The sequence below is a fragment of the Paractinoplanes hotanensis genome (assembly GCF_023717965.1).
Lineage (GTDB): Bacteria > Actinomycetota > Actinomycetes > Mycobacteriales > Micromonosporaceae > Actinoplanes > Actinoplanes polyasparticus.
On the sequence record NZ_JAMQOL010000020.1, the window covers coordinates 1 to 55,404 of the forward strand.

57 protein-coding genes, 1 pseudogene and 1 riboswitch (1 of these 59 only partly in view) are annotated in these 55,404 nt (G+C 71.2%); of the genes and pseudogenes, 40 read left to right on the plus strand and 18 right to left on the minus strand.

Annotated features, from left to right (window positions below; translation table 11 throughout):
* On the minus strand, positions 1 to 673 hold a 673-nt coding region (locus LXN57_RS16315; RefSeq protein ID WP_507185035.1), incomplete at its 3' end, for a primosomal protein N' family DNA-binding protein.
* A gap of 89 nt (positions 674 to 762) precedes the next feature.
* On the opposite strand from LXN57_RS16315, the gene LXN57_RS16320 reads away from it, so the two are divergent.
* Genes LXN57_RS16320 through LXN57_RS16335 form a run of 4 tightly spaced genes read left to right on the plus strand, consistent with a single transcriptional unit; the run spans position 763 to position 5,039 of the window.
* Complete coding sequence (locus LXN57_RS16320; protein WP_251799100.1) at positions 763 to 1,989, plus strand: cytochrome P450; 1,227 nt, start codon at positions 763 to 765, stop codon at positions 1,987 to 1,989.
* 41 nt (positions 1,990 to 2,030) lie between these two features.
* Positions 2,031 to 2,588 (plus strand): peptide deformylase, encoded by a 558-nt coding sequence (gene def / locus LXN57_RS16325; RefSeq protein ID WP_251799013.1) that lies wholly within the window; start codon positions 2,031 to 2,033, stop codon positions 2,586 to 2,588.
* Positions 2,589 to 2,593: 5 nt separating this feature from the next.
* Positions 2,594 to 3,520: a methionyl-tRNA formyltransferase gene (gene fmt, locus LXN57_RS16330; protein ID WP_251799101.1), complete on the plus strand. Its 927-nt coding sequence runs from the start codon at positions 2,594 to 2,596 to the stop codon at positions 3,518 to 3,520.
* 46 nt (positions 3,521 to 3,566) lie between these two features.
* On the plus strand, positions 3,567 to 5,039 hold the full coding sequence (locus tag LXN57_RS16335; protein WP_251799014.1) for an RsmB/NOP family class I SAM-dependent RNA methyltransferase: 1,473 nt from the start codon (positions 3,567 to 3,569) through the stop codon (positions 5,037 to 5,039).
* On the opposite strand, the gene LXN57_RS16340 is transcribed toward LXN57_RS16335, so the two are convergent.
* Positions 5,036 to 5,899, minus strand: coding sequence for a septum formation family protein (locus tag LXN57_RS16340; protein ID WP_251799015.1), 864 nt, complete (start codon positions 5,897 to 5,899; stop codon positions 5,036 to 5,038). The two genes, LXN57_RS16335 and LXN57_RS16340, sit on opposite strands and share 4 nt — an antisense overlap.
* A gap of 135 nt (positions 5,900 to 6,034) precedes the next feature.
* On the opposite strand from LXN57_RS16340, the gene rpe reads away from it, so the two are divergent.
* The 6 genes from rpe (at position 6,035) to ribH (ending at position 11,551) form a co-directional block, all read left to right on the plus strand.
* Positions 6,035 to 6,703: a ribulose-phosphate 3-epimerase gene (gene rpe / locus LXN57_RS16345; RefSeq protein WP_221378054.1), complete on the plus strand. Its 669-nt coding sequence runs from the start codon at positions 6,035 to 6,037 to the stop codon at positions 6,701 to 6,703.
* Positions 6,700 to 7,707 carry a GGDEF domain-containing response regulator gene (locus LXN57_RS16350; RefSeq protein WP_251799016.1) on the plus strand — a complete coding sequence of 336 codons (1,008 nt, stop codon included), beginning with the start codon at positions 6,700 to 6,702 and terminating at the stop codon, positions 7,705 to 7,707. The genes rpe and LXN57_RS16350 overlap by 4 nt, the downstream gene beginning before the upstream one ends.
* A 107-nt stretch (positions 7,708 to 7,814) precedes the next feature.
* Positions 7,815 to 7,998, plus strand: a riboswitch (FMN riboswitch).
* A gap of 126 nt (positions 7,999 to 8,124) precedes the next feature.
* Positions 8,125 to 9,201: a bifunctional diaminohydroxyphosphoribosylaminopyrimidine deaminase/5-amino-6-(5-phosphoribosylamino)uracil reductase RibD gene (ribD, locus tag LXN57_RS16355; RefSeq protein ID WP_251799017.1), complete on the plus strand. Its 1,077-nt coding sequence runs from the start codon at positions 8,125 to 8,127 to the stop codon at positions 9,199 to 9,201.
* Between the two features lie 20 nt (positions 9,202 to 9,221).
* Positions 9,222 to 9,821 carry a riboflavin synthase gene (locus LXN57_RS16360; RefSeq protein WP_251799018.1) on the plus strand — a complete coding sequence of 200 codons (600 nt, stop codon included), beginning with the start codon at positions 9,222 to 9,224 and terminating at the stop codon, positions 9,819 to 9,821.
* A complete protein-coding gene (locus LXN57_RS16365) occupies positions 9,814 to 11,028 on the plus strand; it encodes a bifunctional 3,4-dihydroxy-2-butanone-4-phosphate synthase/GTP cyclohydrolase II (protein WP_251799019.1) in 1,215 nt (404 codons plus the stop codon). Before LXN57_RS16360 ends, LXN57_RS16365 begins: the two co-directional genes overlap by 8 nt.
* A gap of 46 nt (positions 11,029 to 11,074) precedes the next feature.
* Positions 11,075 to 11,551, plus strand: a complete 477-nt coding sequence (gene ribH / locus LXN57_RS16370; RefSeq protein WP_251799020.1) for a 6,7-dimethyl-8-ribityllumazine synthase — start codon at positions 11,075 to 11,077, stop codon at positions 11,549 to 11,551.
* A gap of 112 nt (positions 11,552 to 11,663) precedes the next feature.
* Here the strand turns inward: ribH and LXN57_RS16375 are convergent, their stop codons facing one another.
* The 3 genes from LXN57_RS16375 to LXN57_RS16385 are packed head-to-tail and all read right to left on the minus strand — an operon-like array spanning position 11,664 to position 14,123.
* Positions 11,664 to 12,404, minus strand: coding sequence for an amino acid ABC transporter ATP-binding protein (locus LXN57_RS16375; RefSeq protein WP_251799021.1), 741 nt, complete (start codon positions 12,402 to 12,404; stop codon positions 11,664 to 11,666).
* A gap of 1 nt (position 12,405) precedes the next feature.
* Positions 12,406 to 13,254 carry an amino acid ABC transporter permease gene (locus LXN57_RS16380; protein WP_251799022.1) on the minus strand — a complete coding sequence of 283 codons (849 nt, stop codon included), beginning with the start codon at positions 13,252 to 13,254 and terminating at the stop codon, positions 12,406 to 12,408.
* Positions 13,251 to 14,123: an ABC transporter substrate-binding protein gene (locus LXN57_RS16385; RefSeq protein WP_251799023.1), complete on the minus strand. Its 873-nt coding sequence runs from the start codon at positions 14,121 to 14,123 to the stop codon at positions 13,251 to 13,253. Before LXN57_RS16385 ends, LXN57_RS16380 begins: the two co-directional genes overlap by 4 nt.
* Before the next feature lie 77 nt (positions 14,124 to 14,200).
* On the opposite strand from LXN57_RS16385, the gene LXN57_RS16390 reads away from it, so the two are divergent.
* The 10 genes from LXN57_RS16390 (at position 14,201) to pheT (ending at position 23,287) form a co-directional block, all read left to right on the plus strand.
* The gene (locus LXN57_RS16390) at positions 14,201 to 14,464 is read left to right on the plus strand and encodes a phosphoribosyl-ATP diphosphatase (RefSeq protein ID WP_251799024.1); all 264 of its coding nucleotides are present in this window, start codon (positions 14,201 to 14,203) and stop codon (positions 14,462 to 14,464) included.
* 47 nt (positions 14,465 to 14,511) lie between these two features.
* Entirely contained in the window at positions 14,512 to 15,354 is an 843-nt protein-coding gene (gene hisG / locus LXN57_RS16395) for an ATP phosphoribosyltransferase (protein ID WP_251799025.1), read from the plus strand.
* Positions 15,355 to 15,371: 17 nt separating this feature from the next.
* The gene (locus tag LXN57_RS16400) at positions 15,372 to 15,821 is read left to right on the plus strand and encodes a PH domain-containing protein (RefSeq protein WP_438872883.1); all 450 of its coding nucleotides are present in this window, start codon (positions 15,372 to 15,374) and stop codon (positions 15,819 to 15,821) included.
* Positions 15,822 to 16,152: 331 nt separating this feature from the next.
* The gene (infC, locus tag LXN57_RS16405; protein ID WP_221378161.1) at positions 16,153 to 16,773 is read left to right on the plus strand and encodes a translation initiation factor IF-3; all 621 of its coding nucleotides are present in this window, start codon (positions 16,153 to 16,155) and stop codon (positions 16,771 to 16,773) included.
* 71 nt (positions 16,774 to 16,844) lie between these two features.
* Complete coding sequence (gene rpmI / locus LXN57_RS16410; RefSeq protein ID WP_221378067.1) at positions 16,845 to 17,039, plus strand: 50S ribosomal protein L35; 195 nt, start codon at positions 16,845 to 16,847, stop codon at positions 17,037 to 17,039.
* Positions 17,040 to 17,076: 37 nt separating this feature from the next.
* Positions 17,077 to 17,469 (plus strand): 50S ribosomal protein L20, encoded by a 393-nt coding sequence (gene rplT / locus LXN57_RS16415; protein ID WP_251799027.1) that lies wholly within the window; start codon positions 17,077 to 17,079, stop codon positions 17,467 to 17,469.
* 233 nt (positions 17,470 to 17,702) lie between these two features.
* On the plus strand, positions 17,703 to 18,479 hold the full coding sequence (locus tag LXN57_RS16420) for a TrmH family RNA methyltransferase (RefSeq protein WP_251799028.1): 777 nt from the start codon (positions 17,703 to 17,705) through the stop codon (positions 18,477 to 18,479).
* Positions 18,479 to 19,483, plus strand: a complete 1,005-nt coding sequence (locus LXN57_RS16425) for an alcohol dehydrogenase catalytic domain-containing protein (protein ID WP_251799029.1) — start codon at positions 18,479 to 18,481, stop codon at positions 19,481 to 19,483. Before LXN57_RS16420 ends, LXN57_RS16425 begins: the two co-directional genes overlap by 1 nt.
* A gap of 173 nt (positions 19,484 to 19,656) precedes the next feature.
* The gene (pheS, locus tag LXN57_RS16430) at positions 19,657 to 20,718 is read left to right on the plus strand and encodes a phenylalanine--tRNA ligase subunit alpha (RefSeq protein ID WP_251799030.1); all 1,062 of its coding nucleotides are present in this window, start codon (positions 19,657 to 19,659) and stop codon (positions 20,716 to 20,718) included.
* An 88-nt stretch (positions 20,719 to 20,806) separates the two neighbouring features.
* A complete protein-coding gene (pheT, locus tag LXN57_RS16435) occupies positions 20,807 to 23,287 on the plus strand; it encodes a phenylalanine--tRNA ligase subunit beta (protein ID WP_251799031.1) in 2,481 nt (826 codons plus the stop codon).
* 88 nt (positions 23,288 to 23,375) lie between these two features.
* Here the strand turns inward: pheT and LXN57_RS16440 are convergent, their stop codons facing one another.
* Positions 23,376 to 23,780, minus strand: coding sequence for a hypothetical protein (locus LXN57_RS16440; RefSeq protein WP_251799032.1), 405 nt, complete (start codon positions 23,778 to 23,780; stop codon positions 23,376 to 23,378).
* 17 nt (positions 23,781 to 23,797) lie between these two features.
* On the minus strand, positions 23,798 to 24,544 hold the full coding sequence (locus tag LXN57_RS16445; RefSeq protein WP_251799033.1) for an SDR family oxidoreductase: 747 nt from the start codon (positions 24,542 to 24,544) through the stop codon (positions 23,798 to 23,800).
* A gap of 76 nt (positions 24,545 to 24,620) precedes the next feature.
* Here LXN57_RS16445 and LXN57_RS16450 point away from each other — a divergent pair, with 76 nt between their 5' ends.
* Entirely contained in the window at positions 24,621 to 25,628 is a 1,008-nt protein-coding gene (locus LXN57_RS16450) for an LLM class flavin-dependent oxidoreductase (protein ID WP_251799034.1), read from the plus strand.
* Here the strand turns inward: LXN57_RS16450 and LXN57_RS16455 are convergent.
* Positions 25,625 to 26,074: a hypothetical protein gene (locus tag LXN57_RS16455; RefSeq protein ID WP_251799035.1), complete on the minus strand. Its 450-nt coding sequence runs from the start codon at positions 26,072 to 26,074 to the stop codon at positions 25,625 to 25,627. The two genes, LXN57_RS16450 and LXN57_RS16455, sit on opposite strands and share 4 nt — an antisense overlap.
* Positions 26,075 to 26,219: 145 nt before the next feature.
* On the opposite strand from LXN57_RS16455, the gene LXN57_RS16460 reads away from it, so the two are divergent.
* A complete protein-coding gene (locus LXN57_RS16460; protein ID WP_251799102.1) occupies positions 26,220 to 26,951 on the plus strand; it encodes an ABC transporter ATP-binding protein in 732 nt (243 codons plus the stop codon).
* Positions 26,952 to 26,961: 10 nt separating this feature from the next.
* Positions 26,962 to 27,843 carry an FtsX-like permease family protein gene (locus tag LXN57_RS16465; protein ID WP_251799036.1) on the plus strand — a complete coding sequence of 294 codons (882 nt, stop codon included), beginning with the start codon at positions 26,962 to 26,964 and terminating at the stop codon, positions 27,841 to 27,843.
* A 3-nt stretch (positions 27,844 to 27,846) separates the two neighbouring features.
* On the opposite strand, the pseudogene LXN57_RS16470 reads toward LXN57_RS16465, so the two are convergent.
* Positions 27,847 to 28,179 (minus strand): annotated as a pseudogene (locus tag LXN57_RS16470) (DUF3616 domain-containing protein); the annotation flags it as partial.
* Positions 28,180 to 28,287: 108 nt separating this feature from the next.
* On the opposite strand from LXN57_RS16470, the gene LXN57_RS16475 reads away from it, so the two are divergent.
* Positions 28,288 to 28,572: a type II toxin-antitoxin system Phd/YefM family antitoxin gene (locus LXN57_RS16475; RefSeq protein ID WP_251799038.1), complete on the plus strand. Its 285-nt coding sequence runs from the start codon at positions 28,288 to 28,290 to the stop codon at positions 28,570 to 28,572.
* The gene (locus tag LXN57_RS16480) at positions 28,569 to 28,961 is read left to right on the plus strand and encodes a type II toxin-antitoxin system VapC family toxin (protein WP_251799039.1); all 393 of its coding nucleotides are present in this window, start codon (positions 28,569 to 28,571) and stop codon (positions 28,959 to 28,961) included. Before LXN57_RS16475 ends, LXN57_RS16480 begins: the two co-directional genes overlap by 4 nt.
* Before the next feature lie 89 nt (positions 28,962 to 29,050).
* On the opposite strand, the gene LXN57_RS16485 is transcribed toward LXN57_RS16480, so the two are convergent.
* From LXN57_RS16485 to LXN57_RS16510, 6 genes are all read right to left on the minus strand, one after another.
* Positions 29,051 to 30,175 carry a DUF3616 domain-containing protein gene (locus LXN57_RS16485; RefSeq protein ID WP_251799040.1) on the minus strand — a complete coding sequence of 375 codons (1,125 nt, stop codon included), beginning with the start codon at positions 30,173 to 30,175 and terminating at the stop codon, positions 29,051 to 29,053.
* 57 nt (positions 30,176 to 30,232) lie between these two features.
* Positions 30,233 to 31,594, minus strand: coding sequence for a M28 family metallopeptidase (locus tag LXN57_RS16490; RefSeq protein ID WP_251799041.1), 1,362 nt, complete (start codon positions 31,592 to 31,594; stop codon positions 30,233 to 30,235).
* Between the two features lie 147 nt (positions 31,595 to 31,741).
* The gene (locus LXN57_RS16495) at positions 31,742 to 32,875 is read right to left on the minus strand and encodes an acyltransferase family protein (RefSeq protein ID WP_251799042.1); all 1,134 of its coding nucleotides are present in this window, start codon (positions 32,873 to 32,875) and stop codon (positions 31,742 to 31,744) included.
* 47 nt (positions 32,876 to 32,922) lie between these two features.
* A complete protein-coding gene (locus LXN57_RS16500; protein WP_251799043.1) occupies positions 32,923 to 33,603 on the minus strand; it encodes a SanA/YdcF family protein in 681 nt (226 codons plus the stop codon).
* 66 nt (positions 33,604 to 33,669) lie between these two features.
* Entirely contained in the window at positions 33,670 to 35,922 is a 2,253-nt protein-coding gene (locus LXN57_RS16505) for an exo-beta-d-1,3/1,6-glucosidase (protein ID WP_251799044.1), read from the minus strand.
* Between the two features lie 114 nt (positions 35,923 to 36,036).
* Entirely contained in the window at positions 36,037 to 36,270 is a 234-nt protein-coding gene (locus LXN57_RS16510) for a hypothetical protein (protein WP_251799045.1), read from the minus strand.
* A 255-nt stretch (positions 36,271 to 36,525) separates the two neighbouring features.
* On the opposite strand from LXN57_RS16510, the gene argC reads away from it, so the two are divergent.
* Genes argC through argH form a run of 8 tightly spaced genes read left to right on the plus strand, consistent with a single transcriptional unit; the run spans position 36,526 to position 44,794 of the window.
* Positions 36,526 to 37,533: an N-acetyl-gamma-glutamyl-phosphate reductase gene (argC, locus tag LXN57_RS16515; RefSeq protein WP_251799046.1), complete on the plus strand. Its 1,008-nt coding sequence runs from the start codon at positions 36,526 to 36,528 to the stop codon at positions 37,531 to 37,533.
* Positions 37,530 to 38,702, plus strand: a complete 1,173-nt coding sequence (argJ, locus tag LXN57_RS16520; protein ID WP_251799047.1) for a bifunctional glutamate N-acetyltransferase/amino-acid acetyltransferase ArgJ — start codon at positions 37,530 to 37,532, stop codon at positions 38,700 to 38,702. The genes argC and argJ overlap by 4 nt, the downstream gene beginning before the upstream one ends.
* A complete protein-coding gene (gene argB / locus LXN57_RS16525) occupies positions 38,699 to 39,568 on the plus strand; it encodes an acetylglutamate kinase (protein ID WP_251799048.1) in 870 nt (289 codons plus the stop codon). The genes argJ and argB overlap by 4 nt, the downstream gene beginning before the upstream one ends.
* On the plus strand, positions 39,565 to 40,719 hold the full coding sequence (locus LXN57_RS16530) for an acetylornithine transaminase (protein WP_251799049.1): 1,155 nt from the start codon (positions 39,565 to 39,567) through the stop codon (positions 40,717 to 40,719). The genes argB and LXN57_RS16530 overlap by 4 nt, the downstream gene beginning before the upstream one ends.
* Positions 40,716 to 41,645 (plus strand): ornithine carbamoyltransferase, encoded by a 930-nt coding sequence (argF, locus tag LXN57_RS16535; RefSeq protein ID WP_251799050.1) that lies wholly within the window; start codon positions 40,716 to 40,718, stop codon positions 41,643 to 41,645. The genes LXN57_RS16530 and argF overlap by 4 nt, the downstream gene beginning before the upstream one ends.
* Positions 41,642 to 42,151 carry an arginine repressor gene (locus LXN57_RS16540; protein ID WP_251799051.1) on the plus strand — a complete coding sequence of 170 codons (510 nt, stop codon included), beginning with the start codon at positions 41,642 to 41,644 and terminating at the stop codon, positions 42,149 to 42,151. The genes argF and LXN57_RS16540 overlap by 4 nt, the downstream gene beginning before the upstream one ends.
* A gap of 12 nt (positions 42,152 to 42,163) precedes the next feature.
* A complete protein-coding gene (locus tag LXN57_RS16545; protein ID WP_251799052.1) occupies positions 42,164 to 43,366 on the plus strand; it encodes an argininosuccinate synthase in 1,203 nt (400 codons plus the stop codon).
* A gap of 6 nt (positions 43,367 to 43,372) precedes the next feature.
* Positions 43,373 to 44,794, plus strand: coding sequence for an argininosuccinate lyase (gene argH / locus LXN57_RS16550; protein WP_251799053.1), 1,422 nt, complete (start codon positions 43,373 to 43,375; stop codon positions 44,792 to 44,794).
* Between the two features lie 100 nt (positions 44,795 to 44,894).
* Here the strand turns inward: argH and LXN57_RS16555 are convergent, their stop codons facing one another.
* Together LXN57_RS16555 and LXN57_RS16560 are read right to left on the minus strand one after the other, a co-directional pair.
* Positions 44,895 to 46,286: a hypothetical protein gene (locus LXN57_RS16555; RefSeq protein WP_251799054.1), complete on the minus strand. Its 1,392-nt coding sequence runs from the start codon at positions 46,284 to 46,286 to the stop codon at positions 44,895 to 44,897.
* On the minus strand, positions 46,283 to 46,792 hold the full coding sequence (locus tag LXN57_RS16560; protein ID WP_251799055.1) for a SigE family RNA polymerase sigma factor: 510 nt from the start codon (positions 46,790 to 46,792) through the stop codon (positions 46,283 to 46,285). The genes LXN57_RS16555 and LXN57_RS16560 overlap by 4 nt, the downstream gene beginning before the upstream one ends.
* A 359-nt stretch (positions 46,793 to 47,151) precedes the next feature.
* On the opposite strand from LXN57_RS16560, the gene LXN57_RS16565 reads away from it, so the two are divergent.
* On the plus strand, positions 47,152 to 47,757 hold the full coding sequence (locus tag LXN57_RS16565; RefSeq protein WP_251799056.1) for a response regulator transcription factor: 606 nt from the start codon (positions 47,152 to 47,154) through the stop codon (positions 47,755 to 47,757).
* A gap of 38 nt (positions 47,758 to 47,795) precedes the next feature.
* Positions 47,796 to 48,335, plus strand: coding sequence for a VanZ family protein (locus tag LXN57_RS16570; protein WP_251799057.1), 540 nt, complete (start codon positions 47,796 to 47,798; stop codon positions 48,333 to 48,335).
* A 19-nt stretch (positions 48,336 to 48,354) separates the two neighbouring features.
* Here LXN57_RS16570 and LXN57_RS16575 read toward each other — a convergent pair whose 3' ends face one another.
* Positions 48,355 to 49,425, minus strand: coding sequence for a glycosyltransferase (locus tag LXN57_RS16575; protein WP_251799058.1), 1,071 nt, complete (start codon positions 49,423 to 49,425; stop codon positions 48,355 to 48,357).
* A 341-nt stretch (positions 49,426 to 49,766) separates the two neighbouring features.
* On the opposite strand from LXN57_RS16575, the gene LXN57_RS16580 reads away from it, so the two are divergent.
* The 5 genes from LXN57_RS16580 to LXN57_RS16600 all read left to right on the plus strand — a co-directional run.
* Entirely contained in the window at positions 49,767 to 51,656 is a 1,890-nt protein-coding gene (locus LXN57_RS16580) for a nucleoside-diphosphate sugar epimerase/dehydratase (RefSeq protein ID WP_251799059.1), read from the plus strand.
* A 9-nt stretch (positions 51,657 to 51,665) separates the two neighbouring features.
* Positions 51,666 to 52,919 carry a nucleotide sugar dehydrogenase gene (locus LXN57_RS16585; RefSeq protein WP_251799060.1) on the plus strand — a complete coding sequence of 418 codons (1,254 nt, stop codon included), beginning with the start codon at positions 51,666 to 51,668 and terminating at the stop codon, positions 52,917 to 52,919.
* A complete protein-coding gene (locus LXN57_RS16590) occupies positions 52,916 to 53,614 on the plus strand; it encodes a sugar transferase (protein ID WP_251799061.1) in 699 nt (232 codons plus the stop codon). The genes LXN57_RS16585 and LXN57_RS16590 overlap by 4 nt, the downstream gene beginning before the upstream one ends.
* Positions 53,615 to 53,891: 277 nt before the next feature.
* Entirely contained in the window at positions 53,892 to 54,815 is a 924-nt protein-coding gene (locus LXN57_RS16595) for a PLP-dependent aminotransferase family protein (RefSeq protein WP_251799062.1), read from the plus strand.
* Positions 54,816 to 54,975: 160 nt separating this feature from the next.
* Positions 54,976 to 55,404: the 5' portion of a GNAT family N-acetyltransferase gene (locus LXN57_RS16600; protein WP_251799063.1), read on the plus strand. 138 nt of this gene lie beyond the right edge of the window; 429 of the gene's 567 nt are visible here — the first part of the coding sequence; the start codon lies at positions 54,976 to 54,978; its stop codon lies off the right edge, out of view.

Genomic DNA, 55,404 nt, shown 5'->3' on the forward strand with positions numbered 1-55,404 from the left:
ATGTCGGCGGGGCGGACTCGCCCGACGGCGCCGATTCGGGCGCTCGAGCGGACACCGCGTCGAGGTCGCGGGTGGTCGATGGGGCGAGCTCGCCGGACGACTCCGCGTCGGGCTCGGGGGCAGAAAGCCCGCCTGCGGAGGGTGCGCCTGCGGAGGGTGCGGAGGGCGCGCCTGCGGAGGGTGCGGTAGGCCCGCCCGCGGAAAGTTCGGCAGGCACATCGGAGTGGGGCGAAGTGGTGACGGCGGGTTCGTCGGACGGCGTGGCTGTGCCCGGGGACGCTTGGGGGGGCTGGGCCTCGACCCGGGCGTGGCGTGGGGGGACGGCCAGGCGGAGGACGTCGCTGAGGTTGCCGGCGTAGCGGTCGGCCACGGCCCGGGCGAGCTGAGCCACCTCGGGGTCGAGAACCTGCTCGGGCGAGACGATCTTGTCGAGGTAGGCGAGCTTGCCGCCGTGGGGCGAGGATTCGGCGCGCTCGAGCAGGAAGCCGCTCATAAGTTGGCCCGCGAAACGAACCTTCACCCGTACGCCCGGTTGGGCCGCCTCGTCGTCGGTGGCGGCGACCAGATAGTCGAACGGCCGGTCGAGGTGGGGGAGCGGGACGTCGACGCAGACGCGAGCCACGGGAAGCCGCTCGGCCGGTTCCCGTTCGTTGCGCGCACTCTTCGTTGCCATCGCCGAACATTGTGCCCGGCGCCTCCGACATTTCCCGGATGGACGGCGCGCGGTAGAACGTACGCGTGACGACGATCGATGGCGGGGCGATGGACGCGGGCAAGGCCGTGGCCATGCTGCTCGACCCGCGCGGTAATCATGAGCCCGTTCCCGCCTACGCCGCCCTGCACCGTCACGGCCCTGTGCTGCGGGTTTCCGGCGGTTACTACTTCGTCTCGGGTTATGCCGCTGTCGCCGCCGTCCTGCGCGACCCCGCCATGGAGGCCTACGACGCCAAGCGCCTGGACGCGCAGTGGTCCGACTGGCGGGACAACCGGGCCGTCGCGCTCTTCGCCGATTCGATGCTGCGCACCAACGCGCCTCAGCACACGCGCATGCGCCGCCTGGCCGCGGGCGTCTTCACGGCACGGCGGGTCTCCGCGCTGCGCGAGGTCATCGCCACGCAGGTCGACGAGATCCTCGACGCGCTGCCGCCGGGGGAGACCGACCTGGTGAGCCATCTCACCTATCCGCTCCCGATCGGGGTGATCACCGCCCTGCTCGGTGTGCCCGCGGCCGACCGGGGCCGCTTCCGCCGCCTGGCCGAGGCGCTGACCGCCGTGCTCGAGGTGCGCTGGACAGAGGAGGATCGCCGCCGCGCCCACGAGGCCGCGCTCGAACTCGAGGAGTACTTCACCCACCTGGTGGCCCGGCGCCGCGCCGAGCCGGCCGACGACCTGGTCACCGCCCTGGCCGCGGCGCACGACGCGGGCGGCGAGCAGCTCACCGGCGAGGAGCTGATGGGCAACCTCGTGCTGCTGCTGGTGGCCGGCTTCGAGACCACGACCAACCTGCTGGGCAACGGCATCGTGCTGCTGCTCGACCATCCCGCGTACGCGAAGCAACTCCGGCAGGATCCGGAACTGGCTCCGGCGTACGTGGAGGAAGTGCTTCGCATCGAGTCGCCGGTGCAATTGACCGAGCGGTACACGTCGCGCCCGACTGTGGTCGGTGGCGCCGAGCTTCCGGCCGACGCCGAGCTGGTGCTGTTGCTCGGCGCGGCCAACCGCGACCCGGCGCGGTTTCCCGACCCCGACAAGTTCGACCCCTTCCGTACGGACCTCGCCCCGCTCTCCTTCGGGGCCGGCGCTCACTACTGCCTGGGCGCACCCCTCGCGCGCCTGGAAGCGCAGATCGCTCTGCCCGCCCTGCTGCGCCGCTTCCCCGAGCTCGCCCTCGCGCAGCGACCCACCCGCCGGCCCCGGATGAACCTGCGCGGGTGGTCGTCGCTGCCCGTGACGCTCGGCACTCGGCAGACCGGAAAGAGCACTCCGTAGACTGGTCAGGTGCTGAGCCGAGATGTCAGGAGTCTGCCCGCGTGACCGTCCAGTCCATCCGTCTGTTCGGCGATCCGGTGCTCCGGACGCCGGCCGACCTCGTCGTCGACTTCGACAAGGAACTGCGCACCCTGGTCAAGGACCTGACCGACAGCATGCTCGACGAGGGCGGCGCCGGCCTGGCCGCCCCGCAGATCGGCGTCGGCCTGCGCGTCTTCACCTTCGACGTGGACGACGTGGTCGGCCACATCGTCAACCCGGTGCTGTCGTTCCCCGACGACGAGGAGCAGGACGGGCCCGAGGGCTGCCTGTCGATCCCGGGCATCTACATCGACACCAAGCGCCGCCAGAACGTCGTGGCCGCCGGCTTCAACGAGCACGGCGACCCGATCCAGATCGTCGGCACCGGTCTGATGTCGCGCTGTGTGCAGCACGAGACCGACCACCTCGACGGCGTGCTGTTCCTCGACCGGCTGGACGCCGCCGCCCGTAAGGACGCGATGAAGCAGATCCGCTCGGCCGAGTGGTACGACGCCGGCAAGCCACCCACGATCAAGGCGAGCCCGCACGGCCGGGGCCTGTTCGGTCTGGGGCGGTGAGCGGGTTGCGCCTGATCTTCGCCGGCACGCCGGCCGTCGCGGTGCCCAGCCTCGACGCCATCGCGGCTTCGGGGCACGAACTGCTGGCCGTGGTCACCCGGCCCGACGCCCCGGCCGGCCGCGGCCGTCGCCTCGTGCGCTCGCCCGTCGCCGCCTGGGCCGACGAGCGCGGCATCGAGGTGCTCACCCCGGAACGTCCGCGCGAGCCCGAATTTCAGGAGCGGCTGCGGGCGCTCGCGCCCGACTGTGTGCCGGTGGTGGCGTACGGGGCCCTGGTGCCCCCGAGCGCTCTCGAGATCCCCAAGCACGGCTGGGTCAACCTGCACTTCTCGCTGCTGCCTGCCTGGCGCGGCGCCGCCCCGGTGCAGCACGCCGTGCTGCACGGGGACGAGGTGACCGGCGCGAGCGTGTTCGAACTCGAGGCCGGGCTCGACACCGGCCCGGTCTACGGCACCCTGACCGAGGCCATCCGACCCACCGACACCTCCGGCGACCTGCTCGAACGGCTCGCCACCGAGGGCGCCGGCCTGCTCGTGGCCGTGCTCGACGCGATCGAGGCCGGCACGGCCCGGGCGCACATCCAGCCGGCCGACGGCATCTCGCTCGCGCCCAAGCTGACGGTCGACGACGCGCGCATCCGCTGGAGCGACCCGGCGTTTGCGGTCGACCGGCGCATTCGCGCGTGCACGCCCGCCCCCGGCGCGTGGACGACGCTGCGCGACGACCGGCTCAAGCTCGGCCCGGTGCGGCCGGTGGCCAACGCGCCCGCCCTCGCGCCGGGCGACCTGCTCGTCGAGCGCACCCAGGTGCTGGTCGGCACGGCCACCACGCCGGTCGCGCTCGGTGAGGTGCGGGCCGCGGGCAAGAAGCCCATGGCCGCCACCGACTGGGCGCGCGGCCTGCGCGTCCAGCCGGGAGAAAAACTTCAGTGACCAGGCACAGCGCAGTACGGGGCAGCCAGCCCGGAGAGAAGCTTCAGTGACTGATCACAAGGCAGACCGGCCGCACGGCTCGGGGCGTCCGCGGCGACCCGGCGGGCCGGGTTACGACCGCGACGCGCGTACGGGCCGGGGCCCGCGGGCCGGCCGGCCGCCGTCCGACCCGGCTCGTCAGGCCGCCTACGAGGCCATCGCGGCGGTGCACCGCGACGACGCGTACGCCAATCTGGTGTTGTCCGAGATCCTGCGCGACATGCGGCTCGACGGCCGGGACGCGGCGTTCGCGACCGAGCTGACCTACGGCACGCTGCGCACGCTCGGCACCCTCGATCTGATCGTGGCCGACGCCGCCGGGCGCGAGGTGTCCCGCATCGACCCGCCGGCCCGCGACGCGCTGCGGCTGGGCGCCTATCAGCTGCTGCACACGCGGGTGCCCGCCTTCGCCGCCGTCAGCCAGACCGTCGACCTGGTGCGTTCGGTCGCTCCCGGCGCGGCCGGGTTCGCCAACGCGGTGCTGCGCACGATCGCCGAGACGCCGCTCGACAAGTGGCTCGAGAAGCTGGCGCCGTCGTACGACGAGAACCCGATCGGCAACCTCGCCGTGCACCACAACCACCCGGAGTGGGTGATCCGGTCGTTCGCCGAGTCGCTCGGCGGCGACCTGGCCGACACCACGCGCCTGCTCATCGAGGACAATCAGCCCCCCGTCGTGCACCTGTGCGCCCGGCCCGGCCGGGTCGACGCGGTCGAACTGGCCGATGAGGTCGGCGGCGTGCCCGGGGCCTTCTCGCCGTACGCGGTGTATCTCAACGGCGGCTCCCCGCGCGAGCTGGCCGCGATCCACGACGGTCGCGCCCACGTGCAGGACGAGGGCAGTCAGCTGGTCGCCGCGGCGCTGCTGGCCGCCCCGCTCGAGGGGCAGGACACCCGCTGGCTCGACCTGTGCGCCGGCCCCGGCGGCAAGGCCGGGCTGATGGGCTCGATCGCCGCCGCACGGGGCGCCGAGGTGACTGCCGTCGAGGTCGCCGAGCACCGGGCCCGGCTGGTCGAGCAGGCCACCAAGGGCATGCCGGTGACCGTCCTGCCGATCGACGGCCGTTCGGTGGGCCGCGAAACCGGCCTGCCCGAGGGGGGTTTCGACCGCGTGCTGGTCGACGCGCCCTGCACCGGCCTGGGCTCGCTGCGGCGCCGCCCCGAGTCGCGCTGGCGCCGTCAGCCGGCCGACCTGCCGCCGCTGACCAAGCTCCAGCGGGAACTGCTGGTGGCGGCCCTGCGGGCAGTACGCCCGGGCGGCGTTGTCGCGTATGTGACGTGCTCTCCGCACATGGTCGAGACCCAGGTGACGGTGACCGAGGGCTCGCGGCGCAGCGGCGTCGACGTCGACTTCGTGGACGCCCGCCCGCTGCTGCCGCCGGGCATGCCGGGCCTCGGCAACGGCCCGACGGTGCAACTGTGGCCGCACCGCCACGGCACCGACGCCATGTTCCTGGCGGTGCTGCGCCGCACCAGCTAGCGGTAGACGTAGTGGATCTTCAGCTTGCGGGTGCCGGCATTCTTGTAGGTGCCGGTCATCCGCTCGCCGTTGAGCCAGAGGAAGCAGCGGACCGCGCGGTCGCCGAGCTTCCACGAGGCGTCGTCGGGCGGGAAGCCGAGCCAGCCCACCCGGTTGCGCACGCTGCCGTTGTCGGGGATGCCGGTGAACTTGGCGATCGTGCGGTGGCAGCCCTTCTCCATCTCGCCGGCGGTCAGCGCGGCCGCCGAGGCGCGCTTGCTCTCGAAGATGCCGGCGAACTCGGCGGTGTGCGCCTTGGCGCAGGCGACCGGGCGCATCGCGGCGACCCGCTCGCCGACGACCGACGGGTCGGCGCACGTCATGCGGACCTTGCCCGAGCCGGCCAGCGCGCCCTTCAGGCTGCCCGAGCGGCGCACCAGGTCGCCGTCGACCGGGGACGTCTCGACCAGATCGCAGCGGTACCACCGGGCGCCGCCGGCCCACGCCCGCGGGCTGGGCAGCACGGGCTGCAACACCAGCCAGCCGGTGCGCCAGTCGCCGCCGAGGAACGTGGTGACGCGCTTCGAGCACTCCCGGAACGCGCGGCCCTTCCGCTGCCCGGCCGGCAGATCGGGCAGATCGGCGATCGCGACCGTCTCGGCCACGTGCGGGCCCCGGCACGCGACCGGCGCGTAGTCGTCGATCGTGCCCTGTTCGACCACGTCGGGATGGCACTGCGCGGCGGCCGGACGGAACTGCTGCGCCGCGGGCGGGGCCGGCCAGCCGTTCGTCAGGTCGCCGTCGACCCCGCTGGGCAGGTCGGAACAGCCGGCCAGGGCGAGCGTGAGGACGCCGGCCAGGGCCGCCACCCATCGCCGCATGTCGTTCTCCCGTCCCGGTCGGGTCAAGGGGCGTCACTCTATCGGTTGGTTCCGCCCGGGCTCGGCCTGGCGTGACGGCCGGGGTTATCCACAGGCGGGACGAGCGAGCGCCGCGGAAGTCATAGACTTTCTGCCGTGACACCATCGCCGATCATCGCCCCCAGCATCCTGGCCGCCGATTTCGCCCGCCTCGCCGACGCGGTGCACGCGATCGAGGGCGCCGCCGACTGGGTGCACGTCGATGTCATGGACAACCACTTCGTGCCCAATCTGACGATCGGCCTGCCGGTCGTGCAGAGTCTGCGCAAGGCGACGTCCATCCCGTTCGACGTCCATCTGATGATCACCGATCCCGAGCGCTGGGCTCCCGGCTACGCCGAGGCCGGCGCCCACAACGTCACGTTCCACGCCGAGGCCACCGACGATCCGGTCGCGCTGGCCAAGACTCTGCGGGCCGCCGGGGCCAAGGCCGGCCTGGCCATCGACCGCGACACCGCGGTCGAGCCCTACCTCGACCTCTTGCCTCATGTGGACACTTTGCTCATCATGACCATCAAGGCCGGTTTCGGCGGGCAGAAGTTCCTGCCCGAGATGCTCGACAAGGTGCGCGAGGTGCGCCGCCGCATCGATGCTGACAGTCTCGAGGTGCGCCTCGAGGTCGACGGCGGCATCGCGGCCGACACCATCGAGCGGGCGGCCGAGGCCGGCGCCGACGCGTTCGTGGCGGGCACGGCGGTCTACGGCGCGCACGACCCGGCCGAGGCCATCGGCAAGCTGCGAGCCCTCGTGGAAGGAGCGGGATGAGCACAGGGGTCGCTGATCCCCAGCACGATGATCTCGGTCCCGAGCCTGAGGACCGTCCCGACCTGATCCTGGTCGTCGACGACGATCAGGACATCGCGAGTTTTGTCGAGTTCAACCTCAAGATGCACGGCTACGAGGTGATCCGCGCCCGCGACGGTGAGGACGCGCTCGAGCTGATGGAGACCCAGCGCCCCGACCTGGCCGTGGTCGACTGGATGATGCCGCGCATGGACGGCGTCGAGCTGACCCGCCGGCTGCGCGCCGAGCCGCTCACCTCGGCCCTCCCGGTGATCATGCTGACCGCCAAGAGCATGACCGTCGACAAGGTGGTCGGCCTGACCGCCGGCGTCGACGACTATCTGGTCAAGCCGTTCGACACGGCCGAGCTGATCGCACGCGTGTCCTCGACGCTGCGCCGCAACAAGGAGTTCCGCGAGGTCTCGCCGCTGACCGGCCTGCCCGGCAACGCCCGGGTCCGGCGTGAGATCGCCGACCGCATGAAAGCCGGCGGCGAATACTCGGTGGGCTACATCGACATCGACCGGTTCAAGAGCGTCAACGACGTGTACGGCTTCGACCGCGGCGACGAGTTCATCGGCGCTCTCGCCCGCAGCCTGCACCGCGCGGTGGCCTCGGTCGGCAAGCCCTCGATCTTCCTGGGCCACATCGGCGGCGACGACTTCGTCTTCATCTGCACGCCCGACCAGGTGCTCCCGCTGACCAAGCGCACGGTCACCGACTTCGAGCAGACGGCCGACCAGCTCTACGACGACGTGGACGCCAAGCGCGGCTACATCGAGGTGCCCGACCGCCGCGGCAACAAGAACCGTGCCGCCTTGGTGACTCTCTCGATCGGTGTCGCCCAGGCCACCCTCGAGGGGCGCCGCTTCACCGACCCGCGAGTGGTCATCGGCGTGGCCTCCGAGATGAAAAAGGTTGCCAAGTCGCAGCCCGGCTCCTACGTGGCGATCGACCGCCGGCGGGCAGACGGGGCCGAAGCCTGAGGTCGCGGGTGGGGCCCGTGTTGTGCGTTCAAGTTAAGCACCTGTGACATGGCTCGCCGGGGGGTGGCAAAGTCCCGGAGTCGTGTAAAACTCGGGGGTGACCCACCACGCGCTGGCGGGACTCGGTGAAATTCCGAACCGGCGGTGATCCGATGGTCAGAAGTTTCTGACTTTCGGTAAGCCCGCGACCCGGACGTCGTTCTGCGACGGACGGTGGACCTGGTGAGACTCCAGGGCCGACGGTTGATCAGGCACCGCCTGGTCAGACAGTCCGGATGGGAGACAGCGCGTCGGCATCGGAACGAGGGCTGCCCAGCCCTCGGCCGGGGTACGCGAAGCGTACCCTCGTGCCCGATTTCGGCGTTTTCTGCCTTTTCCTGCCCGCGCGTGATCGCACCGCGCGAGAGGAAGACACCGATGGTGACCGAGGACGAGGCGATGCGGCGCGCGATCGCGCTGGCCGCCCGCGGACTCGGCACGACCAGCCCCAACCCGGTGGTCGGCTGCATCCTGCTCGACTCCGACTGCGAGGTCGTCGGCGAGGGCTTCCACGCCTACGCCGGCGGGCCGCACGCCGAGATCGTCGCCCTGGCCCAGGCCGGCGACCGCGCCCGCGGCGGCACCGCCGTCGTCACCCTCGAACCCTGCAACCACACGGGTCGCACCGGCCCCTGTAGCCAGGCCCTGATCAACGCCGGCGTCGAGCGAGTGGTGATCGCGGTCGACGACCCGACCCCGGTCGCGGCCGGCGGCGCGGTGACCCTGCGCGCCGCGGGGGTGCAGGTCGAGACGGGCGTCCGCCGCCTCGAGGCGGCCGAGGGCAACGTCGCCTGGCTGACCGCCGTGCGCCGCGGCCGCCCGTACGTGACCTGGAAGTTCGCCGCCACGCTGGACGGGCGCTCGGCCGCCGCCGACGGCACGAGCCAGTGGATCACCTCGGCTCCGGCCCGCTCCGACGTGCACGTGCTGCGCAGCACGGTCGACGCGATCGTGGCCGGCGTGGGCACCGTCATCGCCGACGATCCCCAGCTCACCGTGCGCGACCTGCGCGACGGCAGCCTCGCCATCAAGCAGCCGCTCCGCGTGGTCGTCGACTCGGACGGCCGTACGCCGGAGAAGGCGCGCGTCAACGACGCCGCCGCACCCACCTGGATCGCCACCACGCGGGAGCTCGGCGCCGGGCCCGACGGCCGGGTCGACCTGTCCGCGCTGCTCGCCGCCCTCTTCGGCCGCGGCGTGCGCTCGGTGCTGCTCGAGGGCGGGCCCACCCTGGCCGGCGCTTTCCTCGAGGCGGGCCTGGTCGACCAGGTCATCGGCTACGTGGCGCCCAAACTGCTCGGGGCCGGCAAGCCGGCTCTGGTCGAGGCCGGAATCGGCACCATCGCCGACGCGTTGGAACTCGACCTCAAGGACATCACGCAGATCGGTCCCGACCTGCGCTTCACCGCATCGCTCGGCCAGAAGCCAGCCGACCGTCCCACCCACCGGCCCTAACCGGATTCAGGAGCAGCCTCATGTTCACCGGCATCGTCGAAGAACTCGGTCACGTCGAAAGCCTGACCGACGACGGCAGCGACTCCGCGGTCTTGAAGATCCGCGGACCGCTGGTCACGTCGGACGCCCGGCACGGCGACTCGATCTCGGTCAACGGCGTCTGTCTCACCGTGATCGACAACGTCGACGGCGTCTTCACCGCCGACGTGATGGGCGAGACGCTGCGCCGCTCCTCGCTCGGCGCGCTCGAGGTGGGCAGCCAGGTGAACCTGGAGCGTGCGGCCGCCCTGGGGAGCCGCCTCGGCGGTCACCTCGTGCAGGGCCACGTCGACGGTGTCGCGCGCATCGCCGCCCGTGAGCCCGCGGCCGACTGGGAGGTCGTGCGCTTCTCGCTCCCCGCCGAGCTGGCGAAGTACGTGGTCGAGAAGGGTTCGATCACCGTCGACGGGGTCTCGCTGACCGTCATGGCCGTCGACGACGAGACGTTCAGCGTCGGCATGATCCCGACCACCTCGAAGCTGACCGTGCTGGGCGCCAAGGACGTCGGCGACCCGGTGAACCTCGAAGTCGATGTGATCGCCAAGTACGTCGAGAAGATGCTGGGAGATCGTCATGTCTGAGTCCTTCGCCGCCGTCGAGCGGGCGATCGCGGACATCGCCGCCGGCCGCGCCGTGATCGTGGTCGACAACGAGGACCGCGAGAACGAGGGCGACCTGATCTTCGCCGCCGAGAAGGCCACGCCCGAGCTGGTCGCCTTCATGGTGCGCTACACCTCGGGCTACATCTGCGTGCCGATCACCGAGGACGAGGCCGACCGCCTCGACCTCCCGCCCATGTTCCACACCAACCAGGACGCACGGGGCACGGCGTACGCGGTGACGGTCGACGCCCGCGAGGGCGTGGCCACCGGCATCTCGGCCGCCGACCGGGCCCGTACCATCCGCCTGCTGTCCGCACCCGAGACCCAGCCGACCGACCTCTCCCGCCCCGGCCACGTCGTGCCGCTGCGGGCCAAGGCGGGCGGCGTGCTGCGCCGCCCCGGGCACACCGAGGCCGCGATCGACCTGTCCGTGCTGGCCGGCCTCCGGCCCGCGGGCGTGCTGTGCGAGATGGTGAACGACGACGGCACCATGCAGCGCCGCCCCGACCTCGAGAAGTTCGCGGCCGAGCACGATCTGGCGCTGATCACCATCACCGAGCTGATCGCCTACCGCCGGCGCCACGAGACCCAGGTCGAGCGGGTCGTCGAGACGCGGCTGCCCACCGAGCACGGCGTGTTCACCGCGGTCGGCTACCGGGCGCTGACCGACGACGGCGAGCACGTCGCCCTCGTCTACGGCGACCTCGGTGACGGCGAGGACGTGCTGGTCCGGGTCCACTCGGAGTGCCTGACCGGGGACGTCTTCGGCTCGCACCGCTGCGACTGCGGCCCGCAGCTCGACGCTGCCCTCCAGCGGGTGGCCGAGACGGGCCGGGGCGTCGTGCTCTACATGCGCGGGCACGAGGGCCGGGGGATCGGTCTGCTGCACAAGCTGCAGGCCTACCAGCTGCAGGACCGCGGCTTCGACACGGTCGACGCCAACCTCGAGCTGGGCCTGCCGGCCGACGCCCGCGACTACGGCACGGGCGCCCAGATCCTGTACGACCTGGGGGTGCGCTCCATGCGGCTGCTCACCAACAACCCGGCCAAGCGGGCCGGTCTGGAAGGCTACGGGCTGACCATCACGGGTCGCGAGGCGCTGCCGGTGCGGCTGCACCCCGAGAACGTGCACTACCTGCGGACCAAGCGGGACCGCATGGGGCACCTGTTCGAGGCGTTGGGCTGATTTCCCGCCTGTCGCGGGTGACGATGGACTTCTACGAGGGGGCGACATGGCCGGTTTCGGTGATCCGAAGATGGAGACGGTCGACGCGGCCGGGCTGCGGCTCGGCATCGTCGGCGCGCGCTGGCACTCCGACCTGATCGACCACATGATCGAACGGGCCCGGGCGGCGGCCGCGGAGTGCGGCGTCACGGACGTCGTGGTGACCCGGGTGGCGGGCTCGGTCGAGCTGCCGGTGGTGGCGCAGGCGCTCGCCCGTACGTGTGACGCCGTGGTCGCCCTGGGCGTGGTGATCAAGGGCGAGACCGACCACTACGCGTACGTGAACGAGTCCGTGACCTCCGGGCTGACCCGGGTCGCGCTCGACGAGCGGACCCCGGTCGGCCACGGCGTGCTGACCGTTCACAGCATGGGGCAGGCCCGCGACCGGGCCGGCTTGGAGGATTCGATCGAGGACAAGGGCTGGCAGTCCACGGTGGCCGTGCTCGACGCCGCCCTGGTGCTGCGCGACCTGGCCAAGAACTGACAGCGCGGTCCGGGCGCCGAGGCGCCCGGACCGGTCAGTTCGTCAGGCGGGTGTTCCGCCTGATCGGCGCGCTGCCCGTCACCAGCGTGGTGAGCCGGGCCGGGCCATGTTCTCAGAGGCGGCCGGCCTCGATGATGCGGGCCAGGAACTGGCGGGTGCGGGCCTCCACCGGATCGCCGAGCACCTGTTCCGGGGGGCCCTGTTCGAGGACGCGGCCCTTGTCGAGGAACGCCACCCGGTCGGCGACCTGCCGCGCGAAGCCCATCTCGTGCGTGGCCAGCACCATGGTCATGCCCTCGCCCTTGAGGTCGCGGATCATCGTGAGCACCTCGCCGACCAGTTCGGGGTCGAGCGCGGAGGTCACCTCGTCCAGCAGCAGCAGGCGCGGGCTGTTGATCAGGGCCCGTACGATCGCCACGCGTTGCTGCTGGCCGCCCGAGAGCTTGTCCGGGTAGCTAGCCGACTTGTCGGCCAGGCCGACCCGGTTCAGCCACTCCATCGCCTGCTCGCGCGCCGCGGCGGCGGCGCGCTTGTGCACGCGTACCGGGGCCAGCGTGATGTTGTCGAGCACGGTCATGTGCGGGAACAGGTTGTACGACTGGAAGACCAGGCCGATCTTCTGGCGGACCGAGTCGGGGTCCACCCGCGGATCGGTGATGTCCGCACCGTCCAGGCGGATCACGCCGTCGTCGATCTCGGCCAGCAGGTTCACGCAGCGCAGCAGCGTCGACTTGCCCGAACCGGAGGCGCCGATCAGCGCCACCACCTCGTGCTCGCCGACGTCGAGGGTGAGCCCGTCGAGCACCACATTGGCGCCGAACGTCTTCCGGACGTCCGTGCAGGACAGCACCATCTCAGGTCCCCGCGTTCTGCCGTCGGGCCGCCCGCAGCGTCACCCAGTCGGTGATGCCGATCAGCGGCAGGGCCAGCAGCACGAAAAGCACGCCGGCGACCACGTACGGGGTGAAGTTCGCCGTCTGAGCCACGCCGATCTGTGCCGCCCGGATCGCGTCGATCGGCCCGGCCAACGAGATCAGCCCCACGTCCTTCTGCAGGGCGACGGTGTCGTTGAGCAGCGGCGGCGCCACCCGGCGGACCGCCTGAGGCAGCACCACGAAACGCATCGACTGCCGGTAGGTGAGCCCGAGCGAGCGCGCCGCGGCGATCTGGCTCGGGTGCACCGACTCGATGCCGGCCCGGAACACCTCGGCCAGGTAGGCCCCGTACGTGATCACGATGGCCGCCCCGCCGAGCACGGTGACGCTCGGGGTGCCCTGCAGCCGCAGGCCCGGGATGCCGAAGGCCATCAGGTAGATCACGATGATCAAAGGAAGACCGCGGAACGAGTACGTGTAGAGGGTGGCGAGCGCCCGGACCGGGAAGAACACCGGACCCCGCAGCGTGCGCAGCACCGCGATGAGCAGGCCCAGCGCCAGCGCCGCGAGCGCGCAGAACACGAGCATGCGTACGTTGAGCCACAGTCCTTCGAGGATCTCGGGCAGCCACTCGCGGGCGATGCGCGGGTCGAAGAACGACTGGCGCACCCGGTCCCACCCGGGCGCGCCGGTGACCAGCACGCCCAGCAGCGTGCCGACGATCGCGGTGGAGAGCGCCGCGAGCAGCACGGACCGGACCGCCTTCCGGCGGCGGAAGGAGATCCGGTCCTGCTGGACGGTGCTTGTCTGGTAGGGCGTGGGGCTCACTGGAGTTCGGGAGCTCCGTCGCTGCCGGCCAGCCAGGTCTTCTCCAGCACGGCCAGAGTGCCGTCCTGCCGCAGCTGGTCGACCGCCGTGCTCACACAGCCGGTCAGCGCCGAGCCCTTGTCGAGCACCAGGCCGAACTGCTCGGGCACGCCCACCTGGGGCAGCTGGCCGACGATGACGCCGTTGTCGAGCTCGGCCCCGGTCATGTAGAACGCGGTCGGCAGGTCGACCACGATGCCGTCGACGGTGCCGTTGACCAGGGCGGCCTTGGCGTCGTCGTTGTTGTTGAAGACGGACGGCTGGGTGCTCGGCTTGATCAGGTCGGTGACCGCCTGATAGCTCGTCGTGCCGACCTGGGCCCCGAGCTTGGCGCTCCGCAGGTCGGCCAGCGACTTCGCGCCCGCGATCTTCGAGCCCTTGGTGGTGATCACCGTCTGCCGGACCAGGTAGTACGGCGACGAGAAGTCCACGGCGTTGCGCCGTTCGGGGGTGATCGAGAACTGGTTGATGTCGAAGTCGTAGGCCTTCGGACCGGGCGCGATGGCGTTGTTGAACGTCACAGAGGTCCAGATCACGTTGTCCTGCGAGTATCCCAGCCGTTGGGCGACCTGGTACGCGACGGCGGACTCGAAGCCCTTGCCGTTCTTCGGGTCGTTGTCGGAATACCACGGCTCGTAGGCCGGCGTGTCGGTGCCGATCGTCAACTTGCCGGCGGTCTTGGTGGCAAGGGCTCCAGCAGGGCAAACGTCCCCGGAGGCGCTCGCCGAGGCTGCGGGGGAGGCGTTCTCCTCAACGGGCGAGCAGCCCGCGAGGGCGGCGAGCGCGAGAACGGCGCCGCCGGTGGTGAGAAGGGTGAATCGGCTGACCATGCCCGGGAGCCTAGAACACGTCTCACCTGCTGGGGGTGTTCGTCGCCATCCCGTGACGAGTTGGCAAAATGCTCCCCGTGAAGACGTTCGAAGAGTTGTTCGCCGAGCTCCAGGCGAAGGCGGCGGAACGAACCCCCGGTTCGTCCACCGTCGCGGCATTGGAGCGCGGAGTCCACTTCATCGGGAAGAAGGTCGTCGAAGAGGCGGCCGAGTCCTGGATGGCCGCCGAGCACGAGGGCCCCGAGCGGGCCGCCGAGGAGATCTCCCAGCTGCTCTACCAGGCCCAGGTCCTGATGATCGCGACCGGCCTCGAGCTGAAGGACGTCTATCGACATCTGTGACGTGCTGACTCTTTGGTGATCCCCCAGACGAAGGAGCACGTCCTGTCATGCTGCGCATCGCCGTCCCCAACAAGGGGACCCTGTCCCAGCCCGCCTCCCAGATGCTGCGTGACGCGGGTTACCGTCAGCGCACCGACCCCAAAGACCTGATCTGCCGCGACGAGGCCAACAACGTCGAGTTCTTCTACCTGCGGCCGCGCGACATCGCCACGTACGTCGGCTCGGGCGACCTCGACCTCGGCATCACCGGGCGCGACCTGCTGGTCGACTCCGGCGTCCCGGCGTCCGAAGTGCTCGACCTCAACTTCGGCGGCGCCACCTTCCGCTGGGCCGCCCCGTCCGGTTCGATCACGTCGGCCGACGAGATCGGCGGCAAGCGCATCGCCACCGCGTACCCCGGGGTGGTCGAGCGCTACCTGGCCGAGCACGAGCTCAAGGCCGACGTCGTGCGGCTCGACGGCGCGGTCGAGAACGCGGTGCGGCTGGGCGTGGCCGACCTGATCGCCGACGTGGTCGAGACCGGCGCCACACTGCGTCAGGCCGGCCTGGTCACGCTGGGCGAGCCGCTGCTGCGTTCGTCGGCCATCCTGATCGGGCGGGCCGAACGCGACAACGCCGGCGCCGCCCAGCTCGTCCGCCGGCTGCAGGGCGTGCTGGTCGCCCGCAGCTACGTCATGCTGGCCTACGACGTCCGGGCCGACCTGCTCGACCAGGCCACCGCCCTGACCCCCGGCATCGAGTCGCCGACGGTCTCGCCGCTGCACCGGGAGGGCTGGGTGGCCGTGCAGGCGATGGTGCCGCGGTCCGACGTCCACAAGATCATGGACGAGCTCTACGAGCTGGGCGCCCGGGCCATCCTGGTCACCGACATCGCGAATTGTCGGCTGTGATGGGTAGCCTGACCGTCGTGGATGAGCAGACCGTGACGTACCGCCCGAAGAAGATTCGTTGGGTGGCCATTCCGATCGCGGTCGCCGTGGCCGGGCTCTTCACCGTGCTGAGCTTCGGCCTCAAGGGGTCGGCCGGGTTCGACAACTCCGGGTCGTTCCAGCGCGGCGACCAGGCCGCCATGATCGGGCTCGGCATCCTGATCGGGCTCGGCGTGCTGGCCTTCCTGCGCCCCCGGGTGATCGCCGACGCCGAGCACATCCGCGTGCGCAACGTCGTCGGCGGCTACGACCTGCCCTGGTCGGTGGTGCGCAAGGTGCGCTTCGACCGGAACTCGCCGTGGGCCCAGCTCGAGCTGCTCGACGACGAGCAGATCTCGGTGCACGCCCTCCAGGCCGCCGACAAGGACTACGCCGTCGACGGCGTGCGCACCCTGCGCAAGCTGCACGCGGCGGCCGTCGACGCGTGACAATCCGTCCCACCACCCCCGACCCGACTGAAGGCTGCAACCTGGTAGAGTGGACGCCGTCGACCACGCCCGCATCCTCGGATGCGAGCGCGAAAGAGGAGCCCGCTGGTTCCCACCCGCCGCCTTCGACACGAAGGCCGGGTCCGGTCACCTGGGCGTCGGAGTGATCCGGTGTCCGGGGCGCGTCCTCACGGGCGTCGATGACCGGTCGAGCGGGCCCTGGCATGCGCGAAAGCGCGTGCGGGGCCTTCTGCTTTCCCGGCACCTTGTTGTCAAGGGGTGCGGGGCCGACCGACATTGGCAGACAAGGTAACCGTTCTGAGGAGGCCCCATCAGCGTCGAACCACGCGTTAACGAACAGATCCGTGCTCGTGAGGTCCGATTGGTCGGCCCTGAGGGTGAGCAGGTGGGCATCGTCCCGCTCGAGCGCGCCCTGCAGCTGGCCGCGGATGTCGATCTGGATCTGGTCGAGGTTGCTCCCATGGCGCGGCCGCCGGTGTGCAAGCTCATGGACTTCGGCAAGTTCAAGTACGAGAGCGCACTGAAGGCACGCGAAGCGCGGCGCAACCAGCAGCAGACCGTCATCAAGGAAATGAAGCTCCGCCCGAAGATCGACCCGCACGACTACGAGACCAAGAAGGGTCACGTGGTGCGGTTCCTCAAGGCGGGCGACAAGGTCAAGGTGACGATCATGTTCCGCGGTCGCGAGCAGAGCCGCCCCGAGCTGGGATTCCGGCTCTTGCGCAGGCTCAGCGAAGAGATCTCGGAGCTGGGATTCGTGGAAGCCAGCCCGAAGCAGGACGGCCGAAACATGATCATGGTGCTGGCCCCGCATCGGGCGACCAAGGCCGCGGCCGTGGCCGCCGTCGCCGGCGCCGCCAAGCCCGCCCGCGAGCCTCGCGAAGGCGAAGCTCCGGTCGAGGCCGAGACTTCCACCACCACCGCAGAATAGACAGCTTTTCCACACGCATCGGGGGGCCAGTGGGCCCCCTGACGTGCGGAAAGATCAGAAAGAGGCTCCAAGTGCCTAAGTTCAAGCCCCACACCGGCACCGGCAAGCGGGTGAAGGTCACCGGTAAGGGCAAGATCGTCCGCGAGAAGGCCGGCAAGCGCCACCTCCTCGAGGGCAAGTCCTCGCACGTCACCCGGCGCATGACCGGCACCGTCGTCATCGCCGAGGCCGACCTTCCGCGAGTCAAGAAGCTTCTCGGCCGCTGACGCGCGCCACACCCGTTCCCCTGTTAGGAGTACCGAAATGGCACGCGTCAAGCGGGCAGTGAACGCCCAGAAGAAGCGTCGCACGTTGCTGGAGACCGCCAGCGGATACCGCGGTCAGCGCTCCCGCCTTTACCGCAAGGCCAAGGAGCAGATGCTGCACTCGATGCAGTACGCGTACCGCGACCGCCGTGACCGCAAGGGCGACTTCCGCCAGCTGTGGATCACGCGCATCAACGCGGGCGCCCGGGCCAACGGCCTGACCTACAACCGCCTCATCCAGGGTCTTCGTCTGGCTGAGATCGAGGTCGACCGCAAGATCCTTGCTGACCTTGCGGTGAACGATGCCGCGGCTTTCGCGGCCATCGTCGAGGTGGCCAAGGCGGCTGTTGCCGCTGAGGGCACGGGTGGCGCCGCCGCCCAAGCCGCGTAAGGAAGTCTTTCGGCAGGCGTCTCCCGAGTCCCGGGAGGCGCCTGTTGGCATATGCGGGTCGACCGAGCAAGATCAAATTCTGGATGTCCCCGCTGGGTGGTGGGTGCGGACCGTCGCTCCCGCGGGGACCGGCGCGGGCTTCGCTGGCCGCTGGCGCGTCCAGAACGCGAACCCCACACCGGCGGCGTGCGTAAGTGGTTGCGCTCAACCCAAGACCAGGACTGGATCGGCTGATGACGTTCACCTCCCGTACCCCCCGAGTCGCCGCCGCGCGGAAGCTGCAGCGGCGCCGCGATCGCGATCAGAGCGGGCGGTTTCTTGCCGAGGGGCCGCAGGCGGTGCGTGAGGCGCTGGCCGCGGGCGTGGTGGTCGAGCTGTTCGCCACCGACGACGCGGCCGAGCGGTATGCCGACCTGATCGCACACGCAGAGGTGGTGTCGCTCGTGAGCGACGACGGGCTGGCGGCGCTGGCCGAGACGGTGCAGCCGCAGGGTCTCGTAGCCGTGTGCGAGCAGGTGGACGTGCCGCTGAAGGAGGCGCTGGGCAAGAAGCCGCGGCTCGTCGCCGTGGTGGCGGAGGTCCGTGACCCGGGCAACGCGGGCACGATCCTGCGCACGGCGGACGCGGCCGGAGCGGGTGCGGTCGTGTTCGCGGGTGATGCTGTGGACCCGTACAACGGGAAATGCGTCCGCGCGTCGGCCGGGTCGTTGTTTCATGTAGATGTGGTCCGTTCCCCGCTCGACGTCGTGACACCGCTGCGTGAAGCCGGTCTGCAGGTGCTCGCCACCAGCGGCTACGGCGCCGACGACCTCGACACCCTGGCCGACGACGGCGTCCTCGCCGCCCCCACCGCGTGGCTGTTCGGGTCGGAGGCCCACGGCCTGCCCCCGGCGCTGCTCGACGCGGCCGACCGGCAGGTGCGCGTGCCCATCTACGGCGGGGCCGAGAGCCTGAACCTGGCCGCGGCCGCCGCCGTCTGCCTGTACGCGTCGGCCCGGGCGCAACGCTGATGCGGGCCATCGTCTACGACGCCGTCGGGGCGCCGCCGCGGGTCGCCGTGGTGCCCGAGCCCGTCTGCCCGGCCGACGGCGCCGTGATCGAGGTGCGGGCGACCGGGCTGTGCCGCTCCGACTGGCACGCCTGGCGCGGGCACGACCCGGTGCCGCTGCCGCACATCCCCGGGCACGAGTTCGCGGGCGAGGTCGTCGCGATCGGCCCGTCCGTCCGCGGCTTCGCCCTGGGCGACCGGGTGACCGCGCCCTTCGTCAACGGCTGCGGCCGCTGCGAGTTCTGCGTGACGGGCCGGGCCCAGATCTGCCCCGACCAGACCCAGCCCGGCTTCACCCACGCCGGGTCGTTCGCCGAGCGGGTCGTCGTGCGGGCCGCCGACACCAATCTGGTGCGCCTGCCCGACAGCGTCGGCTTCGTCGCCGCGGCCGCGCTGGGCTGCCGCTTCGCCACCGCGTTCCGGGCGCTGACCGGGCACGGGCCGGTGCCCGACGACGCCGTGGTGGCGGTCTACGGCTGCGGCGGCGTCGGCCTGTCGGCCATCATGATCGCGACCGCGCTGGGCCTGGAGGTGCTCGCCGTCGACCCGTCGCCCGCGGCCAACTCGATGGCCGCCGCGCTGGGCGCGGTGATCGTGCACGAGATCGACCAGCGGGCGCACATCGCGATCGACGCCTACGGCTCGGCCGCCACCGCCGATGCCTCGGTGCGCAGCCTGCGCCGCGGCGGCCGGCACGTGCAGGTCGGCCTCATGCTCGGGGCCGACGCCCGCGCGCCGCTGCCCTGGGACCTGGTGGTCGCCCGCGAGCTGCACGTTGTCGGCTCGCACGGCATGGCCGCCGCCGACTACCCGCCGATGATCGACCTGGTCGCCCGGGGCCGCCTCGATCCGGGGCGCCTGGTCGGCTCGGTGATCCCGCTCGAAGCGGCCGGGGTGGCACTGACGACGATGGATTCGCCCATCCCGGGCCACGCCGGTATCACCGTCGCCGAGCGTCCGGCCTGACGGGTATGATTCAACCCGTGCCAGGACTCTCATCGCTGTTTAGCCGGCCCGCTGGTCGCGGGCCGCGGGTCTGACACACCCTCAACTCCCTGACCGGCGGGCTGCGGCCCAGCCGTGCCTCCGTACACTGCCGTCTGGTTGAGCGTTAGAGGGCTCAGCAGGTGAGGGAGACCATGTCCTACCGCAACGATCCGTACGACCCCAAGCAGGCCGCCCTGCTCGACCCGGCCGCGCTCGAGGCCGCCGTCGACGACGCCCGCAAGGCCTTCGACGCCGCGTCCGACCTGGACGAGCTGGCCGCGCTGAAGTCCGTCCACCTCGGCGACCGCGGGCCCGTCTCGCTGGCCCGGCGTGAGATCGGCTCGCTGCCGCCGGCCGCCAAGTCCGACGCCGGCAAGCGCGTCAATCTGGCCCGGCAGTCCGTGCAGGGCGCGTACGACTCACGCCAAGCCGAACTCGAGATCGAGCGCGCCGCCCGCGTGCTCGTCGAGGAGCGGGTCGACGTCACCCTGCCGTGGGACAGGCGCCCGCGCGGCGCCCGCCACCCGCTGACCACGTTGATGGAGCACATGGGCGACCTGTTCGCCGGCATGGGCTACGACATCGTCGAGGGCCCCGAGCTCGAACTGGAGTGGGCCAACTTCGACGCCCTCAACATCGGGCCCGACAACGCCGTCCGCGGGTCGATGGACACGTTCTACGTCGACCTGCCCGGCCTGGTGATGCGCACGCACACCTCGCCCGGCCAGGTGCGCACGATGCTCACCCGGCAACCGCCGATCTATGTGGTCAGCCCCGGCCGCGCCTACCGCTCCGACGAGCTGGACGCGACCCACAGCCCGGTCTTCCACCAGATCGAGGGCCTGGTCGTCGACGAGGGCATCACCATGGCCCACCTGCGCGGCACGCTCGACCACTTCGCCAGGGCGATGTTCGGCCCCGACGCGCGCACCCGCTGGCGGCCGCACTACTTCCCGTTCACCGAGCCGTCGGCCGAGTTCGACGTCTGGTTCGCCCAGCACCGAGACGGCCCGCGCTGGGTCGAGTGGGGCGGCTGCGGCATGGTCAACCCCAAGGTGCTGGTGGCCGCCGGCATCGACCCCGAGCGCTACTCGGGCTTCGCGTTCGGCATGGGCGTCGAGCGCACCCTGATGTTCCGCAACGGCGTCAGCGACATGCGCGACATGGTCGAGGGCGACGTGCGGTTCACCGCGAACTTCGGAATGGAGGTCTGATCGGCGTGAGCGAGCGCACCGAGCGCGAGATGCGCGCTCCCCGTCAGATCGGCACGAGGGCCACGAGTCCACGCCCAGGAGGCTCAGCATGAAGACGTCACTGTCGTGGCTGCGGGAATTCGTCGAGCTGCCGGCCGGCCTCACCGCCCAGGAACTCGACGACGCCCTGACCAACGCTGGCATGGAGGTCGAGTCGATCGTCGACCAGGCCGCCACCGTCACCGGCGACCTCGTGGTGGGCCGGGTGCTCACCATCGAAGAGCTCACCGGGTTCAAGAAGCCGATCCGTTTCACCACCGTCGACGTGGGCCGGGCCGAGCCGCAGGAGATCGTCTGCGGCGCCCGCAACTTCAGCGAGGGCGACCTGGTCCCGGTCATCCTGCCGGGCGGCGAGCTGCCCGGCGGTTTCAAGATCGGCGCCCGGAAGACGTACGGCCGCAATTCGAACGGCATGATCTGCTCGGCGGCCGAGCTGGGGCTGAGCGGTGACCACTCGGGCATCATCGTGCTGCCGCCGGGCGCCGCCGAGCCGGGGACCGACGCGCGTCCCGTGGTGGGGCTGTCCGAGGTGCTGGTCGAGGTCGAGATCACGCCCGACCGCGGCTACGAGATGAGCCTGCGTGGCATGGCCCGAGAGCTCTCGTACGCGTTCTCGGCCGCCTACACCGACCCGGCCTCCCTGGTCACCGCGCCCGGGGCCACGGCCGAGGTCCCGTACGAGGTGACGCTCGAGGACACCGTCGGCTGCGACCGGTTCTCGGCGCGGGTGGTGCGCGGCATCGACCCGGACGCGCAGTCTCCCGACTGGATGCAGAAGCGCCTGATCGCGGCGGGCATCCGGGCCATCTCGCTGCCCGTCGACATCACCAACTACCTGATGCTCGAGCTCGGCCAGCCGATGCACGTCTTCGACCTCAACCGGCTCAGCGGCGGCCTGGTCGTGCGCCGCGCCCGGCCCGGCGAGAAGCTGACCACGCTCGACGGCGTGGCCCGCGTGCTCGACGCCGAAGACATGGTCATCTGCGACGACACCGGCCCGATCTCGCTGGCCGCGGTCATGGGCGGCGAGACCAGCGAGTGGCAGCCCGGCACGGTCGACGTGCTGCTCGAGGCCGCCCACTGGGACCCGGTGATGGTCGGCCGCACGGCCCGCCGCCACAAGCTGTTCAGCGAGGCCGCCAAGCGGTGGGAGCGCGGCGTCGACCCGCAGCTCACCCTGGTCGCGCTCGAGCGGGCGGTGCAGATCCTGACCGGGCACGCCGGCGGCACGGCCGACGAGCGGGTGCTCGACCTCGATCACGTGGTCGCCCCGGCCCCGATCGCGCTCGACCCGGCTCTGCCCGGGCGCCGGATCGGGCTGGCCTACGACACCGAGCAGGTGACCGCCCTGCTCTCCCAGGTCGGCTGCACGGTCACCGGCGTGTCCCCGCTCGAGGTCACTCCGCCGACCTGGCGTCCCGACCTGCAGGCCCCGATCGACCTGGTCGAAGAGGTGGCCCGGCTCGGCGGCTACAACGACATTCCCTCGCTGCTGCCCCCGGCCCGTGGCGGCAGCGGCATCACCCCGCAGCAGCGGCGACGGCGGACGGTGGGCCGGGCGCTGGCCGAGAACGGCTACGTCGAGGTCTTGTCGTACCCGTTCGTGGCGCCGGCGGCGGCCGACCAGCTCGGCTACCCGGCCGACGACCCGCGGCGCAGCGCCGTGCGGCTCACCAACCCGCTCTCCGAGCAGGAGCCGCTGCTGCGCACGTCGCTGCTGCCCACCCTGCTGGGCACGCTCAAGCGCAACCTGGGCCGGGGCCACCGCGACCTGGCGCTGTTCGAGACGGGCACGGTGTTCCTGCCGCGCCTGGCCCAGGTCGCCCCGCCGGCGATGGGTGTCGACCGCCGCCCGACCGGCGACGAGTGGGACGCCGCCAACGCGATCGTGCCCGACCAGCCCTGGCACCTGGCGGTCGCGCTGACCGGCGACGCCGAGCCGGCCGGTTGGTGGGGCGCGGGCCGGCCCGCGTCCTGGGCCGACGCGGTCGAAGCCGTCCGGATCGCGCTGTCCGCGGCCGGCGTCACCCCCGACCGGATCGGTGTGAGCGCGGCCGAACTCGCGCCGTGGCACCCGGGCCGCTGCGCGGCGATCGCCGTCGACGGCGCCGTGGTCGGTCACGCGGGCGAGCTGCACCCGGCCGTCGTCTCCGCGTACGAGCTGCCCAAGCGCACCAGCGTGGCCGAGCTCGACCTGGACGCGCTGCCGCTGCCCCCGGTCACCCAGGCCCGGCGGATCTCGTCGTTCCCGCCGGCCCTGATCGACGTGGCGCTGATCGTCGACCGCGACGTGCCGGCCGCTGCCGTCCAGCAGACGCTCGCCGGCGGGGCGGGCGAGTTGCTCGAGTCGGTGTCGCTGTTCGACCTGTACGAGTCGGACCAGCTGGGGGTGGACAAGAAGTCGCTCGCCTACAAGCTGACATTCCGCGCCCCCGACCGCACGCTCACCACCGAGGAGACGCTCTCGGCCCGCGACGCAGCCGTGGCGGCGGTGTCCGCCCGCTACGGAGCCACCCTCCGCGGCGCGTAAGCATAGGTCGCATCGAGCCGGGCCCGGCGACGGGCCCGGCTCGTGTCGTTCTGGTGTCTCCCGTGCCGCAGCACGACCGGCCGGCTCGTCATCGCCCCTCGACGATTCCGGTGCCGCCGCAGGCGGAGCACATGGTGGCCGGCGCGTGCCTGTCCTCGAAGCCGTCGCCGGTGAAGTTGAGGGTCCGCTCGGGTTCCCGGCCGATCCAGCCGGCGCCGTGGCATCGCAAACACTTCACGGTGCGCGACCGGCCGGCGTCCGATCCCGTTGGCCCGGGCCGCCGCCCCTCGCCGCGCTGCCGAGCGGCGACGACGACCGCCACCACGATCACCAGCAGCACAAACAGCAGGAACCACTTCATGGTCGCCAGCACCCCCTCGAATGGGCGGTTTTCCGACGGCGCCTCGACTGTACCCGGGCAAGCCACCTGGACTGACGGCCGATCTCGACCGGAGTGCCGAAGGCGGAGCGACCCCACCACAGTGATCAGCACTCCCGCAGATCAACCGGCTAATCGGTGGTGAAACCGCCGTTGACCGTGATCCGCTCGCCGGTCACGAAGCGGGACGCGTCGGACGCCACGAAGGCAACCACGTCGGCGATCTCCTGCGGGGTGCCGATCCGGCGCAGCGGCACCTCGGCCACGTACCCCGCAGTGTCGGCCTCGGTGAGCGCCCCGTGCCGCTCCACCGGGATCCAGCCCGGCGCGACCACATTGACCGTCACGTTGTCGGCGCCCAGCTCGCGCGCCCAGGTGCGGGCCAGAACGAGTTGCGCCCCCTTGGCCGCGTTGTAGGCCGAGAACCCCGGCAGCGCCCGTTCCACCATGTCGGAGCCGATGTGGATGAAGCGCCCACCACCCAGCCGTCGCATGTGGGGCAACGTGGCCCGCAGCAGCAGGGTCGGGCTCTTCACGAAGAAGGTCAGCTGGTCGAGGTGGTCCTGCCAGGTGGTCTCCTCGGCCTTGACCTCCGGCTGCGGGCCGGTTGCGTTGGCCACCACCACCTGTACGGGCCCGAGCGCGAGCTCGACTTCGGCCACCAGCCGGGCGACCTCGTCCTCGTCGGTCACGTCGGCCTGGAAAGCAGCGGCCCGCCCGCCCGCGCCCTCGATGTCGGCCACCACCTTGGCCGCGCCGGCACCGTCGGACCGGTAGTTGACCGCCACCGCCCACCCGTCCGCCGCCAACCGCCGGCAGAGGTGTGCGCCGAGCCCACGCGAGGCCCCCGTCACCAGCGCGCTTCCCGAGATCGTCATCCGCCGACCGTACGGCAGAGCACGGTGACAGCAACGTCACGGCCCTGGGGACGATCGTTCGTGGCAGGGTGAGTGGGTGACTGCGCGACCTCTGCGGAAACTCGGGTTCCTGACCATCGGGCTCTTCGAGCGGGACGATCCGCGGTCGGGCCACGAGTCCACGCTCGGGATCATTCAGCTGGGGGAGCAGCTCGGCTTCGACAGCGCCTGGGTGCGGCACCGGCACCTTCAGTACGGCATCTCGTCGCCCGTGGCCGTGCTGGCGGCGGCCTCGCAGCGTACGTCGAAGATCGAGCTCGGCACGGCCGTGATCCCGCTCGGCTGGGAGAATCCGCTGCGCCTGGCCGAGGACCTCGCGACCGTCGACCTGCTTTCCGGCGGGCGGCTCAACCCGGGGATCAGCGTCGGCCCGCCGATGAACTTCGACACCGTGCAGGAAGCGCTCTACCCCGATACCGCCGACGCCGAGGATTTCAGCTACCGCCGGGTCGAGCGGCTGCTCGGTTTCGTCCGCGGCGATCAGGCCAGCGACTTCAGCGGCCGGCAGGGCGTCGTCGAGGAATTCTCGGAGCGGGTCGAGCCGCACTCGCCCGGCCTGATCGACCGGATGTGGTACGGCGGGGCCAGCCTGCGGTCGGCGCAGTGGGCCGGCGAGCACGGCATGAACTTCCTGACCAGCAGCGTGGTCAAGGCCGAGGAGGCCGGCGACTTCGCCGAGATCCAGCTGTCGCACATCCGCGCCTTCCGCGGGCATCACCCGCTGGGCGACCAGGCCCGCGTGTCCCAGGGCCTGGTCGTCATTCCCACCGATTCGGCGACTTCGGAGCAGAGGGCCAAATATCAGGCGTACGCCGAGAAGCGCACCCCCCGCACCCGTGAGCCACAGGGCCCGGCCCGCATGCTGTTCGCACGCGATTTTGTCGGCAGCTCCGCCGAGATCGCCGGGCAGTTGCTTGCCCACGCCGCGTTCCGCGAGGTCGACGAGGTGGCGTTCGCCTTGCCGTTCAGCTTCGAACACGACGACTACGTCCAGATCCTCACCGACATCGCCACCCACCTCGGCCCGGCGCTGGGCCGGCGTTAGCTGAGTGCGGCGGCGCTCGCCGGCTGCCCGTCGGTGAGGCCCGCGACCGGGATCAGGGCGGCCGGGCCGTCGGTCATCAGCACCAGGGTGGTCGTCTGGGTGTCCTCGGCCGCGAGCTGCCGCAGTTTGGGCACGTCGGCCGCGGCGACGGTGACCCGGCCGTTCTTGCGGGATGCCTCCACGGTGCCGAGCGGCCCGTTGAGTACGAGGCACAGCTTCTTGTCGCCGTCCTCGGCGTAATAGGTGTCGGCGTCGCACATGCCCAGGGCCCGGCCCAGGAAGCCGGGCGGGTCCTGGGTCTCGCCCGAGATGGCGTCGTCCAGCGCGTACACCTCGACCTGATGACTGCCCGGCCGGCTCAGCGGGTCCCGTACCAGAAAGAACGTGACCGCCGCGCCCAGCACCAGAATGCCGCCCGCCCAGGCGAGCTTTCGTCTCGTTGACATGGATACGACCCTATGAACCGGCGGGGGCCCGGGACCTGAGTAGCCGCACTCAAGGCGGTAGAGGTGCTAGCACCACCCCGAACTGGGTGGTTGGCCGTAGCGACTCATGGCAGCCGCGAAAATAGCGTTTCACAGCATGACGACTATGACGATGGCCCCGGCCGCAGTGGCGCTGCACGGGGTCAGCCGGGTGTTCGGCCGGGGGCCGGCGGCGGTCCGGGCCGTCGACGACGTGACGCTCGATTTCCCGCCCGGCGGCTGGACGGCGGTGATGGGTCCGTCCGGTTCGGGCAAGTCGACGCTGCTGCACTGCGCGGCCGGGCTCGAGCGGGTCGACAGCGGGCGGGTGCTGCTCGGCGATACCGATCTGACCTCGGCCGGCGACGCCGACCTGACCGCGTTGCGGCGCACCCGGATCGGGTTCGTCTTCCAGAGTTTCAACCTCATCGGCGCGCTGACCGCCGAGCAGAATGTGGCGCTGCCGCTGCGGCTGGCCGGCAAGCGCCCGTCCCGGTCGGTTGTCCGCGCGACGCTCGACGCCGTCGGCCTGGCCGACCGCGCCCGGCACAAGCCCCGCGAGTTGTCCGGCGGGCAGCAGCAGCGGGTGGCGATCGCGCGGGCCATGGTGACCGGCCCCGAGGTGCTCTTCGCCGACGAGCCCACCGGCGCCCTCGATTCCACGGCCGCCCGTACGGTGCTCGACCTGCTGCGCGCGATGGCCGACGCCGGGCAGAGCATCGTGATGGTCACGCACGACCCCGGCGCCGCGGCCCGGGCCGACGCGGTGGTCTTCCTGCGTGACGGCCGGGTGGTCGACCGGCTGGCCGGCGCCGACGCGCGCGGGGTGGCCGACCGGCTCGCGGCCTGGGAACGCTGAGATGCTGGGGATGAGCCGGGCCGGACTGGCCGAACGTTGGACGCTGTTCGTGGGTGCGCTGCTGTCGGTGGCTCTCGGGGTGGCGCTCGTGCAGTCCTCGCTGCTGCTGCTGATCTCAGCCGCGGGGCAGAGCTCGGATGATGCCGCGGTGCCGATGCTGGGCGTCGTGCTGGGCGGATCCGTCTTCCTGGCCGGCTTCGTCATCAGTTCGACGTTCGCCTTCACCGTCGACCAGCGCCGCCGCGACCTGGCCCTGCTGCGGCTGGTCGGCGGCAGCCGCGGTCAGGTACGCCGGCTGTTGCTGGGTGAGGCGTTGCTGCTGGGCCTGACCGGCGCCGGGATCGGCGTGCCGGCGGGGCTGGGGGTGATGGCGGTGCAGACGTGGCTCATGCGCCGGTTCGAGTTCGTGCCGCCGGGGTTCACCGGCGAGTGGCGGATGTGGATCCTCGGCGTCTCGTTCGGCACCGGCATCCTGCTCGCGGTGGCCGGTGTGCTGGTCGCGGCGCGGCGGGCAGCCCGGGTGCGGCCGCTGGAGGCGTTGCGCGAGAGCGGCGCGGCGGCCCGGGTGATGATCCATCACCTCGCCCTGGAAGAGGGGCGTCGCCTGCTCGTCCCGGCCGTGGTCGTGGCTCAGGCGTGGCGTGACGCCCGGCGCCAGGTGCGCCTCGGCAAGTTCCTGCACAGCTGTGAGGTTGTGCCGGTCGGACTCGAGACGGCGAAGGCCGCAGGTGTGCTGTGCGGCAAAGCGGGAACCCGCGACGTCGTAGACGCCACGGTGGTCACCGTTGCCTTGGCACATGGCGCCATCGTCTTCACCAGCGATCCGGGCGACATCACGGCGCTCGGAGCCGCCGCCGATGTCAAGCCCGGGCTGGTCGTACGCCGCGTCTGATCCTCACGGTAGGCGGACGACGTCGGCTATCACGGCGTCGTCGTCGGTCAGGCGGACTGCGGCGGGGCTGTCGTAGACGACCAGCAGGCGGTCTTCGCCGTAGTTGCTGAGGCCTTCCGCGTGGTCGTCGCCCTCGCCGTACGTCAGTTCGAGCACCCGGCTGATCAGGTCGCCCCGCACGATGGTCGGCTGCTCGGACCGGGCGGCGCCGTGCCAGCGGTAGACCCGCACCGGGCCGTCCAGGTCCATCGTCGGGCCGGCCAGGATCAGCAGGTCGTCGCCGTCGGGGCAGAGGTCGCGGACGCCCAGGCCGTCGAGCTTCAGCACGTGCTTGCGGTAGGTGACCCTGCTGGCCGCCCGCGAGTGACCGGACTAACATGTACCTACACTTCGCCGGGTGTAGGTACATTGCTGGGTGCAGGGATATGACCGAGGAGGTCGTCGATGAGTTCGGTTTCCGTCCGGGAGTTCTCCTATAACCCGAGCGCGATGTTCAATCGCGTCGAGCAGGGCGAGACGATCGAGGTGACTCGCCACGGCAAGGTCATCGCTGTGCTGTTGCCTGGGGCGAGTGGTCTGGGCCGCTATTCTCCCCTGGTCGCCAAGGGGCTGATCCGGCTCAAGGCCACCACGACAGCCGACCTCGACCAGATACCGTCCTACGACGTTCCAGCCGACATCTCACCGCTCGACACCCTGCTGGACGCCCGAGCCGAGGACGACCGTTGATCTATCTGGATGCGTCCGCCCTCGTCACCCTTCTTTCGAGGCGGACCTATGCCGGGGAACTGCGCCAGTTCCTGAGCGCGCGGCCGGGAATGCCGATGGCCACAAGTACCCTCGGCTTCGTCGAGACCGTCCGCACCATGGACCGTATCGGCGACTACCCCAGCCTCATGCGTGACCTCGTCGGCCGCTTCACCGAGATTCTGCTGACCGAAGAGGTCCGCGATGCGGCGGCCCAGCTCCCGGGCGCCCTCCGGACGCTCGATGCCATCCACGTGGCCAGCGCGCAGGTTCTCGGCGATTCGCTGGACACGCTGATCACCTACGACAAACGGATGATCGAGGTCGCTCGAGCGGAGGGGCTTCCGGTCGAGGCTCCGGGCTTCTTCTGACAGGCGTCGGCGCGAACAGGCCGGGCCGGCGTGGCGAATGGACGACAGGAGTGACGAAGAGCAGGCGCCTAGCGTGAGGGATCGAATCCTCATTCGTCGGCTTCGGCACGTTGGCCGGCGAGGGAGCCGCGGCCGGTCCTGTTGACTCTGCCGTCCGGTAGGCGGACGACGTCGGCTATCACGGCGTCGTCGTCGGTCAGGCGGACTGCGGCGGGGCTGTCGTAGACGACCAGCAGGCGGTCTTCGCCGTAGTTGCTGAGGCCTTCCGCGTGGTCGTCGCCCTCGCCGTACGTCAGTTCGAGCACCCGGCTGATCAGGTCGCCCCGCACGATGGTCGGCTGCTCGGACCGGGCGGCGCCGTGCCAGCGGTAGACCCGCACCGGGCCGTCCAGGTCCATCGTCGGGCCGGCCAGGATCAGCAGGTCGTCGCCGTCGGGGCAGAGGTCGCGGACGCCCAGGCCGTCGAGCTTCAGCACGTGCTTGCGGTAGGTGAAGCCGTCCGCGAACTCGTGCAGCCGCAGCCGGTCGGGCTCGTCGGGGTCGATGTAGGGCCGCAGCTCGAGCACGAACGCCCAGCCGCGCAGCACCGGCCCGCGCAGGCCCAGGTAGATCCGGTCGCCGCTGACCGCGATGCCCTCGATGTCGAGCCCGTTGTCCTTGCCCGGGATCGGCAGGAACGGCGCCAGGTGCTCGTCGCGGCGAAGCAGGCGGCGCAGGTCGTCCTGGCCACCCAGGGCGGCGGCGTAGTGCTTCTCGCCGTCGATTTCGATTTCTCGTACGGGGGTGGGCAGCCCGTCCACGTCGGCGATCGGGAGCCGCAGGAGAATCTGGCGGTTCTCCTGCCCCTCGATGCGCGCCAGCCGCTTCAGCGCCTTCACCCCCTCGTGCCGCTCCTTGATCTGCTTGCGGCGCAGGCTGTGCGAGCCGATCGCCCACAGGAACGGCCCCGACCGGGCCAGCCCCTCGACGTCGGCCTCCTCCTCGATGTCGGTGCCCGGCAGGCTGATGAAATCGCCCAGACGGTACGTCGTCTCGTCGCCGAACTCCGTGGGCCGGGCCGGGTCGTCGGCGACCAGCCGTTCCACGGTCGCCGTCTCGTCGCCCGCGATCCACAGGACGGGACCGTCGAGGCGTACGGCGGAAAGGTTGGTATGTGTCGCCGCGGCGCGCGACTGGTCCCCGAAGCGCAGCCGGACCGTGTGATCCAAGGTCATGGTCATCATCGTCGCACCGGGGAACCACCCCGTGTGTCCGCTGACGGGATTGCGAAATCAGCTGGACGGGCGAGGTGCGGCGGCCGGACTGCGGTGCCCGTCGGCGTCCACCGCCCGTACGCCGAAGAAGACGTTGTCCTTGGAGAGGTCGATGGTCACCTCGCTGACCTTGCCCACGGCCCGCGAATGCTGCCAGTCGGCGGCGGTCGTCTCGCGCCAGACCACCTCGTAGCCGGCCAGGTCGGGCTCGGCGCCGAGCTGCCAGCGCAGCGTGGTGGCGTTGGTGAGCTGGGTGGTGTCGATGACCACGCCCCGCGGTGTGCCCGGGGCCTGCGCCAGCGACCACAGCGCGGCCGCGTTCACCCGAGCGACCCGGGCGATGTAGTCGAAGTCGCAGTACTCGGCCAGATCGCCGTACTGGATCCCGTTCTCGACGCGGACGTCCTGGTGCTCGTGGGCGAAGTTCTCGCGCGGCTCGGTGAAACGGGCCGCCGGGTAGCCGCGCAACAGGAACGAGATGTGGTCACTCCCGCGCAGATAGCGGTCGCGCCGCCAGATCACGCGGACGTCGGTGCCGCCGGGCTCGACGTCCTTGACGAACCGGCCCAGTTGCCGCGACGGCCCGTCGTTCTCGCCGCCGACGCTCTTGCGGACGGTCGCCTCGGCGGTCGTCTCCGAGGTGGGCACGCCCTCGACGAACAGCCGCACTGTCCGGTTCGCGGGACGGGTGCCGTCGTGGGCGTCGCCGGTGCCCACGATGTCGTTGCTGAACATCGCCTGCACGTCGGCGCCCCGGTCCTTGTAGGCCTGCGCCATGTGGTCGGAACCGTAGAGGCCCTGTTCCTCGCCCGCGACGGCGGCGAAGACGATGGTCGCCTCGGGCCGGCGGGTGGCGAGCACGCGGGCCAGCTCCACGGCCACGGCCACGCCGGACGCGTCGTCGTCGGCGCCGGGTGCGTCCTTCACCGCGTCCATCACGTCGGTCACCCGCGAGTCGTAGTGACCGGTCACCACGTAGATCCGCTCCGGCGTGACGCTGCCGCGCAGCGTCGCGATCACGTTGGTGATCGTCGTCGGGGCCGGGATGCGCGGCGAGACCGGCTGCACGAACGACTGCAGCTCCACCGTCATCCGCCCGCCGGAGGTCGCCGCGTACCGCTGCATCTCGGCGAAGATCCAGTCGCGCGCCGCCCCGATGCCCCGCACCGGATCGTCCTGGCTGCTGAGGGTGTGCCGGGTGCCGAACGAGACGAGCTTCCGGACGATCGCCTCGATCCGGCGCGGCTCGATCGCCCGCAGGATCGCCTTCAGCTCGCCCGAGGGAGCTGTGCCCGCCCGAGCCTCACCCGTCGCAACCAGTGGCGCTGCCGCAGCAGCCGCGGACACCGTCAGAAACGCACGCCGACTCGACTTGGCCATGCCGTCCACTCTGGTCTCCCGAGGCGCAGATGTCCACGTCCATCTATGTCTTGGTGCGCCCGGGTCGGAGTCGGCTCATGATGGTGCGACCGACCTCTGCTTCGACCGCTTCGTCTTGCGCAACTGGCAACGTCAGGCGGCGTAGGGTCAGCGCATGCCGAACAGGAAGCGGGTCGCTGCGGTGCGCCGGACCAGCAGGTCGTAGACGGCGAACAGGACGGCGAACGAGATCGCGACGATGGCCAGATATTTGACCGCCATCGGGGCGTTCCACCGCACCGCGAAGTAGGCGACCGTGACGACGATCGGCTGGTGCAGGACGTAGAGCGGCAGGGCCGCGGCGGCCAGGTAACCGTACTTCCTGTCGCGTGCGGAGCCGGTGCGAGGGCCGCGGTCGAGCAGGCCGAGAATGGCCACCAGCCAGCACCAGCCGGCCGCGGCGAAGACGATCCGGGCCGCGATCGCGTGGGCGGTCATGTCGGTGAACGGCTCGCCGCCGGCCGTGGCCAGCAGGCCGCCGGAGGCGGCGAACAGCACAAGACCGATGATCGCGGCCGGCTTGGCGTCGCGGCGCATCGCCGTACGGAATCGGTCGTCAGCCGCCAGGACGAAGCCGTACAGGAAGAGCAGCAGGTACGCCCACCGGCTCCAGCCCGCGAACGCCTCCTCCATGCCCAGCAGCGCCCCGACAACCATCAGCGGAATCGCCGGAAGCGCGAGCAGCGCGCCCCGGCGCGACACGAAGCCCAGCCGCGAGGCCGGCAGCCACCTGGCCACCGCGGCCAGCATGAGCGAGAACGCCAGCAGCAGCACCACGAACCAGAGGTGTCCGGTCTCGAAGAGCTCGCCCCGCACCAGGAACGGAAAGTTCGACAGGCTCAGATGGACGTCGAAGAAGTCGAGCAGGAACCGGGGGTACGACTCGTTGTAGCCGGGGTCGGCCGCCTTCAACCGCAACCACTGCGGCACCGGAACGATGGTCAGCGTCGCGAAGACCAGCGGCACCCCGAGGCGCAACAACCTTTCCCGTACGAAACCTCCGCCGCCTCGCCGCCGCAAGGAGTGCCACGCCCCGAACCCCGCGATCAGGAACAGCGCCGGCATCGCCCACACCACCCCCAGCCCGGCCAGCCAGGTGACCGCCTCGGTGGTCTCCGCGTTCTTGACGTAGAAGTCGTCGCGCTCGTCGAACACGAGCGCACTGTGAAAGAACACCAGCCCCAGCACGACCACAAGCCGGACAGCGTCCAGCTCGGGCCGCCGCCCATCATCCCCCGCCATGCGGCCACGCTATGGTGCCCGGCACGCCGGCGGAACCCGCCGTGGCGTCAGGAGGCGCTCAGCGCTTCGTGAACCGTGGTTTCCGGGCGGCCGAGGAAGACCGGGTCGCGGTGGGAGATGACGTCGGTGACGGCCTTGACCACGGCGCCGCGTTCGCGGATCACCGAGTTGCGCCAGGGGTCTTCGTAGATCTTGACCGTGTCGTCGCCGACGCCGGTGGCGTCGATGCCCTGGCTGCGGCACAGGGCCACCGCGCGGTCGAGGTGGTAGGTCTGGGTGACGACGATGGCCTGGCGGACGCCGAAGACGCGGCCGGCCCGGGCGCACGAGTCGTAGGTGTCGAAGCCGGCGTAGTCGAGGGCGATCCGCGACGCCGGCACGCCGCGGGCGACCAGGTAGACCTCCATCGAGCCGGGCTCGTCGTACTCCCAGCGGCTGTGGTCGCCGGAGAGCAGGATCGCCTTGACCTTGCCCGCTTCGAGCAGGCGCTGGGCGATGTCGAGGCGGGCGGCCAGGAACGGCGAGGGCGAACCGTCGGCGTACACCTCGGATCCGAGCACCAACGCGACCGGCGCCGCCGGCACGTCGGCCTCGCGGTAGACGTGGCCCTGGGCGGCGGCCCGGGTCCACAACTCGCCGCCGGCGGAGGTCAGCCCGCCGGCGGCGACGGCGAGGACGACGGCCAGGACCGAGAGGCGGAGCAGGCGGCGGCGGGTGATGATCGGCACCCGGCCGACGATGCCAGCCGGTGTCAACGCCGTCTCTGCTTAAGCCCCCGGCGGCCGCTCACCAGGTCATGGACGGACGATCCGGAACGGCGCCCGCAGCAGGTCGCGCTCGCGGGAGCTCGGCCCGACCAGCAGCTCGAAGTCGCCCGGCTCGACGATGCGCCGGCCGTCCGCGGTGACCAGCGAGCACGCCGACGCCGGCAGTTCGAGCTCGACGGTGACGGTCTCACCGGCCGGCACCTCGACCTGGCGGTACGCCTTGAGCTCGCGACCGGCCCAGGTCACCGAGGTGACCAGGTCGCTGATGTACGCCTGCACGGTCTCGAGCGCGGGCCGGGCGCCGCTGTTGGTGAGGGTGACCGTCGCCCGCACGACCTCGTCGGCCGGCACCGACGGCGTGGTGACCGTCAGATCCCCGTATGTCAAGGTCGTGTAGCTCAGGCCCTCGCCGAAGGCGAACAGCGGATCCTGCGTGAGGTCGGCGTAGCGGCTGCCGTGCTGACCGCGGATGGTGTTGTAGTAGACCGGCTGCTGGCCGACGTGCCGCGCCACCGACAGCGGCAGCCGGCCGCTCGGCTCGATGTGGCCGAGGATCAGCTCGGCGATCGCCCGGCCGCCCCGCATGCCCGGGTTGAAGGCCTGGATGATCGCCGCCGCGCCCAGGGCCGACGGCGGCAGAACCGTGGGCTTCGAGTTGACCAGCACGACGATCATCGGGGTCTTGGTGGCGGCGATGGCGTCGAGCAGCGCGATCTGGCCGCCCTGGAGCTCGAGCGTGGCCGTCGACTTGTGCTCGCCGGTCAGGTTGACCGTGTCGCCCACCACGACCACCGCGTAGTCCGAGCGGACCGCCTTGTCGCGGGCCACGTCGATCAGGTGGTGGTCGATCGGGGCGCCGACCGAGATCGGCGGGCGCGGCTGGCCGTCGGGGTAGGTGGCGCCCTCGGGGTCGGGCACCAGGCGCTCGATGTCGGCGCCGCGGGCGTGCTCGATCACCCAGTTGGCCGGGGCGACGGCGCGGAAGCCGTCGAGCACCGTCTCGGTCAGCTCGCGCGGGTGGCCGTCGGGCATCCAGTCGACCTGGCCCGAGTCGCCGGCCCAGTCGCCGAGCTGGGCCGAGACGCTGTCGGCGTTGGGGCCGACGACGGCGATGCGGCGGAACTTGCCGGCCGGTTCGACCGGCAGCACGCCGTCGTTCTTGAGCAGGACCAGCGAGCGGCGGGCGACCTCGAGGTTGAGCTCGGCGTGCTCGGCCGCGCCGATCACTTCCCGCTGGCGGGCCGGGTCGGGGGCGCGCGGGTTCTCGAAGAGACCCAGCTCGAACTTGAGGCGCAGGATCCGGCGTACGGCCTGGTCGATCTCCTCCTCGCGGAGCAGGCCGCGCTCGACCGCCTCCTGAGCGCCCTCGAAGAAGCCGGGAGTGACCATGACCAGGTCGTTGCCGGCCTGCACGGCGACCGCGGCGGCCTCGGCGTAGTCGGCGCAGACCTTCTGTTCCCAGACCATGCGCCCGACGTTGTCCCAGTCGGTGACGAGGGTGCCGGTGAAGCCCCACTCTTGTTTGAGAACATCGTTGAGCAGCCACTTGTTGGCCGTGATGGGCACGCCGTCCATCGACTGGTAGCCGAGCATGAAGACCCGGCACCCTTCCTTGGCGACCCGCTCGAACGGCGGCAGGAACCAGGAGCGCAGCTTGCGCGGGCTGATGTCGGCCTCGCTGGCGTCGCGGCCGCCCTGGGTCTCGGAGTAGCCGGCGAAGTGCTTGGCGGTGGCCAGGATCGCGGTCGGGTCGTCGAGGCCGCCGCCCTGGTAGCCGCGGATCATCGCCGAGCCGAACTCGCCGATCAGGAACGGGTCCTCGCCGAACGTCTCGTCGACCCGGCCCCAGCGCAGGTCACGCGTGATGCACAGGACGGGAGAGAAGGTCCAGTGGATGCCGGTGGCGGCCACCTCGACGGCGGTGACCCGGGCGACCCGTTCGATCAGGTCGGCGTCCCAGCTCGCGGCCATGCCGAGCTGGGTCGGGAAGATCGTCGCTCCCGGCCAGAACGAGTGGCCGTGGATGCAGTCCTCCGCGGTGAGCAGCGGGATCTGCAGCCGGGTCTTGGCGACGAGGTCGATCGCCTCGAGCATCTTGGCCGGCGAGGTGTGCAGGATCGAGCCCGCCAGCTTCTCGCTGACGATCTCTTTCACGTCGCCCCGGGCATCCAGCTGCAGCATCTGACCCACCTTTTCGGGCAGAGTCATCCTGCTCAGCAGGTCGTCGACACGTTCGTCGACGGTCAGGGACTCATCCCGGTACGGGATGTCTGCGGGCACGTGCGCCTCCGGTCGTCACGACCGCGGTGGCACGGTCATCGAAACACGAACAACCCGGAGTCTTCCAGGACGGAACCGGTTACGGGAGCCCGCCCCGGTTCCGGAACTGTTCACTTAGTTGTCTGGATCGCTCTCGTCGATGCTCGGCGTCTCGATGCCGGCTGCCTCGATCGCGTCGAGCCGGGCCTCGGCCGCCTCTTTCTCCCGCTCGACCAGCGTCGCGTACTCGACCAGCGCGGACGGGTCGGTCGTGTCCTCGAGCCGGTCGAAGAACCGCTGCGTGGTGCGGACAGCCTCGGCGTACGCCTCGGCGGCCTCGCGAAGGGCGATGATTGTCTTGTCAGCCATCCGCCAGTCTTACCACCGATCGGGTTTCGGGGGCGGGTGGCTGCGCGCAGGCGTTGCGGGTCCCACACGGTTATGCGGCCATGACGGGTGCTGACGAGGTGTGCGTCACGCAGCTCGCGCAGGGCGTTGTGGACCGAGCCCTCGGCCGCGTCGCAGTGGGCCGCCACGATGTGGCCGGCGACTCGCGGGTGAACCTGGTTGCCCCCGTCGCGGGCGGCTTGATACGGTCCTCTGCATAGTCATGCGGAGGTTGGTATGGGAATCCGGGTCGCAGTCGCCGGAGCAAGTGGATATGCCGGGGGCGAGTTGCTGCGCCTGCTCGCCGGGCATCCCGAGTTCGACCTCGTGGCCGCCACGGCACACTCACAGGCCGGGTCGCACGTCACCGCCGTGCACCCCCAGCTGGCCGGCCTCGACCTCACGCTCACCGCGACCGACGCGGCCGGCCTGAGCGAGGCCGACCTGGTGTTTCTCGCCCTGCCGCACGGGCAGTCGGCGGCGCTCGCGGCCCAGCTGCCCGAGTCGGTCAAGGTGGTCGACCTGGGCGCCGACTTCCGGCTTCAGGACGCCGCGCTGTGGGAGCGGTACTACGGCGGCGCGCACGCCGGCACGTGGACCTACGGGCTCCCCGAGCTGCCCGGCCGGCGCGAGCTGATCGCCGCCTCCGACCGGGTGGCGAATACAGGGTGTTATGCGGCCACCATCACACTCGCGCTGGCCCCGCTCATCGCCTCCGGGCTCGCCGACCCGGCCGACGTGGTCGTGGTGGCGTCCTCCGGCACGTCCGGCGCGGGCCGCTCGGCCAAGGTGAATCTGCTGGCCAGCGAGATCATGGGCGACCTCTCGCCCTACAAGGTCGGCGCCCACCAGCACGTCCCCGAGATCAAGCAGGCGAGCGGCGCGACGTCGCTGTCGATGACGCCCGTGCTCGCCCCCATGCCGCGCGGCATCCTCGCCACGGTCACAGCGCGTTTCGCCACCTCGGCGACGGGCGACCCGCGTGCGGTTCTGGCCGCCGCGTACGCCGACGAGCCCTTCGTCCACGTCCTGCCCGAGGGTTCGTGGCCGCGCACGGCCGCGACCGCCGGCTCCAACTCCTGCCACCTGCAGGCCACCGTCGACGTCGACTCCGGTCGCATCGTGGTGGTCAGCGCGCTCGACAACCTCGGCAAGGGCGCCGCCGGCCAGGCGGTGCAGTGCGCCAACCTCATGTCCGGCCTGCCCGAAACGATGGGCCTGTCCGTATTCGGAGTCGCACCGTGACCGTCACCCACCCCAAGGGCTTCCGGGCCTCCGGCGTCGCCGCCGGCCTCAAGCCCTCCGGAAGTCCCGACGTCGCCCTGGTCGTCAACGACGGCCCCGACTTCACCGCCGCCGGCGTCTTCACCGGCAACCGCGTCAAGGCGGCGCCCGTGCTCTGGAGTCAGCAGGTGCTCAAGGGCGGCGTCGTGCGAGCGGTCGTGCTCAACTCGGGCGGCGCCAACGCCTGCACCGGCACGCAGGGCTTCCGCGACACCCACGCCACCGCCGAGCACACCGCGACGGTGCTTCGCGGCGGTCCCAAGCCCCAGCTGATCGGGGCCGGTGACGTGGCTGTCTGCTCGACCGGTCTGATCGGCGAGCTGCTGCCGATGCAGAAGCTGCTGCCCGGCGTGGCAGCCGCGGCGAAAGAGCTGAAGGCCGACGGCGGCCCGAAGGCGGCCGAGGCGATCATGACGACCGACACCGTGGCCAAGAACGCGGTCGTCGAGGGTGACGGCTGGTCGGTCGGCGGCATCGCCAAGGGCGCCGGCATGCTGGCCCCGGCCCTGGCCACGATGCTCGTGGTCCTCACCACCGACGCGAGCGCGGGCAACGACGTGCTCGACGCCGCGCTGCGCGAGGCGACCCGGCTCACCTTCGACCGGATCGACGCCGACGGCTGCATGTCCACCAACGACACGGTTCTGCTGCTGGCCAGCGGCGCCTCCGACGTGCAGCCCTCGCCCGAAGAGCTGACCGCCGCCGTCACCGAGGTCTGCCACAACCTGGCCCAGCAGCTCATCGCCGACGCCGAGGGCGCCACCAAACACATCGCCATCGAGGTGAAGGGCGCGGCCAGCGAGGCCGACGCGGTCGAGGTGGGCCGCACGGTCGCCCGCAACAACCTCGTCAAGACGGCCCTGTTCGGCAACGACCCCAACTGGGGCCGCATCCTGGCCGCGGTGGGCACGACGGCGGCGCGCTTCGAGCCCGACCGGGTCGACGTGGCGATCAACGACGTGTGGATCTGCAAGGGCGGGGCGGCCGCCGACGACCGCTCCAAGGTCGACCTCGGCGGCCGCGACGTGAAGATCACGGTCAACCTGCGCGAGGGCGAGATGGAGGCGACGATCTGGACCACGGATCTGTCCCACGCCTACGTGCACGAGAACTCGGCGTACTCGTCATGACGTCTCCGGTCGAGAAGGCCGAGGTGCTGATCGAGGCGCTGCCCTGGCTGGAGCGCTTCCACGGCTCGACGATCGTCATCAAGTACGGCGGCAACGCCATGATCAGGCCGGAGCTCCAGCAGGCGTTCGCGGCCGACATGGCCTTCCTGCGCTACGCAGGCATCCGCCCGGTGGTCGTGCACGGCGGCGGCCCGCAGATCAGCCGCATGCTCGACCGCTTCGGCATCGAGAGCGAGTTCCGCGGCGGCCTGCGGGTCACCACGCCCGAGGCGATGGAGGTCGTCCGCATGGTGCTGACCGGTCAGGTCGGCCGCGAGCTGGTCGGGCTCATCAACCGCCACGGCCCGCTCGCCGTCGGGCTCTCCGGCGAGGACGCCCACCTGTTCACCGCCGTCCGCCGGGGCGCTGTCGTCGACGGCGAGACCGTCGACATCGGCCTGGTCGGCGACGTCGACCGGGTCGACACGTCGGCCGTCGACGATCTCATCGCGGCCGGCCGCATCCCGGTCATCGCCAGCGTCGCACCCGACGTCGACGGCGTGGTGCACAACGTGAACGCCGACACCGCGGCCGCCGCGCTGGCCGAGGCTCTGGGCGCGCACAAGCTGGTGGTGCTCACCGACGTCCCCGGCCTCTACACCGACTGGCCCGACACGTCCTCGCTGGTCACCGAGATCGACGCCGACGGGCTGGCCAAGCTGCTGCCCGGGCTCGAGTCGGGCATGGCGCCCAAGATGGAGGCCTGCCTGCGCGCGGTCCGTGGCGGAGTGCCCGCGGCCCACGTCATCGACGGCCGCATCGCCCACTCGACCCTGCTCGAAGTCTTCACCCCGGAAGGAATCGGAACGATGGTGGTCCCCTCATGAGCTCGCTCATCGAACGGTGGTCCCAAGCCGGGATGAACAACTACGGCACCCCGCAGGCCGCCCTGGTGCGCGGTGAGGGCGCCGTTCTGACCGCCGACGACGGCAAGCAGTACGTCGACTTCCTGGGCGGCATCGCGGTCAACGCGCTCGGCCACGCCCACCCGGCCGTGGTCGCCGCCGTCACCCAGCAGATCCAGCAACTGGGCCACGTCTCCAACTTCTACGTGGCCGAGCCGCCGGTCGCGCTGGCCGAACTGCTGCTGGCGCTGGCCGGCCGGGCCGGGCGGGTCGTGTTCACCAACTCGGGCGCCGAGGCCAACGAGGCCGCCTTCAAGATCTCCCGCCTTACCGGCCGCACCCACGTCGTGGCCACCGACGGCGCGTTCCACGGGCGCACCATGGGCGCGCTCGCGCTGACCGGCCAGCCGGCCAAGGCTGACCCCTTCCGGCCGCTGCCGGGGGCGGTGACCCACATCCCGTTCGGTGATCTGCCGGCCCTGGCGGCGGCGGTCACCGACGAGACCGCCATGGTGATCCTCGAGCCGATCCAGGGCGAGAACGGCGTCGTCGTGCCGCCGGCCGGCTACCTGGCCGGGGCCCGCGAGATCTGCACGGCCAAGGGTGCGCTGCTCGTGCTCGACGAGGTGCAGACCGGCATCGGCCGCACCGGCCACTGGTTCCACCACCAGAGCGAGGGCGTCGAGCCCGACATCATCACCCTGGCCAAGGGCCTCGGCGGTGGCCTACCCATCGGCGCCTGCGTTGCCTTCGGCCGGGCCGCCGAGATGCTGACCCCCGGCTCGCACGGCACCACGTTCGGCGGCAACCCGGTCTCCTGCGCGGCCGGCCTCGCGGTGATCCGCACGATCGCCGGCGAGGGCCTGCTCGACCACGTCAAGCGGGTCGGCGAGCAGCTGCGCCGAGGCATCGAGGGCCTCGACCATCCACTGATCAAGCACGTGCGCGGCGCCGGCCTGCTGCTGGGGATCGTGCTCAACGAGCCCGAGTCGGCCCGCGTCGCCGCCGCCCTCAAGGAGGCCGGTTTCCTCGTGAACGCCCCGCAGCCCGACGTCATCCGCCTCGCCCCGCCGCTGATCATCAGCACCGAGCAGGCCGACGCCCTCATCGCGGCCCTGGGCGGTGCGCTGTGACCCGCCACTTCCTGCGTGACGACGATCTTTCGCCCGACGAGCAGAACGAGGTGATCGAGCTCGCGGCCGAGATGAAGGCCGACCGGTTCAAGTACACGCCGCTCCAGGGCCCGCGGTCGGTCGCCGTGTTCTTCGACAAGGTCAGCCTGCGCACCCGGCTTTCGTTCGAGGCGGGCATCGCCGAGCTGGGCGGCCAGCCGATGATCGTCGACACTCACGCGACCCACTTCGGCCGGGGCGAGTCGCTCAGCGACGCCGGCCGGGTGGTCTCGCGCTACGTGGCCGCGATGGTCTTCCGGACGACCGGCGACGAGCGCCTGACCGAGCTGGCCTCCGGCGTCAACGTCCCCGTGATCAACGCGCTCACCGACGGCTTCCACCCTTGCCAGCTGCTGGCCGACCTGCTCACGATCCGCGAGCGGCTCGGCTCGGCCCGGGGCCGGAAGCTGGCCTACGTGGGCGACGCGGCCAACAACATGGCGCACTCCTACCTGCTGGCCGGCGCGACCGCCGGCATGCACGTCCGGGTGGCCGGCCCGTCCGGCTTCGACCCGGCGCCGGCGGTGGTGTCGCGGGCCGCCGAGATCGCCGCCTGGACGGGCGGCTCGGTCGAGGTGCTGCGCGACCCGTTCGAGGCCGCCGACGGCGTCGACGTGCTGGCCACCGACACGTGGACCTCGATGGGCCAGGAGGACGACGGGCGCGACCGGCGCACCCCGTTCTGGCCCTACCAGGTCAACGAGAAGCTGCTGGCGACGGCGTCGAGCGACGCGATCGTGCTGCACTGCCTGCCCGCGCACCGCGGCGAAGAGATCACCGACGACGTCATGGACGGCCCGCACAGTGCCGTCTTCGACCAGGCCGAGAATCGGTTGCACGCCCAGAAGGCGCTGCTGGCCTGGCTGCTGGGGGTGAATTCGCAGTGACCGGGCCGGTGACCCGTGCGGGGCGGCACGCCCGGATCGTGGAACTGATCCGGGACAAGGCGATCCGCTCGCAGACCGAACTGGCCGACCTGCTGGCCGGCGAGGGTGTGCAGGTCACCCAGGCCACCCTCTCGCGCGATCTGGAGGAGCTGGGCGCGGTCAAGGTCAGCGGCGCCTACCTGATCCCCGAGGACGGCAAGCGCCCCCTGCGCGAGACGACCGAGCAGGGCCCGGCCCGGCTGCTGCGACTGCTGCGTGAACTGCTCACCGGCGTCGACTTCAGCGCCAACATCGCCGTGCTGCGCACACCGCCGGGCGCCGCGCACTTCCTGGCCAGCGCGCTCGACCGGGCCGGCCTGACCGACGTCGTCGGCACGATCGCCGGCGACGACACGATCCTCGTCGTCTCCCGCGACGCCACCGGCGGCAAGGCGCTGGCGGCCAAGCTCGCCGACTGGGCCGGCCACAACTCCGACAAGCCGAACGCCGAGTACCGACACTTCTGAGAGGAGCCTCCCGTGAGCGAGCGGGTCGTTCTTGCCTATTCCGGGGGGCTCGACACCTCCGTGGCCATTCCCTATCTCGCCGACCAGGTCGGCGGTGAGGTCATCGCGGTCGCGCTCGACGTCGGCCAGGGTGGCGAGAACATGGAGGTCATCCGGCAGCGCGCGCTCGACTGCGGGGCCGCCGAGAGCATCGTGGTGGACGCCCGCGAGGAGTTCGCCGCCGACTTCTGCCTGCCCGCCCTGCGCGCCAACGCCCTCTACATGGACCGCTACCCGCTGGTCTCGGCGCTCAGCCGCCCGCTGATCGTCCGGCACCTGGTCCAGGCGGCCGAGCAGCACGGCGGCACAGTGGTCTCGCACGGCTGCACCGGCAAGGGCAACGACCAGGTGCGCTTCGAGGTCGGCATCGGCGCGCTGGCCCCCGGCCTCAAGGTGGTCGCCCCGGCCCGCGACTTCGCCTGGACCCGCGACAAGGCGATCGCGCTGGCCGAGGAGAAGGGCCTGCCGATCGACGTGTCGCACAAGTCGCCCTACTCGATCGACCAGAACCTGTGGGGCCGCGCGGTCGAGACGGGCTTCCTCGAGGACATCTGGAACGCCCCGATCGAGGACATCTACTCCTACACCCAGGACCCGGCCGTCGCCCGCGACCCCGACGAGGTGGTCATCACCTTCGACCAGGGCAACCCGGTCGCCCTCGACGGCGAGACGGTCACCCCGTTCCAGGCGATCACCGAGCTGAACCGCCGGGCCGGCGCGCAGGGTGTCGGTCGCCTCGACATGGTGGAGGACCGTCTGGTCGGCATCAAGAGCCGCGAGGTCTACGAGGCGCCGGGCGCGATCGCGCTGATCGCGGCCCACCAGGAACTCGAGAACGTGACCGTCGAGCGCGACCTGGCCCGCTTCAAGCGCTCGGTCGACCAGCGCTGGGGTGAGCTGGTGTACGACGGGCTCTGGTTCTCGCCGCTGAAGCAGTCACTGGACGCGTTCATCGACGACAGTCAGACGCACGTGTCGGGCGAGGTGCGCCTCACCCTGCACGGGGGCCGGGCCACGGTCACCGGCCGGCGTTCCGAGGCCAGCCTGTACGACTTCGGCCTGGCCACGTACGACACCGGCGACACGTTCGACCAGTCCCTGGCCAAGGGTTTCGTGCAGCTCTGGGGCTTGCCGTCGCGCATGGCGTCGGCCCGTGACGCGCGCCTGGCAGACTGAGCCCCGATGAGTGACAAGACTTCTTTGTGGGGTGGCCGGTTCTCCGGCGGCCCGGCCGACGCCCTGGCCCGTCTTTCGGTGAGCGTCCAGTTCGACTGGCGCCTCGCCCCCTACGACATCGCCGGCTCGCGGGCCCACGCCCGGGTGCTCGCGGCAGCCGGGCTGCTCGACCCCGACGAACTGGGCCAGATGCTGGCCGCCCTGGACGACCTCGAGGCGGCCTGCGCGTCCGGCGAGTTCCGGCCGACCATAGACGACGAGGACGTGCACACCGCCCTCGAACGCGGTCTGCTCGAACGCCTCGGCGCCCTCGGCGGCAAGCTGCGCGCCGGTCGCTCGCGCAACGACCAGGTCGCCACCGACCTGCGGCTCTATCTGCGCGACCACGCCCGCGGGGTGGCCGTGGCGCTGGTCGAGCTGGCCGACGCGCTCACCGAGCAGGCGGCCCGCAACGTCGACACGCCCGCACCCGGCATGACCCACCTGCAGCACGCGCAGCCGGTCGCGTTCGGGCACTGGCTGCTCGCCCACGTGCAGCCGCTGCTGCGCGACCTCGACCGGATGCGGGACTGGGACGTCCGTACGGCCGTCTCGCCGCTCGGCAGCGGTGCGCTGGCCGGCTCGTCGCTGCCGCTCGACCCGGCCGCCGTCGCGAAGGAGCTGGGCTTCACCGCGCCCGCGCCCAACTCGATGGACGCCGTGGCCGACCGCGACTTCGTGGCCGAGTTCCTGTTCATCACCGCGCTGATCGGCGTGCACCTCTCGCGTCTGGGCGAAGAGGTGGTGCTCTGGACGTCGACCGAGTTCGGCTGGGTCGAGCTCGACGACGCGTTCGCCACCGGTTCGTCGATCATGCCGCAGAAGAAGAACGCGGACATCGCCGAGCTGGCCCGGGGCAAGAGCGGCCGGCTGATCGGCGGGCTGGTCACGGTGCTGACCATGCTCAAGGGCCTGCCGCTCACCTACGACCGCGACATGCAGGAGGACAAGGAGCCGGTCTTCGACGCGATCGAGACCCTCGAACTCCTGCTGCCCGCGCTGGCCGGCATGGTCTCGACCATGACCGTCCGGGTCGACCGGCTCGCCGCGTCCGCGCCGGTCGGCTTCTCGCTGGCCACCGAGGTCGCCGACTGGCTGGTCCGCAGGAACGTCCCGTTCCGTGAGGCGCACGAGATCACCGGCAAGCTGGTGGCGCTGTGCTCGGTGCGCGAGTGCGAGCTGGAAGACCTGACCGACGACGACCTCAAGACGGTCAGCGAGCACCTCGACCCGTCGGTGCGCCAGGTGCTCACAGTCGAGTCGGCCCTGGCCTCCCGCACCACCCCCGGCTCCACCGGCCCCGGCCCGGTCGCCGACCAGCTGGCGCAGGTGCAGCACCGCCTCGACAACTGGCGCCAGTGGGCGGTCGAAAAGGTCGTGCCCCGCTAACCGCCGGGTTCGTCGATGACGAGGTCGTGAGCGCGGCCCGGCGCCGGAAGGCGAGGGCCGCGCTCTCTTCACGGTCCGAAGCGGATGGTGCACCCGAGCGCTAGCCCACGACCCGGGTCAGGGGGGTGTCGCCCGGCAGGCCGCCGCTGGACGTCTCGAACGGCGGCACGGGCGTCGTTCCCAGTACGACCCCATTCTTCCCGTACGCCGTGACCTGCGCCGCGGCGAAGGGCGGAACCGCGACGACGGCGGCGCCGGTCGCGTCGAGTGTGACCGGCGCCGGTGCCGCTCCGCCGATCTCCAGGGTCACCTTGTGCGCTCCGGACGGCGCGGTGACGACCACCTGGTCCGTCCGGTCGTCCTTGCCGTCGGCCCGCAGCCGCCAGGCGATCGGCCGCTCGGCCGCCCCCTTCACCGGCAGCAGCAGCCGCAGGTCCTGGCGGTACGAGTCGGCGGCGCCGTGGTACGCGTAGGCCAGCACTCCGCCGCCCTTCGGCTGGATCGTCAGGAGCGCCGCCGGCTGCTGGTTGACCGTTCCCGTCCAGCGGAGGGTGATTGCCGTGCCGGCTGCCGTGACCCGGGCGTCCCGGATCGCGCCGGTGATCCAGCTCTGCAGCGTGGCCCGGTCGAACGTACGGTCGCCGAGGGCCGCCGTGACCATCGCCTCGCTCACCTCGTGCGGGTCGTAGGCGTTGCCCGCCCAACCGCCGCCGACTCCGCCCTCGTAGATCACGTCCGGTCCCAGGGTGACGGTGGCCTTGGTCTCGGGCGGTGTGGGCGCCGGGGGCAGGGTCATCTCGGCCAGCCCGGTGTCGGCCGGTTGCTGCTGGGCCGGACCGTGCTCGACGGTGCCCTCGGGCGTGTAGCGGAAGCCCTGGCTCACCGAGACGGTGGATCCGACGGGACCGACCACGACCAGAATGCCCGGCCCGTCCGACCTCGTCTGGCTGTAGGTCACCACGGGCTCGCCGCCGTCGACCCGGCCGCTCTCCAGCAGTTCCGTGGCCGGCGCGCCCGCCTCGCCGACATACCAGACCAGCGCCCTGTCCTCGAGGAAGCCGAACCGCAGCGGCACGAGCGCCAGCACGAGCCGCTCGTCGCCAACGTCGGCCGCGTACACGAACCTGATCGCCTGGCGGTCGGCCACGCGCCACGTCTCGCCCGGGCCCTCAATGTCCTTGATCTCCCGCCGGAGGCCATCGAGGAACGTTTTGTCGCCGGCGAGCGATCCGCGGACCGGCCCGTCGCCGAGCACCGCGTTGAAGCCGGCGACCTGGATGGCGGGCACCCAGCCGGGCAGGGGCACCACGCCGGCCTGCACGCCGCCCGCTGCGGCCAGTGCGACCACCACACCGGCGATGGCGGTTCGCCGCCGGCGCTTGTGGGTGCGTTCGCGCCGTTCGAAGCCCGCCCACGGATCCTCCGGCACGTCCACCATGTCCGCTTCGGCGGCGAGCGCGTCTTTCAGCACGGATTCGGTGTTCACGTTCATGCTCGCGTCCTTTCCGGTACGGGGTTGAGGTGCGTACGCAGCCGGTCGAGCCCCCGCGAGGCCTGGCTCTTGATAGTGCCGACCGAGCAGCCCAGCAGGTCGGCGACCTCCGCCTCGCCGAGGTCGGCGAAGTAGCGCAGCACCAGCACCGCGCGCATCCGTGGCGGCAGGGTCCGCAGCGCGGCCACCACCTGCTGCCGCTGTTCGACCGACCCGTACGCGTCGGCCGCGGGGGAGTCGGTGACCAGCAGCGGCACCTCACTGACCCGCCGGCGGCGACGCCACGAGGTCGCGGTGTTCACCATCGCCTTGCGCACGTAGGCGACCGGCGCCTCCATCCGCGAGACGCGGGCCCATTTGCGATGGGTCTTCTCCAGAGCGGCCTGGACCAGGTCCTCGGCGTAGCCGCGGTCGCCGGTCAGCAGGTAGGCGACCCGCACGAGCGGCCCCCACTGCTGCTCGACGAAGGCGCGGAAGCCGTCGTCCGCCGGTGAGTGTGATGACATGCTGCGCTCAACGCCTCCCGGGACCGAAAAGGTTGAGTCCTCTATAGAGGGCGGCTGTCGATGGAGTCCCGCTCAGGAAAAGGGCTTCACTTAGGTCGTTTGATCGGACAGGCAGGTATCCGTTATGTGACGAAGACGTTACGGTGGGGAGGCGCCGGGGCTCGGATACCCCGTGGCGCAGACGGGCGATGACCTGGCTGGTTCGACATTTCTCCAAGATTTTCGCGGCCGCGACCCATCCGAAGTCGTGGATGCTCCGAATAGACACGCAGGGGTACACAGGGAAAGAGCTTTCCGGGGTGCCTGCCGGATCCACCGATCCGGGCACGGGTGCTGGCGTCCATCGGCGAGGTGATGTGGTGATCCGTGTTGCGGTGGCCAGAGACGAGGGATACTTCGGCGTCCCCGTTCGTGCCCTGCTCGAGTCGAACCCCGACATGCATTTCATCGGCACGCTCCCGTTCGGCCTCGACCTGCCGCGTGTCGCGGCCGAGATGTGGCCCGGCGTGATCGTGATCGACACGCAGTACATGGTGAGTCAGGTGCTGCCGGTAGCCAATGCCGTGCGCTCCTCGAATCCGTCGTGCGCGCTGCTGCTGCTCTGCGATCCCAGAAAACGGGGCATGCTGCCGCCCCGCCACCGGTCCGGTCCGCTCAACTTCCTGCCTCAGGACGCGTCGGCCGCGCTGCTGGCCGACTCGGTCCGGCGGCTCGCGGGCGGCGAACGGGTGGTCTCGGCGCGGTTGCAGACCGCCTCCCTGCTCACCGACAAGGGTCTGACCACGCGCGAACTCGAGGTGCTCGGGCTCGCGGCCGAGGGCGAGCCGGTCAAAGAGATCGCCAAGCGGCTCTTCCTCTCCGGCGGCACGGTCCGTAACTACCTCTCGGCGATCATCTCGAAGACCGGCGCGCGCAACCGGCTCGACGCGATCCGGATCGCCCGTAAGGACGGCTGGCTTCGTTAGGGAGCGCCCGCTGGGGGGCCGGACGTAGTGTTGGTCCGGTGCCAACTGGTCATGTCGAGATACCCGCGCTGCCGGTCATGATTCCGCTCGGGGTCGCGCTCATGATCGTCGCGGCGCTCGTGTTGCGGCGCCGGGGCGAACTGACCCGGGGGCGGCTCGTCTCGTGGTGGCTGGCGGGCTGGTACGCGGTTGCCGTGCTGGGCGCGACCATGTTGCCGCTCCGGCTGACCTGGGGTCCCGGCGCGGGTGAGCCCGAGTTGTTCCGGATCCTGGTGATCCCGTACGTCACCATGCGGGTCGACGATTTTGTGCTCAACATCCTCATGATGCTGCCCCTGGCCGCGGCGCTGCGCGTCGTGTTCGGGGTGCGGGACGGCAAGCGGGTGGTGCTGACCGGCTTCCTGATCAGCCTCACCATCGAGACGGCCCAGTTGCTGATGCTCCTCTTCCTGAACGGCGCCCGCTGGGCCGACACGAACGACCTGATCGCGAACACGCTCGGCGCCGGGCTGGGCTGGCTGGCCCTGCAACAGGCCTCCAGGCGACGGCGTCAGGCCGAGCCAGCCGTACGTTCATAGCCGCGCCGAGGGTGCGGCGTCAGACAGAGCCGGCCGTACGGTCGTAGAGCGCGCCGACCTCGGCCGCCACCCGCCCGGCGTCGTACCGCTCGCCCGCCGACCGCGCCGCGAGCCGGCCCCCGGACCGCTCGGCCAGGCAGAGCACCTCGGCTCGCAGCCCCCGCGGCAACGACTCGGGGTCGTGGGCGGTCAGCCGCCGGGCGCCGTCGACGGCCACCCCCTCCAGCGGCACGCAGGCGGCGTAGAGCGCGGGCAACCCGGCCGCGATCGCCTCGAGCACGGCCAGCCCGAACGTCTCGCGGCCCGGTGAAGCGAAGACGTCCATCGCGCACAGCATCTCGCGGGCGTGCCGCACCGGTCCGGCGAAGTGCACCCGGTCGGCGACGCCCTCGATGGCCGCGAGCCGTTCCAGCGCGTGCCGGGCCGAGCCGTCGCCCACGAGCAGCAGCACCGCGCCCGGCACCTCGCCCACCGCCCGGATCAGCATGTCGAACCGGCGGCGGGGTTCGAGCCGGCCGAGCCCGCCGATCACCGGGGTGTCCGGGGCGATGCGCAGCCGGGCACGGGCCGACGCCCGCAGTCCGGGGTCGAACCGGAACTCCTCCGAGTCGAGGCCCTTGGGCACGACGACGAGGCGGTCGTCCGGCACTCCACGACGGCGCAGCCGGTCGGCGATGGCCGCGGACACCGCGATGGTGACCTGGCCGAGGCGTTCGCCGGCCCGGTAGAACGCGCCGGCGCGCCGGCCGTCGTCGAGGTGGTACTCCGTGCCGACGATGCGCGCGACCCCGGCGAGCCAGGCCGCCAGCCGCCCCTGCACGCCGGCCCGGAACAGATGGGTGTGCACGACGTCGAAGCGGCCGAGCAGCGCGATCCGCCGCAGCCGGCGGATCGCGGTCAGGTCGATGTCGTGGGTGCTGACGAGTTGGTGCACGACCGTGCCGCCGGCCCGCATGGCGGCGAGCACCGGCCCGGGCGGGGACAACGTGACCACCTCGCTCTGCTGCGGCAGGTGGCGGATCAGCAGTCGCAGCTGGTGTTCGGCGCCGTCGCCGGCCTGGGCGCTGATCACATGCAGCACCCGCGCCATTTTTCCACTCCCGTGGTGTCATTGTCGGCAATACGATTGCGCGCTCTGGAATGGACAGTCGCAGATCTTATTCACCGCGCGACAGGCGCAAATGTCATGCGTAACAAGAGCCAAACTCATGTTCTGTCCTGAGTAACTGAGCTGCTCACGACGCATGTCACGAGAAACATGAGAAGTCCTCACACGCCGCATGACAATAGCTACTGTATTCACTTCACCGTGCCTGGCAATCTCAAGGCCGCAGGCGAAGAAACACTTCGGATCATATTCCGCCACTTTCCTGACGCCCATTTCCCGGCCACGAGCGGGAAATGCGGGATGTCGTGCGCAAGGAGGAAAGCATGCAGCTGAGGAGCGCGGCTCCGCCCGATGGGGCCGAAGACGCGGGGGGCCGATGGCCGGGCGTGGGACTGACCAACACGATCCTGTTCGGCCGCTCCGCCCGGGCCGGCGTCGACGCTCTCGCCCTTGCCTTCGCCTTGCTGATCGCCGCGGTGCTGCGCCACGACGGTGACCTGGCCGAGGTCTCGCTGAGCGGGGTGCTCGTCCTCTCGGCGGTCGGCGCCGTCGTCCACACGGCGGTCGGGCTGCGCCTCGGCCTCTACACCGGGCGATGGGCGTACGGCTGCTTCGAGGAGATCGCGGCGCTGGCCAAAACCGCGGCGGTCACCACACCGGCCCTGTTTCTCCTCGACACACTGCTCGGCCGCCTCGTGCCGCGGTCGGCCATCATCGCGGCCGGCCTCATCGCGCTCGTGCTCGCTGCGGGCGTGCGTTATGCCGTACGGCTGACCCGCGACCAACGCCTGCGGCCCTCACCGGCCCAGGGCGGCCGCGTCGTCGTGATGGGCGCCGGCGAGGGCGCCACCCAGGTCGTCCGGGCGATGCTGCGCGATCCCGCCAGCCCGTACGTCCCGGTCGCCCTGCTCGACGACGACCCGGCCAAGCGCACGTTGCAGATCATGGGTGTGCCGGTGGCCGGCACCCGCCGCGCGCTGGCCGACGTGGTGCGCCGCTTCGAGGCCGACGTCGTGCTCATCGCGATCCCCAGCGCCGGCGCCGACCTGGTGCGCGAGCTGACCGACCGGGCCGGCGCGGCCGGCGTCGAGGTCAAGGTCGTGCCGCCGGTGGTCGAGTTGTTCGGCCGCACGGTCAGCGTCGGCGACATCCGCCCGGTCAGCCACGCCGACCTGCTGGGCCGGCGCGAGATCGGCATCGACCTGGCCGCGATCGCCGGCTATCTGACGGGCCGCCGGGTCCTGGTCACCGGGGCGGGTGGGTCGATCGGCTCGGAGTTGTGCCGCCAGCTGAGCCGCTTCGACCCGGCCGCCCTGGTCATGCTCGACCGCGACGAGTCCGGCCTGCACGCCGTCCAGCTCTCGATGGACGGCCGCGGCCTGCTCGACGACCGCAACCTGGTCGTCGCCGACATCCGCGACCAGCAGCGGCTCGACGAGGTCTTCGCCGAGCACCGCCCCCAGGTGGTGTTTCACGCGGCCGCCCTCAAACACCTGCCGCTGCTCGAGATGCACCCGTCCGAGGCGCTCAAGACCAACATCATCGGCACCTACCAGATCCTGCAGACCGCGCTGCGGCACGGCGTCGAGCGGCTCGTGAACATCTCGACCGACAAGGCCGCCGATCCGGGCAGCGTGCTCGGCTACTCCAAGCGCATCACCGAACGGCTGACCGCCGCGGCCGACGAGGCCGGCGACGGCACGTTCTGCTCGGTCCGCTTCGGCAACGTGCTGGGCAGCCGGGGCTCGGTGCTCACCGCGTTCGCCGCCCAGGTCGAGTCGGGCGGCCCGATCACCGTCACCGACCCCGAGGTCTCGCGCTACTTCATGACCGTGCAGGAGGCGGTCCGCCTGGTCGTGCAGGCCGGCGCCCTCGACAGCGCGGGCGAGGTGCTGGTGCTCGACATGGGGGAGCCGGTGCGCATCGCCGACGTGGCCCGCCGCCTGGCCGAGGCGGCCGACCGGCACATCCCGATCGTCTACACCGGACTCCGGCCCGGCGAGAAGATGCACGAGAGCCTGTTCGGCGCCCACGAGCCCGACCGCCGCCCGAACCATCCGCTCATCTCGCAGGTGTACGTGCCGCCCCTCGACGGGGCCGCGCTCTCCCTGCTCATCCCGACGGCGCAACGGCAAGAGCTGATCGCTGTCATGCGCTGGCTCGCCGAGAGCCCGGCGCTGTCCGTCGCCCGTCAGTTCTTGAAAGCCAGCTGAGGAGCCGTCATGCGGGTTGTCATCGTCGGTCAGGGATACGTGGGGCTGCCGCTGGCCGTCCGCGCGGCCCAGGTCGGGCACAGCGTCGTCGGCTTCGACGTCGACGACGATCGGATCAAGCGACTCGCCGCGGGCGAGTCCTACGTGGACGACGTCGCCTCGGCCGAGCTGCGCGAGCTGCTCGACGCGGGCACGTTCCAGCCCTCGTCCGACCCGCGGTCGTGCGCCGGGTTCGACGTCGCGGTCATCGCGGTGCCGACGCCGCTGCGCGAGGGCACGCCCGACCTCAAGTACATCGAGGAGTCGGCCCGTACGCTCGCCCGCTACCTGCGGCCCGGCGCGACCGTGGCCCTCGAGTCGACCACCTACCCGGGCACCACGACCGACCTGGTGGCCCCGCTGCTCGAGGAGGGCTCCGGCCTGATCGCGGGGGCCGACTTCTATCTGGGTTACAGCCCCGAGCGCATCGACCCCGGCAACCGGGAGTGGTCGCTGGCGACCACGCCCAAGGTGGTCTCCGGCATCAACCCGGCCTCGCTGGAACGAATCGACGCGTTCTACGCCTCGGTCGTCGACAAGACCGTGCCGGTCTCCGATCCCGCCGTGGCCGAGCTGGCCAAGCTGCTCGAGAACACGTTCCGGCACGTGAACATCGCGCTCGTCAACGAACTGGCGGTGTTCGCGCACGCCCTCGGCATCGACGTATGGGAGGCGATCGACGCCGCGTCCTCCAAGCCGTTCGGCTACCTGCGCTTCGTGCCCGGGCCCGGGGTGGGCGGCCACTGCCTGCCGATCGATCCGTCCTACCTGTCGTGGCGGGTGCAGCGCACGCTCGGGCAGAGCTTCCGCTTCGTCGAGCTGGCCAACGACATCAACAACCACATGCCCGACTACGTCGTACGGCGTTTGGTGGCGGCCCTGAACGAGCGGCGCAAGCCGGTCAACGGCTCAACGATCCTGCTGCTCGGCCTGGCCTACAAGAAGAACAGCGGCGACGCCCGTGAGTCGCCGGCCCGCCGGGTCGCGTCGCTGCTGCTCGACATGGGCGCCGACGTCCGGGCCGCCGATCCCCACGTGGTCGAGGACGCGCAGGTCGACCGCCGCGTCACGCGGGTCGCCCTCACGGCCGAGCAGGTCGCCGAAGCTGACGCCGTCGTGCTGCTCGCCGACCACGACCTGTTCGACCTCGGCTTCGTCGAGGACGCCGCCTACGTGCTGGACACCCGCCACCGCCTCACCGGACCGAACGTGGAGACGATGTGAAGCTTCTCTGGGATTTCTCGAATCAGCTGGCCGCCGCCGTCGCCCTGATCCTGTTGTCGCCGGTGATCCTGGGCATCGCGCTCTGGATCAGGATCGCCGACGGCCCCGGCGTCCTGTTCGCGCAGGACCGGGCCGGCCTGCGGGGGCGGCCGTTCCGCATGCTCAAGTTCCGCTCGATGGTGCACGACTCGGTGGCGATGAGCGCCAAGCTGGGCATCGACGACCCGTTCGGCCTGGTCGAGAACGACCCGCGCATCACCCGGTGCGGCCGGTTCCTGCGCCGCACCTCCCTCGACGAACTGCCCCAGCTGCTCAACGTGCTGACCGGCCGGATGCTGCTGGTCGGCCCCCGCCCCGACGTGCTGCCGCAGGTGGCGAACTACTCGCCGCTGGACGCCCGGCGCCTCGAGGTGAAGCCCGGCATCACCGGCTGGGCCCAGGTCAACGGCCGCGACGACATCGACTGGCCGCAACGGTTCATCCTCGACCGGTGGTACGTCGACAACTGGTCGCCCGCCCTCGATCTGCGCATCATCTGGCGCACCTTCGCCGACCTGCGCCGCGGCGAGCCACCCGTGCACGTCGACACCCTCAACATCGACCGGGCCCGTACGGGCGACGCGCCGTCCGTACGACTGGGCATTCCCGCACCGCGCGAAGCCGAGCAGCCGCAGGACGCGCAGCGTGCGGCCTGAGGCCGGCTCTTCGCGGCCCCAGCGCTCTCCCATTCGGACGGAGCCTGGTTCTCCTGTTCCCACCGAGACCGGTTTTCCCGTTCCCGCCCAGACTGGTTCTCCCGTTCCCGCCGAGGGCGGCTCTCTCGTTCCCTCTGAGATCGGCTCGGAATTTCACTGGGACCCGGCCCTCCTGCGCGACGGGGAGCGGGGTGGCCAGCTTCCGGGCGGGCGGTTCACGGCCGGGCACGAGTTGTTCGCGGCCGGGCACGAGTTGTTCGCGACCGGCTGCGGGGCGATGAGCGCGCTGCTGCGCCGGCTGGCTCGGCCCGGCCGGCTGCACGTGCCGTCGTACTTCTGCATGGGGGTGGCCGAGGCACTGGGCAAGGACATGCCGCTGACCTGGTACCGCCACCTGCCCGACGGCCGCGGGCCGCGCTGGGAGACGTTGCGCGCCGATCCCGGCGACGTTGTGCTGGCCCAGAACCTGTTCGGACGCGAGGACGGCACCGCCTGGCACGAGTGGATCGGCGCCCACCCGGACGTGACGGTGTTCGAGGACCATTCCCACGACCCCTTCGGCCCGTGGGCGAGGCACAGCACAGCGCCGTACGCCGTGGCCTCGCTCCGAAAGACGCTGCCCGTCCCCGACGGCGCCGTGCTTTGGTCGCCCCGCGGCCTCGAAGTTCCGCCCCCCAGCGGCCCCGCGAACGAGGGCAGCCACCTGAAGCTGACCGCCATGCTGCTGAAGGCCGCGTGGCGGGACGGCCGCCCGATCCCCAAGGACACGTTCCGCGCCCTCCAGCAGCAGGGCGAGCAGGCGCTGCTGGGCAGCGACGCCCCACCCAGCCCCTTCACCACCACCGTCTTGCCGCTGCTCGACATCCCGGGCATCCGCGCGACGGCCACCCACAACGCCCAAGCCCTGGAAACCCTCCTCTGCCTTCAGGCTTGCGCACCCCCGACCGGCGGTGCGCCGTTCCGCGTTCAACTGGTCAGCCACACCGAGGCCTCGCGGGACACCTTGCTGGGCCACCTGGCGGCCAGTGGCATTTTCGCGCCCGTGCACTGGCGGCAGGACCGCGACGGATTCTGGAGCGGCGACGACGAGGCCGCCGACCTGGCCGCCCGCATCCTGACGCTGCCGGTGGACCACCGCTGCGGCCCGGCCGACCTGCACCGCCTGGCCGCGGCCATCCGAGAGGGCGTCGCGGTCGTCTGAGTGAGCGTTGCGGCCGTCTGAGTGAGCGCCGGGGCTGTCTGAGTGAGCGCTGCGGCCGTTTGACTGAGCGCTGCGGCCGTCTGAGTGAGCGCCGGGACCGTCTGAGAACGTCGGGGCCGTCCGTGTGAAGATCGGACCGAGCGACGGAAAGGGGCCCTCGATGTCCGATCTGGACGGCTACGCCACGTCTTTGTTCAACGGCCGGCACGTACGGTTGCGCGCGCTGCGGGACGACGACCTGTCGCAGCTGGCGCGGTGGTGGAACGAGCCCGAGACCATGGTGCTGCAGCAAAACCGTTTGGTGCCGGGCCCGGTCGGCGGCCTCGAGGAGATGTTCCGCACCTGGAGCGCCAACAAGGACGAGAACGGCGTGGGCTTCAGCATCGAGGCGCACGAGGGCGAGCTGGTCGGCCACCTCACCCTGTGGGGCCTCAAGCCGCGAACCAGGATCGCCACGCTGGCCGTCATCATCGGCTCGCCGCACACCGGCCGCGGCTACGGCACCGATGCTGTCCGGCTGGCCGTGCGCTACGCGTTCGAAGAACTCGCCGCCAACAAGGTCGAGCTGCAGGTCTGGGCGTTCAACGAC

Bases quoted from the DNA above. Each gene is read 5' to 3' on its own strand.
- LXN57_RS16320 (WP_251799100.1), top strand. From the start codon at position 763: ATGGACGCGGGCAAGGCCGTGGCCATGCTGCTCGACCCGCGCGGTAAT.
- LXN57_RS16340 (WP_251799015.1), bottom strand. From the start codon at position 5,899: ATGCGGCGATGGGTGGCGGCCCTGGCCGGCGTCCTCACGCTCGCCCTG.
- LXN57_RS16350 (WP_251799016.1), top strand. From the start codon at position 6,700: ATGAGCACAGGGGTCGCTGATCCCCAGCACGATGATCTCGGTCCCGAG.
- ribD (WP_251799017.1), top strand. From the start codon at position 8,125: ATGGTGACCGAGGACGAGGCGATGCGGCGCGCGATCGCGCTGGCCGCC.
- LXN57_RS16360 (WP_251799018.1), top strand. From the start codon at position 9,222: ATGTTCACCGGCATCGTCGAAGAACTCGGTCACGTCGAAAGCCTGACC.
- LXN57_RS16365 (WP_251799019.1), top strand. From the start codon at position 9,814: ATGTCTGAGTCCTTCGCCGCCGTCGAGCGGGCGATCGCGGACATCGCC.
- ribH (WP_251799020.1), top strand. From the start codon at position 11,075: ATGGCCGGTTTCGGTGATCCGAAGATGGAGACGGTCGACGCGGCCGGG.
- LXN57_RS16375 (WP_251799021.1), bottom strand. From the start codon at position 12,404: ATGGTGCTGTCCTGCACGGACGTCCGGAAGACGTTCGGCGCCAATGTG.
- LXN57_RS16385 (WP_251799023.1), bottom strand. From the start codon at position 14,123: ATGGTCAGCCGATTCACCCTTCTCACCACCGGCGGCGCCGTTCTCGCG.
- hisG (WP_251799025.1), top strand. From the start codon at position 14,512: ATGCTGCGCATCGCCGTCCCCAACAAGGGGACCCTGTCCCAGCCCGCC.
- rplT (WP_251799027.1), top strand. From the start codon at position 17,077: ATGGCACGCGTCAAGCGGGCAGTGAACGCCCAGAAGAAGCGTCGCACG.
- LXN57_RS16420 (WP_251799028.1), top strand. From the start codon at position 17,703: ATGACGTTCACCTCCCGTACCCCCCGAGTCGCCGCCGCGCGGAAGCTG.
- LXN57_RS16425 (WP_251799029.1), top strand. From the start codon at position 18,479: ATGCGGGCCATCGTCTACGACGCCGTCGGGGCGCCGCCGCGGGTCGCC.
- pheS (WP_251799030.1), top strand. From the start codon at position 19,657: ATGTCCTACCGCAACGATCCGTACGACCCCAAGCAGGCCGCCCTGCTC.
- pheT (WP_251799031.1), top strand. From the start codon at position 20,807: ATGAAGACGTCACTGTCGTGGCTGCGGGAATTCGTCGAGCTGCCGGCC.
- LXN57_RS16445 (WP_251799033.1), bottom strand. From the start codon at position 24,544: ATGACGATCTCGGGAAGCGCGCTGGTGACGGGGGCCTCGCGTGGGCTC.
- LXN57_RS16455 (WP_251799035.1), bottom strand. From the start codon at position 26,074: ATGTCAACGAGACGAAAGCTCGCCTGGGCGGGCGGCATTCTGGTGCTG.
- LXN57_RS16460 (WP_251799102.1), top strand. From the start codon at position 26,220: ATGACGATGGCCCCGGCCGCAGTGGCGCTGCACGGGGTCAGCCGGGTG.
- LXN57_RS16465 (WP_251799036.1), top strand. From the start codon at position 26,962: ATGAGCCGGGCCGGACTGGCCGAACGTTGGACGCTGTTCGTGGGTGCG.
- LXN57_RS16475 (WP_251799038.1), top strand. From the start codon at position 28,288: ATGAGTTCGGTTTCCGTCCGGGAGTTCTCCTATAACCCGAGCGCGATG.
- LXN57_RS16485 (WP_251799040.1), bottom strand. From the start codon at position 30,175: ATGACCTTGGATCACACGGTCCGGCTGCGCTTCGGGGACCAGTCGCGC.
- LXN57_RS16490 (WP_251799041.1), bottom strand. From the start codon at position 31,594: ATGGCCAAGTCGAGTCGGCGTGCGTTTCTGACGGTGTCCGCGGCTGCT.
- LXN57_RS16495 (WP_251799042.1), bottom strand. From the start codon at position 32,875: ATGGCGGGGGATGATGGGCGGCGGCCCGAGCTGGACGCTGTCCGGCTT.
- LXN57_RS16510 (WP_251799045.1), bottom strand. From the start codon at position 36,270: ATGGCTGACAAGACAATCATCGCCCTTCGCGAGGCCGCCGAGGCGTAC.
- argC (WP_251799046.1), top strand. From the start codon at position 36,526: ATGGGAATCCGGGTCGCAGTCGCCGGAGCAAGTGGATATGCCGGGGGC.
- argB (WP_251799048.1), top strand. From the start codon at position 38,699: ATGACGTCTCCGGTCGAGAAGGCCGAGGTGCTGATCGAGGCGCTGCCC.
- LXN57_RS16530 (WP_251799049.1), top strand. From the start codon at position 39,565: ATGAGCTCGCTCATCGAACGGTGGTCCCAAGCCGGGATGAACAACTAC.
- argH (WP_251799053.1), top strand. From the start codon at position 43,373: ATGAGTGACAAGACTTCTTTGTGGGGTGGCCGGTTCTCCGGCGGCCCG.
- LXN57_RS16555 (WP_251799054.1), bottom strand. From the start codon at position 46,286: ATGAACGTGAACACCGAATCCGTGCTGAAAGACGCGCTCGCCGCCGAA.
- LXN57_RS16560 (WP_251799055.1), bottom strand. From the start codon at position 46,792: ATGTCATCACACTCACCGGCGGACGACGGCTTCCGCGCCTTCGTCGAG.
- LXN57_RS16575 (WP_251799058.1), bottom strand. From the start codon at position 49,425: ATGGCGCGGGTGCTGCATGTGATCAGCGCCCAGGCCGGCGACGGCGCC.
- LXN57_RS16580 (WP_251799059.1), top strand. From the start codon at position 49,767: ATGCAGCTGAGGAGCGCGGCTCCGCCCGATGGGGCCGAAGACGCGGGG.
- LXN57_RS16585 (WP_251799060.1), top strand. From the start codon at position 51,666: ATGCGGGTTGTCATCGTCGGTCAGGGATACGTGGGGCTGCCGCTGGCC.
- LXN57_RS16595 (WP_251799062.1), top strand. From the start codon at position 53,892: ATGAGCGCGCTGCTGCGCCGGCTGGCTCGGCCCGGCCGGCTGCACGTG.